We start from the raw sequence: 57,671 nt of genomic DNA, 5'->3' as shown, positions 1-57,671 counted from the left end.
CCTCGTCTCTAGTTATCATCTCTTTGCTCCTCCCTTACTATGTTTGTCTTTATCACGCTCCATGCCTCCACCAGTTTATCCACGGACCATGCTGCGTTAGCCGGACTTGTAGACGGAAGGCATATTGCTTTTCTATTAGTCACTTTCTCTGTATACTTTTTGTAATATTTCTCTGCAGTCTTACCATTAACAAAGATTGCCTCAATAGGCGCATTATCCAGTATTACAGATAGATCATTAGCTACTACATTCTTAATTGTTGAATCAGCAGATCCATCAATATCGCATGACGCGATCACATCCCACACTGCAATATGGTTTCTTAATAGAAAGGCTCTTTTCTCATCAATTGTCTGTGGCACACTCTCACCAAATACCGCCGCAGTCACCTTCCAAAACCTGTTCTGTGGATGTCCATAGAAAAACATTACCTCCCTGGACTTCACTGACGGAAAACTGCCTAGTACTAATATTCTTGAATTGTTGTCATATACTGGATTAATTGGATGTTTGATCATTTAGCTTTAATCCTTCTTCAATATTTTGATTTATATCATACTCAATGTATACCAAAAATAAATATTATTATATACTTTTTTGAACTAAGCAATATCTTCTCAAGCACTTTTGCTTAATTGCATCAGTTTTTTGGAAATATTGTCCGCTTTATTGTAAATTTCCTTACAGATTTCTGTTCTCCAAATCGCAAACTGTAAAAGCGCATCCCTATTCTCGGTTTTATCAATCAAGTATTCTTCATATCCGTATGCACTTCGAGAAAGCTGAAAAAGGTAAACATACGGCATTGCCTCAAGATCTCTTTGTGAAAGCGGAAAATAGTTCATATACTCTTCTACGTACAAAGAAAAATCATCTATATCAAACGACTGTCCACTCGGGCATGCTCCTGATTGAATGTAAGATCTCATTATCTCCCAAACTGCAGGCAGCTTTGCTGCTGAAGAGAAATCTATTACTGCTTTCACCTTTTCATCATCACATATCAACTGGCACGCCGTATAATCGCCATGGCTAGACGTATATGTAATTCCCTTGAAATATTCCTTCATTTCCTCAATATGACCAAAAAGTTCTATCTTGAACTCAAGATCATCTTTTATCCTGGCATAGTTGGCATCTTCCTTATAATCTTCCAATGCCTTAAGCAATCTTCCATATTTATCAATAACAGACTGAACCGAGATGCTCCTTGCCCACTTTTCACCAAGTTCTGTTTCAAGCGGATAATCCTTAAGTGCCAAATGCAATAGTCCCAGATACTTTGCACTATCCTTCAAAAGATAATGCGGAAGATCATTAAGATAAGATTTCCCTTCCAGGTACTCCTGAACACCTATAACATGTCCTTCATACAAAAAACAGCTTTCATCCTCTTTTGTCATGATAAACCTGGCAACAGGAAAATCTCTTTCTGCCAAATACTTTACAAGATTCGCTTCCTTCTGTATCTTTTCAATCTCAAATTTGCTCTGATACTCTTTTAAGAAAAAATCATCTTCGTCACAGCAAACCTTATAGCAATTAGCAGTTCCCAAAGAAAGATGTATCATTTCTTTTAAATGTAGTCCATACTTATCAAGCAAAACTGTTTGCATCGTTTTCTTATCAAAAACACTTTTTTCAATCGACATTTATTACCTTCCCCATCAATAATGCGCAATATCCCATGCCCTTAAAATATTATGTGAAACTCCTTAGTCGCAAGTTCCCTATCGTATGTAAAGTTTTCAGGAACTTCATCAAAAAGTTCAATTTTATCCATTTCGCTTTCAGGAAGTTCTCCAAGGCAGTGTGCAATCGCCAGATATACACGTCCATTATTCTTATGAATCCCATCATCCCAAGGCTGTTCATAATCCCACAAAGGAATGATATCGCAGTCTGTAATGCCAGTCTCTTCGTATAGTTCGCGCTTTGCAGCCTGCATAGCACTCTCGCCTTCTTCTACATGACCACCAGGATTCTCGAAGCTCTTTCTGTACTTGTGCCAGCACATCACCCACTTATCCTGATACCTTGTAAATATAACCACAAATTTCTATATTTTCAAGTCTGATGCTTAGCAGCTGATTATATATTTTCTGATATCTATGTGCTTGGCCGTATTTATAGTCTAATAAGCAGCCGTATAAATTAATGGTTTAGTTATAAACAACTAATTGATTATTGGTTCGCTGCAGGTCTTTAGATATAATAAAATCACACCGGTGAATTCAACTAAGGAGAGATCAAATATGAGGATCATGTTAGGAGGCGCAATCAAGGAACTGCGTAAAAGAGATGGAAGAACACAGGATGATCTTGCAACTGCATTAGGTATAACAAGTCAGGCTGTATCTCGATGGGAGGCCAATAAGGCATATCCGGATATGGAGATGATCCCTGCTATAGCCAACTACTTCCATGTTTCAATCGATGAACTGTTCGGTTACAACAATGATCGTGAAAGTACTCTTTCAAGATACATCGAGAAAGCAAACAAACTATTAAAGCCAGAAGCTGTGCCTGATAAAAAACAGTTAAAAAGACATGAACAGTTTCTTCGAGAAGCATTGTCTGAATTCCCAAACGAATGGCATTTGCAGGAAAGACTGGCTATGATCCTGTCGATAATAGCCTCGACTGAAAAAAGAAAAAAGAATGAAACTGATGCGTTAAAAGAAGCTGCTAAGCTTTACGAGCAAGCTTACAAAAACAGCGACGATGTTCATATGAAAGAGCTTATTCATTCATCACTAATTCGTGTGCTAGACAGTCTCAGAGATTATCAGAAGATAGAAGAAATCGCCCTTCAAAGTTCTTCTATATCAAGTAGCCGGGAAGTGGTTCGTACAGCAATGGTACATGACAGCAAACATGATCAATATGTAAGTGAAGCTTTTCTGACAATGCTTCATCAACTAACAGAATTGCTAGCCATGAATTTTGAGCATTTTGCAGCTGCTAATAATCCGGACATCTACCTTTCGCTTGTTATGCTTTATAGGTCTACTTTTGAAGATGGTAATTATGGATGGTTTAATAGCGATATGTGTATGCTTTACATGCATGCAGCGCGCATTTATAACAGAAATAAAGATTATAAGAAGGCCATAGAATGTTTGGATAAATCCTATGAGCATGGTGTTTGCTTTTCAGAAGCCGTCAAAGAGCCTATACAAAGACCGACCGGAGCAAGCATACGTGAAGCAGTAGATCTACCTTCTTCTTTTGCTCATATCAATAAACTCACATTCAAGCAGTATATCGAGCTTTTCTCAGAAGAAGTCATTTCCAAACTGCAAAGTAATCCAAAATACGCAGCTATTTTTGATTCACAATAATCAGCTATCTTTTGAATCATTATAACCAGCTGTCAACACCGCCTTTATTGCCGCAATATACCATTTTTTCAGATGTATCACCGAAATACACCTTTTCTTGCGGCAATATACAGGCACACCAAATATATTGCCGCAATTTATTTATTAGTCACATAGATTTCTTTTTATTTCATACATTTAATGGTTCTTTTGGTATTATCATTATGCAATAAACAACATTTTGCTCATTGTGACAACGATTATGTTACTATTAAAACGTACGTTTTTATCATTATATTTGCAGGAGAACTCTCATGTTAACTTATACAATGGATGTCGAAAAAGGAAGCATATGGCAAAGAACAACGCCCAGCCAGGCAGCTCTCTCACAGCCTTATGTTGTAACTGAAGCAGGCCTTTTCTATGGCAGGGAGAAATTCTCAACTTCAAGAGGTAACAAAGAAAGCTATCTCATCTTCTATACCATCGAAGGTTGCGGTCAGATAAGCCAGGGAGGGGATACTATCCTTCTTAAAAAAGGTGAAGCCCTTCTTCTAAACTGCAGAACACCTCAAAGCTATGGCACCTATAAAGAAGCCGGCAAGTGGCACCACTACTGGATCCATGCCGACGGTGCAGGTGTTAAGGCTATGGAGCCGTATCTTATTCCAGACGGAAAGCTTCGCAGCGTTCACATTCCAAGGTCTACAAGAGATATATTTGAAAGTATGCTGGGAAAGCTCCCTGAAGAAACCACAGAATCTGCTCTTTCAAGCGGTATGTATGTTCATAGAATACTTAACAGAATGGTCAGAAGTCTTCTTTCAGAGAATGCTGAACATGGCAATGACCATAAAAAAACAATGGAAGCCATCGCAGAATATATAAGACTCCACTATCAGGAAGAAATAAGCATGCAGGATTTGTTAAAAAAGGCCCACATGAGTAAGTCCTATTTCCTGCAGCTATTCAGACAGTATATGGGTACAACTCCCTATAACTTTCTGACCAACTACCGCATTACGCAGGCAAGAGAGCTTCTGGATCTAACAGACCTACCCGTAAGCCAGATAGCAGTTAAAGTCGGATTCAATGATGAATCCAACTTTTCCACAAGGTTTTCAAAGATTACAGGGCAGAGCCCTATGCAGTATAGAAAGAGCGCGATTGCACAGAATCAAACTTCATAGTGAAGAATTGACACATGCCATTATTATATTTTAATCAAGAATTTTATCTAATAAGTAAACCCTATTAAAAGGTATAGAGAAATAGTATCCGTCGCTGAAGTCTTTGGTCTTAGCGATAACATCTCTAACTACAGATACACCTACCATTTCGCCTTCTTCGCGGCTCATGTCAGGCTTATATCTGGCAATAACTTCATCAGGAACATTGATACCGGACATTTCGTTCTGGATAAAGAGTGCATTCTTGTAGCTTACAAGAGGCATAAGGCCGCAAAAAAGCTTAACGTCAGAATTAACCTCTTTCATCTTGTCTTTAAAGAATGAAAGCTTCTCTATATCCTCATCAGAAAATACAGGCTGTGTGAGGAAGAAGGAAGCACCCGCTTCTATCTTCTTGATCATACGTGACAGCTCAACATGTGTGTTAGGCCTGTTATAAGAAAGGGCGCCGCCATAAGTTATAGGATCACGGTAGAACTCTTCCCTATTAAGCTCTGCAATTACTTTCATAAGACCGACAGAGTCAAAGTTAAACACGCTTCTTGCTTCCTGTCTCATAAGAGTCGGAACAGGATCTCCTGTTATCGCCAGTATATTTCTTATACCATTCATATAGGCGCCCAAGAGGCCGCTTCGAAGACTTATCACATTCCTGTCTCTACAGCAGATATGAGGAATCGCTGCTATTCCTGTCTCACTGTTTACTTTAAGTCCTGCCAGGATAGAATCTGCTCTTGTTCTTCCTGATGGAGAGTCAGGCAGTGTTATGGCATCAACATTATACTTGGTAAGAGCATTGGCACTGTCCATGAGCTTTTTATCATCTGCCCCAAAGGGCGGTGCAAGCTCTACTGCTATGAGCTTCTTAGAAGTCTTGCCTTCCCAGAATGACGAGTCTTTCTCTCTTACCTTGATGCTAAGATCAGCTTCACCTTTAAAGGCGTGACTCTTTTTAGTACTAAGATCCAGCTCTGCGATTTTGGATGTATACTCAGGGCTTGTACCGCAGCACCCACCCACAATATCAGCTCCAAGAGACAGTATCTCTTCCATCTTGGAAGCAAAATACTTCTCATTACCTGAAAAGATAGGCCTTGAAAGCATACCCTGAGGGAAGCTTGCATTAGGGAATGCTGATACATACTTTATACCTGTGAAGTCTATCTCATCAATGATATTCCTCATGGAAGCGGGTCCAATACCGCAGTTAAGTCCTGCTGCATCAACGAGCTTTTTTGCAGATAATTCTTTTATTATATTTCTAACGTGGATTCCTTCGTTAGTATATCCATGCTGATTTGAACACAGTTGAACCCATACAAAAAGATCAGGCTCGTTTTCCTTTTTTTCTTTGAGCCAGTTAAGAGATTTTAGAATATTATCAATTCCAGCAAAAGTTTCGAAAAGGAATATCTTAATTCCGCTGTTATACATAGTCTGGACCATGAAAAAATACTCTTCAGAAATCTTTTCATCATCCTGTCCCGGAATAAATGGAATCGGTCCAACATCTCCTGCTACAAAGATCTGTCTTTTACCCTGATTAGCAGCATTTGTATCATTAATACGTGCATCAGAGTTTTCATCTGATCCAGATTTGTCGGTATATGAAATTCCTGTATTTGGTATTCCTGTATTTGAATCTTGTATATCAGAAGTATCAGAGTACAGAGAAGAAGCCATAAATGCAAGTCTGCATCCGGCTGATATATGATCGCCCAGCTTCTTCATATCAGGCCCGAGATTTAAGGTATTACAGGCAAATGTATTGGTCCTTATAAGATTGGCCCCGGCTTTGATGTAATCGCTATGTATATCGATTACTTTGCTTGGGTCAGTAATATTAGCGCATTCGGGAAGAGCGCCCGTCCCGTACTTTGATGCAAAGTATGTTCCGAACGCTCCGTCTGCGAGCATTATTCTATTATTTAAATAATTCTCAAATGTCATATAATGTCCAGTCTTTAGCGGGCACTCTTATCGTATGGAATACCCTCAGCTTTAGGTGCTCTCGAGTTCATGGATGTAAATGCAAGAACTATAAGAGAGATGATGTATGGCAACATGTTGTAGAAAGTACTTGGGAGGTTAAGCTGTTTGAAAAATGCAAAACCTGTATAAACGTTTGAAAGAGCTCTGAAGAAACCAAACAGTATAGCTGAAAGAGCGATAAGGTGTGGTTTCCACTGACCGAAGATCATAACCGCAAGTGATAAGAAACCAAATCCGGCAACGCCGTATTCGAACTTCCACTCACTAACACCGGCTGTGATATATACGATACCACCAAGTCCGCCGAACATACCTGATATAAGTACACCTGACCATCTCATACGGTTAACACTGATACCTACACTGTCAGCAGCCTGAGGATGCTCACCGCAGGCCATAAGACGAAGGCCAAATCTTGTCTTATATAAAAGTACATAAGCGATAATAAGAGCGATAACAGCAATAGCCATGAACCAGTTAAACTCAAACTTGCCAAAATAAACAAGGAGTGCTTTCTTGGCATTAACATAAGAGATTGTAGCTGATACATTATCAGGATCAGCGATTGTATTCATAGTTTTAGCAATGATAGTTGCTACAGCTGTCGCCAGCATGTTAAGAGCGGTACCTACCAGTGTCTGGTCAGCCTTAAAATTAATGCAGGCTATACCCAGAAGGCAGGAATAGATCATTCCTGAAAGCATAGAGCAGATAACTGCTGCAAGTACTACAACTATAGCAGGAACAGAGCCATTTGCATAAGATACGTTAAAACTCTTAAGAGCAAGGGCGCCGCCGAAGGCTCCCATAACCATTATTCCTTCAAGTCCAAGGTTGATAACACCGGAGTGCTCTGCATAACAGCCTCCAAGTGCTACAAGTGTAAGAACCGATGTGAACAGAAGTGTGTATTGAATCAGAGGTATCATTTACCTTCGCCTCCTTCCTTAGCTTTATCATCTTTTGTAACTTCTACAGTAGCCTTGGCAGCTCTCTCTTCCTTGTTACGAAGGTAATTATTGATGCAATACTTAAAGAAAAGAGTAAATCCGCAAAGGTAGATGATGATAGCTGACATAAGATCAGCAATCTGAGAAGGATATACGTTAAGATTGATCTTAGATCCTCCAAGTGTGATATGCTCGATGAAATATGCTGCAAATACAGTTCCTATAGGGTTAAGACCGCCAAGGAATGTGGCTGCGATACCATTAAAGCCCATGTCCGGAACGCTTGAACTTGTAGTAGTCCACTGCTCCATACCTGTCAGGTAGTACATACCTGCACCCATACCGGCAAGAGCTCCGCCAATGATAAGAGTTATGATGATATTCTTGCTTCCCTTCATACCTGCATATTTGGCAGCTTCCTTATTATAACCTGTAGCAATAAGTACATATCCAAGAGTTGTATTCTGCTGGATGATGTAGATCACGATAGCGATGATTATAGCAAGAGGAATAGCGATTCCTACATACTTATTACCACCAAAGAGGTTCTCAAGACCAAGGCTTGGAAGAAGTGACTGCTTGCTAACAGACTTGATCGGAATAGTATATGGGCTTGTTGTCTCTTTGACATTGCCTGTAAGCATGTTAACAAGGTACAGTCCTATCCAGTTAAGCATGATACCGGAGATAACTTCGTTAACATTTCTGTAAGCCTTAAGGAATCCTACAATAGCTCCCCATAATGCACCTACTGCTGTAGCCAGAAGAAGGCAGACAAACCATGGAAGGTTCCATGCAAGTGCCGCATAAAGGCTGATACCTGCACCTACAGCATACTGTCCTGCTGCTCCGATATTGAAAAGACCGGTCTTGTAACAGAACTGAATAGAAAGACCGCACATAACAAGAGGCGCTGTCTTAACAAGTGTACTTCCAAAATTCTTGAGTCTAAGGTTTGCCTTAGATGCTGCAAGGAAATTCTGAAGGATAGTTGTCATCGCTTCATTAGCACCTGCAGGATTGATACACAGAAGTACTATATAACATATGATGACACCAAACAAAATGCACAGAAGCGATGAAAGGATCGTCTGAAAAGCATTTGATTTTAAGATATTCTTTTTAGTCTTCATGCCTTGACCTCCTCTCTCCTGGCTCCTGACATATACATACCTATCTCTTCTCTTGTAGTAGTCTTAGGATCAAGCTCACCAACGATCTCGCCCTCATACATTACAAGGATTCTGTCTGACACACTAAGAACTTCTTCAAGTTCAAGAGAAACAAGAAGAATAGCCTTACCTGCGTCACGCTCTTTAATGAGCTGACTGTGAATATATTCGATAGCTCCTACATCAAGACCACGAGTAGGCTGAACTGCTATAAGAAGATCATGGTCTCTGTCCATCTCACGAGCGATGATAGCCTTCTGCTGGTTACCACCTGACATACTTCTGGTGATAGTAGCTGTGCCCTGACCCGAACGAACATCGAACTGATCTATGAGTCTTGAAGCATAGTTCTTGATATTCTTTTTCTTAAGGAATCCAAGCTTTGTTCTGAACTCCGGCTCGAAGTATCTCTGAAGCACCATGTTATAAGCAAGTGAATAGTCAAGGACAAGTCCGTGTCTCTGACGATCTTCAGGGATATGTGAAAGTCCTGATGTATTCCTCTCACGGATACTCATCTTGGATATATCCTTGCCATTAAGAGTTATAGTGCCACCTGTAGACTTGGTGATACCTGTGATACCGTATACAAGCTCAGACTGACCATTGCCGTCAATACCTGCTATACATACGATCTCACCTTTTCTAACCTTGAATGATACGTTGTTAACAGCATTCTTGTGATGATGGTTTGATGGAACCACAAGATTCTCAACATCAAGAACAACATCTGTAGGCTTGGCATCCTCTTTGGATACTACAAGCTGTACATCACGGCCTACCATCATCTTACTGAGCTCTTCCTTGGTAGTACTCTTGATATCAACTGTTCCTATATACTTACCACGTCTAAGAACTGAACATCTGTCAGCAACAGACATGATCTCATTGAGCTTATGAGATATGAAAAGAATTGATTTGCCTTCTTTGGCAAGATTCTTCATGATCTGCATAAGTTCATCGATCTCAGAAGGTGTAAGAACGGCTGTTGGCTCGTCGAAGATAAGAATATCATTGTCCCTGTACAGCATCTTAAGGATCTCAGTCCTTTGCTGCATACCAACAGTAATATCCTGAATAAGCGCATCAGGATCTACCTTAAGACCGTACTTCTCAGAAAGCTCCATAACACGCTTTCTGGCTTCCTTTTTCTGTAAAAAGCCGTATTTGGTAGTTTCAACGCCCAGAATAATATTATCCAGTACAGTGAAACACTGGACAAGTTTGAAGTGCTGATGAACCATTCCTATGCCAAGATCATTGGCATCATTAGGATTGTTGATCTTAACTTCCTTACCATCTTTTTTGATGATACCTTCTTCAGGCTGATACAATCCGAAAAGAACACTCATAAGAGTACTCTTACCAGCACCGTTTTCTCCAAGAAGTGCATGGATCTCGCCCTTTTTAAGCTGCAAAGATATGTTGTCATTTGCAACTATTCCGGGGAATCTTTTCGTGATGTTCAGCATCTCAATAGTGTAATTATCCTGCATGCTGAATTCTCCTTATATAAAATAATCGCTTCCCATTAGCGACCTGGTCTATATCATGACCACAGCTCGGTAAACCATGAAAAATAGCAACCAGAATTACTGATTGTAAATTCCATCGATTATCGAGCTCTGATCAGGATATTTTTTAATCCTTAGAATCATAATTCCAATTCATTAAAGAATCAATAGAGAAGTTAAATTTTTTATAGTAAAAAATATCAAAAGCCATTTTATAAAAAGACTGCGGAAAATTCAAGTATTTCCGCAGTCTATTTTATTTTTACCTTAATAAAGCAAATTACTTAATGCTTTCCTGATATGTTCCAATCTTAACGTTCTCGCATCCAAGGGATGAAGGATCAGCATTGGAAGAATCGTTATTAACTGTAACTTCGCCATTGAACATAGCTGCAACGAGTGCCTTGTAATCATCTTCTGTGAAGTCATCGTTGTAAAGTGTAGAATCAGCAAGACTTACATAGTTAAGTGAAAGATCATCAGCTGAAACAAGTCCAAGATTCTGGATCTGTCCTGCATAGTTGTCCCACTCACCGTTCTGGATAGCAGAAAGAAGTGTGTTAACTGTAGCTGTAAGACCCTTACAAGCTGATGTAATTGTCATGCCTTCGCCATAAGAACCATCGATAGTACCCTGCTGGTCAACGTCAACACCGATAACCTTGCCGCCAACCTTCTGAGCTGCTTCTGCTGCAGATGTGTAGATACCGCCGCCGCATGCAAATACAACTTCTGTTCCACCCTGATACCATGTATCCATAACTGCTGTGATATCAGAATCGCCGTAGAACTGTCCGCCGTAAGCGTAGTTAACTGTTACTTCAATGCCAAGCTCAGCTGCAGCTGCGTCAGCACCCTGTACGAAACCAAGACCATAACGGATAACTGCAGGAACTGCCATACCACCAAGGAATCCAAGGTTAGTATAACCAAGCTTTACTGCTGCATAACCAGCCATGTATCCAGGAAGCTCTTCCTGATAGATAGCTGAGAATACGTTAGGCTGAGAATACTCTTCGCCGCCATTAGCTGTATCGAAGTCATACTGTGATACGTCAAGTGCTACAAACTTAACATCAGGGTTGTCTTCTGCTGTCTCTACAACTGCTTCTGCGAATGCATAACCTGGCATAACGATAACGTTATATCCCTCGTCGATAGCCTGCTCGATAGATGAAACACGGTCATCTGTTGAGTTATCTGCAGGTTTGAAGTATGAGAACTCTACTCCGTTCTCGTCACAGTAAGCTTTGCAAGCTTCGTATGTTGTCTGGTTGAATGACATATCAGTGATATCACCGTAGTCAGTAACCATAGCAACTTTCATATCTGTAACTTCTTCAGAAGAACCTGTCTCTTCAGAACCAGTTTCTTCAGAACCTGTCTCCTCAGAACCTGTTTCTTCTGTTGTCTCTTCCTTATCTGTTACATCAGCATCATTGTCAGCTGAACCGCCGCAAGCTACAAGTGACATAGTCATTGCAGTTGCCATTGCAACAGAAAGAATCTTTTGCATCTTTCTCATAATAATGTCTCCTTCCTTAATGCGAGTCTGTGACTCTATAAATTGTTTAAAAACAACTCAAAAATATTATACAATAAATTAATATTATTTTCATTATTATTATCAAAAATAAAACTTCCTGTACCCTCTTTAGAAAAATCAGGTACAGGAAGTTTTGAAATTCTAATACTTATCAGCTGTTCTCATTGACGTAGATATTGATCCTGCTCTGAATGATCGCAGCAACATCATCAACTGACTTTTGGCCATTAAAATATGCAGCAGCTTCTTCTGAGATGATATTGAATATCTCTTCGTCATATACAACATGTTCAGTTACTCCCTCTATGAAGCCTACAATATAATCTCTTTCTGCCTGAGTCAAAGGAGTAAGTTCTACTTCTGTTCCACCCACATTCATAGTAGGAGTATATGTCTCTTCCACTCCTTCTTCATTAATCCAAGTTTCAGGTTTCATAGCATCGTCAGCCATTTTTTCAAATGTGCTTCTCTTTACAGGGAAATATCCATAGTCGACATATTTCTGCTGATACTCATCATTAAAGAAACTCTTAAGGAATTCCCAGCAGCCTTCCTTCTTATCAGTAGAAGCGCTTATACATATCTCATTGGTAGGGATGATGGCACTTCCTGATGATCCCTCTACTGAGTCATTTGTAGGGAAGCCAATCATAGTAACATCTTCGCCAAATGTTCCTCTAAGAACATCCTTATAGGAATCGAAATCGCCCAAATACTCAAGTTCTGCAAGGGCTTTGCCTTTTCTCCAATAGTCCGAAGTATCTTCATAGTTGGAGTAGTCATAATCTTCAGGGAACTCCTTCATAAATGCAAGGAATTCTTTGAACTCATCCGAATCAAAGTAACACTCGTGCTTGTCCCAATTGATATATGACGAAGCATTAAGATATACAGCCATGCTCATGATATTATTTCTGGTATATCCAAGTCCGAACATATCCTTATATTCTATGCCTTTAGAATCAGCTATCTGCTTCATCTCTTTCATAGTCCATGATGTCTTGCCTCCTACAGCAGATGTCGCAACTGCTATAGTATAAACCGAGAACGCAGGCACAAGTGAATAGAGCTTGCCATCTCTTCTAAAAGAATCAAAAACATTCTGAAGATAATCATCCGAGACGAATTCGCTGTCTGCCTCAATCAACGGATCCAGATCCATAAATATATCCTTGGCTGCATAAGCCTCCATAGGAAGCTCCGTGGACGCAAGCACGATATCCGGAACATTACCGGCAACTATATCTGTATTAAGTTTGGTAACACCGGCACCATAGTCATTATCCGTGTCATATAGAGAATAGTCAGTGACAGATATACGATATTTAGGATTGGACTTGTTAAAATCCACAATAGCATTTCTTACTGTCGAATCCATCCAGTAACATGCAAGAGTGATTATCTCCTGAGACTTGGCTTCTTCGGCAGGCACTTTCACAACTTTAGTAAGCTTATATGTATAATCTTCCTCATCCATAAGAAGAAGGAGAAACTCTGTATCTGAAAGCTGAACAGCACCTTCTACCATGTCAGAGTTTATATCTGAATCAATATAAGAGCAGCAATATGTTACATCGCTATCTCCATAGTTGTAGGTATAAATTCCGTCTCTTGCAAGAAGAAGAAGGTCCGAATTAGTACCCTGAAGGCAGTAAGAATAATTGCTAAAACTTCCGGGGAATTCAATATCTTTGCCGACCTTACCATCATCCAGGCTGAATTCCTGAAGTTTGTATCCGTCATCATCCCAAGTATATATAAGTACATTGTTGTCCTTTGGAACAAGCTGCTGCAGGTATTCAACGCCTGTATCATAATCCTTTATGAGTTTGCCATCTTCCTCGGAAAACAGGCCAATCTTACTTCCTCCATATGTAAGAACGCCCCTGCCTTCAATTATATAGATGCCATCCCCTGTTATATCTGTATCAGTAATTTGGCTCTGCCACAGCTGTTCTCCTTCCGGAGAATATTTTTCCAGATAATAGTCATCGTAATTATCTTCATCTTCCCCGTAGTTGTACACATTTTTGACCATATAGAAATTGCCATCGCCATCACAGATTGCCTGATTGAAATAGATGGTTTCATTCTCGCTTGAAGCCTTGGCAGAAACAGAAAACTGCTTCACGTCAGTTCCATCTTCCTTAAAGCTTAAAAACTTAAATTCTCCATTTTCATCATCACTGCCATATGACTGACCATATACATAAACTCGATCTTTGTAGGCGCCAATTCTATTTAATTCACTCACATCTGCTTCTTCAGAAAGTGTAAACTTATCTTCTCTGTAGATATGGTCATAATCTGCAACATTGTCAGTTGATCCCTTCTGGGCTCCTTTTTTGCCGCATCCGGTAAATACAGTTGCTGTCAGTGTAAGGCATAAAGCCAGACTAACTAGTTTTCTTGATTTTACCATTGCCTTTTCTCCTTTTCTTGTGTGACTGAAAATCATATATTGTGTCATTAACTTTCTTAACAATATCCCTGGTCTTCCAGGTTCTGTTGTTGTACCAGCTTACCACTATCCATACTAATAGTAGGAAAGCTATAACATATAGTATAAGCTCAGCCATTACTACCATAGCCAGAATATCTTCCCAGCCTCTTGCAATATTCTCCCAATATGGATATGAGAATTCTGTCAGCTGCATCGATCTTGCCGGGAAGGCTTTAAAGATACTGATCAAAGATCCCAATGAAAATCTCATTCTGGAATCCATTACAATAATGTCATCATTATCTTTAAATCCAAGTTTATCTTTGACAAGGTTTGTTGCATAGTTATCAACTGAGTCAGGCATTATCAGTTCATAGCATGCTATACCTGCTACTCCGCTTAGATTAGTAGATATTATACTGATGCTGTCAGCTTCTGCTCTCTCACCATAGGAAAGAGGCTGTATAACATCAGGTACTGACCCTGACGATCCTGAATAATTTCCTCCGGAATAAGAAGATCCTTGCGCTGTAGCTGGTCCTGTTTCTGTGGCAGACGCAGGAGATGTATCTGTTCCTGTTTCACTGCCTGCTTCGCCGGATGAGCTTTCAGAAGATGTACCACCTGCGTCGTTATTATCTGATGAAGTAGTTGTACCATTTGAACTTCCTGATCCGGTGCCTGCAGACTGACCAGATCCACCTGAAGCTGTAGCACTGCCGGATGCTCCGGAAGAAGTATCAGGTGTACTACCTCCTGTATCACCGGAAGATTTAGAACCTGATGATGTCGATCCGCCAGAGCCTTCTTCTGATCCTGAATACGTATACATGCCTTCTTCGTTTGGGTCTATGCTCTGAATCTGACCACCATCAAAGCTACTTGAATCCACAGTTCCATATATCACAAGTGTCTGAAATGATACATATACTATAGGCTTATCAAGTCCTGCCGCCTTGGCAATCTTGCCACTTTGTCTTCTGACAACGCCGCATATATAGTGTGGGATACCGCCTATATCTACAACCTGTCCGATGATATCACTTGATCCAAAAAGGTTCCAGGCAGTATCTTCATCAATAACTATCTGATCCTTCATATCGGCTTCGGGATCAAAGTAAGAGCCTTTTATAAGAGTTGTAGGATGTATATAGAAGAACTTGCCGCCCACTCCAACTGCTTTTACGTCAACACTCTTACTTTCACGTGATATGGTCACTCGCCCCGGCGCACTGTAACAATATACAAGCTCATCGCCTTCCTCTTTGAGGGCAGCTTCCTGCAAAGCTTTAAGTATCTTATAATTGTATTCCCTGATAGAATCAGGTGTCACACTAAGCGAATGGTTGAAGTAAATACTTATCTGTCCATAGCTTCCGTCATCAATCCAGTTCCTCCATCCGTTCTGGTCAGGCAGAGATGAAACAGCATAATCTTTATATGCTCCAAGGAGCAAGGCTGCAACCAGTATTAAGACAAGAGCTATGAGACGCTTTCCATACGGGCTTAGTGCTCTTTTGACTTTTCGTAATAGTTTTTTGATCATAATAAACCCGTCTTATGAATTAGTATCCTGAAGTCTTACCTGATCTCCTGAAGAAATAGGCGCTGTTGATGTTGTAATAACATATGAATACGGATCGATATTACCTGTAATGGCAGAGTTGGCATCATCTGATGCTACAACTGTCACATCAGCTCTTCTTGCAATATAACGGTTACCAAAAGGTGTGCTTCTGGAATCAAGTATCAGGACGAACTTACCATTATTATCTTCTCTTATGGCACTGTTAGGTACTACAAGGTCATAGGTTACAGCGTTCTCTCCAAGTACAAGGCTAAGGCTCTGTCCTGCAGAAAGATCTGTTCCGGACACTTCAAAGTTAAGAACTTTATGACCGTTAGGGTCACTTGAGTCATTGGTTATGGATGTAAGTACTGCAGAAAGGTCTGAATATGCCCATGCATTCTGAGCTGACGCAGCCTGCCCTACTTTGACTTTCTTGGCCTGCTCTGTTGTAACAGAAAAACTCATAGTCAGAACCTGGCCTTCAAGCTGTATGGTAGCCATAGTCTCGTTGGCTTTAGTATTCTCGCCTGCCTTATAAGCTACATTAGTGATAGTACCTGCAACAGGGGCATTAACTGTAGCTCCTATAGCTGTCTCTTCAAGCTTATCAACCTTGGCCTTAGCCTGTTCATAATCAGTTCTCTTCTGAACAAGTGCTATCTCAGCTGTTATCTTGGCAAGAACTTCTTTTCTTGCAGTTTCTGCTTTAGTGAGAGCTGCAGCTGTCTGGTTCTTGTTCTCCTTTGCTGACTCTATAAGTCCGTCATAATAGGAAGCATTTCTTGTCTCAAGATTGCCAAAATCAGCAAGTTTAGCCTTTTCCCTTTCAGCTACGCCTTTTTTACTCTCAGCTACGTATTTATTATCTATCGCCTCGCGATATGAGTTGTACTCAGTGATAAAATCCTCAGAGCTGTCTTCATAGACTTGAGCATCTGTACCATATGAAGCTTCAAACTTATTGATTATCTCATCATACTTCTCAATCTCTGCAGTAAGATTGGTGATCGTCTCTTCAAGGAGCTTTTGCTGATATACAATGTCCGCATCAGACATTGTAGTAGTTCCTGATGTAGCCTTGTCCCTGTCTTCATCTGCAGTTACATACAGGGATGCTATTTTCTTATAATATTCATACTCATCAATTTGAGCCTGAACATCTGTATCTGTCTGAAGTGCTGCTGAGTAGTTCTCATTGGCCTCAGCAAGTTCTTTTAAAAATGAGTCAAAAGAAAGTGCAGATCCATTCTTAATAGCCAGTATGTCATCAGCAGGGATGTCTGCTGAAAAGAGTGCCAGATCATATGCATCCTTAGCATCCTCTGCTGCTGTCTTTGCAGCTTCAAGCTCCTCTGACTCTGCATCTTCCAGAGTAAAAAGCACCTGATCCTTCTCTACGGTCTGACCTACCTTAACTTCTACAGAAGCAATCTTACGAGTCTGTGTGATCACAACGTCATAAGTACTACCTGCAGTAAGAGTTCCTGTACCTCTGATAGATGGTGCTATCTCGCTGCTGGCAACATAAGATGTAGCCACCTGAGGAAGCGTGACATTCATAATAGTATTGGAAAAAAGAGTAAGCACAAGAAGGATTGCAAGGAAAGCAATTGCTATATTTTTAATAGCATCCTTCCTCTTCTGGGCCTTGTATTCCTGAGGTGTCATACCCTTTGGAATCCTTGCATCCCTTTTTAGCTTCTTAGCATTCATTCGCCTTGTTTCTTCTTCAAAGGCTTTCTCAAGATCATCAACATCTTCATCGTCTTCTTCATCCGATCTTTCATCTGATCCGTTATCAGAATACTCATCTTCTGATGTAGTATCCTGCTCATTATCTATATCTCTTTCGTATTTTTCTTTTTCACTAATACTATTGTCATTATCTGTTTTTGACCCGTCTGATATTATTCCTGTTATCTCTTCATTATCCGGTTCATTGCCGATACCGGCAGATCGATTTTTGTCAAATTTCTTGTCCTTGCTCATACATCCTCCCGTTTATAAATAATGCCTTATTCTCAAAAGCTAAATATAATTCTTTTGTATTAGTTTCTTTTATCAGCCCTTTACACCGCCCTGATAAGTGATACCCTCTATCAGGTACTCTTCGCCGTACAAAAATACCAGCATCGGCAAAACCATATATATAACCGCTATCGCAAAAGCAAGTGATATCTCGCCAGAATTGATCTTGGACAAGAACACTGAAAGCGGGTGCAGATAATCATCTGAAAGCAAAATAATAGGCTGCTCAACCATATTCCAATAGTCAATAAATATTAGAATAGCTATAGATACTATTCCACCCTTGCAAAGTGGCATCGCCACATCTGTAAAGATGCTCCATTCATTGGCGCCGTCTATCCTGGCTGCTTCCAAGACAGATACCGGAATCCTTCGCATGAACTTGGTCAGCATATATACTGCAAAAGGCGAGAATATGCCCGGAAGCCATATAGACCATCTTGTATCCAGAATACCCAGATAGTCAGATACAAGGTAGTTAGGAACCAGCGTTACCTGATACGGCATCATCATAACGATAACGTAGAAAAAGAAGATAACGCCCTTGACCTTGCCGGTATATCTGGCAAATCCATATGAAGCCAGCGATGATACTGCAAGCTGGAACACAACGATAGGTACAACATATATAACCGAATTCCAGAACTTAAACAGATAGGCAGGGCTCTTAAACAAAGCCACATAATACTGAGACAAAGTTATGATATCCGGAATGAACTTAAGATTGACCGTCTTGGACACAAATACCTTGCCGCCCGTCTGCGTTGTTGCAAATATCGCACCATAGTTAGAACTTATCTCACTTGATGCCATGAAGGAATTGGTTATTGTAAGTACTATAGGAAGAAGGAATAATACTGCAAAAAATCCGCATATGATAGTCCCTATAGCAATCTTTATGATATCGATCCTCTTTTTTCTCTGATGATCCCTTATGAACTTCCTGTATAGAGCAAGCTCTTTTTTGATCTGATCTTTGGTGTAGGTTTTTTTCTCTTTGACAGGTTTTGGAGGCTTGGCGCCTTCAATGTCCATCCACTTGTTCTGGGGAGCTCTCTCTACGATACATTCTCTATATTCACTTGTAAGATCCTTGTGCCTTATCATGAGTTCTCCACATCCTTGCCAAAACGCTCTTCTATAGTAAACAAAGCTGCTACCAGTATTACCATTATCACCGACATCAGGATAGCTGCAGCAGACAGATCCTGATAGTCAAGATTTCGGAATTTATTATTCATATAATGCTGAAGTATGTACAACGAGTCATAGGGATAATCTCCCGTCATAAGGTATATCTCTCTGAATACCTTAAAAGAATTGATAAGCGACATCAGCGCCACAAATACAATAGTTGATGACAGATATCTAAGCTTGACATACCAAAAGGTCTGCCATGCATTGGCATTCTCAAGTCTTGCAACTTCAAGCTGATCTTCCGGAACACTTGAAAGAGCTGCCATAAACAATATCATGTTATATCCAAGATTCTTCCATAGGAAAAGAGCTATGATAACAATATGTGCCTGGTCTGATTTGAGCCAGTCAATCTTGTCTGCTCCGAATATACCAAGCACCTGATTCACAAGACCATTGTAATGGAACAGAACTTGCCATATAAGTACGATTGATGCTATAGGAACCATCATAGGCGATAGGAACATGCTCCTGAATGCACTTCTGCCAGGTATCTTGTTCTCAAGTACAATTGCAAGAAGGAGCGATAAAACAACGGCCAAAGGAACCGCTATAGCAGAAAACTCTATCGTATGAAGCGCAGCCTTCTGGAAAGCGGAGTTGTTCATAACTCTGGTAAAATTCAAGGTCCCTACAAAGTTACACTTGGTGGGATTATCAACCAGAGAATAAAAAACTACGACTGCAAAAGGTGCACCAAAGAAAAGTACTACGCCAATAAGACTTGGTACTATAAACAAGAATGAAATAGCCATATCTTTAAGTCTTACAGGTAGATATTTAGGTTGTGATGGTGATTTTGTATGATTTTTAGAATTGATCTTTGCTGTTTTCTGACGTGCATTTGCAGACAAAAGATCATTCAGCTTACCGATAGCTTTCAACTCGTCCCCTCTGCGATCGCAGCCAGTAACGCCGCAACCCCTTATGCCTTATAATAATAAGCCCATGTATACAAGCTTAAATACACTATACATAACCTCACTGAAAATTCGCTTAAAGAAATATAGATCTAGAAAAAAACAATTATTATTGTAGGTTTTCGCCCATTCAAAACATATGCCTTCCCTTGTAGCTGAACCTGCATGGGCAGTTTATAAAGTATTATCGAGTCTTGAAGGAGTCATAAGATTCAGGGCATGATATCTGGATATTTATATTCCGGGGTCCGAAACTCACTTCGTTCAAACATGCGGCCCCCTAGCAGAATATAAATATCCATCTATCAAGCTCCTGAATCTAATAACTCCTTCAAAAGACTCGATAATACTTTATAAACTGCCCACGCAGGCTCAACTACAAGGGAAGGCATATGTTTTGGATGTTTAAAATTTCAATATCAATTATATATTAAATCCGGCAACATTTCTATAAGGTATAAAGGATATGAGGTAGATAAATGTATATTATTAGTATACATTTTTGAATCAAAGATTCAAAAATGCAGTAAATAGGCCAATTGAGAATGCCTTCGGCATTGGGCCTATTTACCAACCGATTCATTGAATCACGAAACACGCAGTAAATGCGTGTTTCTGTAATTTACGTTCAAGAAAACATACATTTTCACTCACCGAGCATTTTCTTTCCTTTGAGGTAGTGCTTATACAAGAGACATATACTTGGCAAGTACGAAATCACAGTCTGAATACTACAAAGCCCACTTGTACGATGCAGCATTCTTGAAGGCTTCGCTGTGGTAGGAAGTATATAAATCATTGAAGTCTTCAAGGATACTGCATCTTTCCAAGCAGGCGCCGAGTTCAATACTTCTCTACCATTCTGGTGCTTTCGCGGAGCATTACTTCGTAGGTTTTTAGCATGCGGTTGTGGACTTCTTCGGAATTTATTTTCTGCAGGAGGGTTCTGGCTGCTACTGCTCCAAGGTTTCTGTCGTTAAAGTCAAGAGATGTTATCGCAGGTACTGAGCCGCTTAGAAGTGTTGAGTTATAGAACGATGCAAGGCGGAGATCTTCTGCAATTCTTATGTGCTCATTTTTGCATATATCGATAACCCTAAGAGCATAAGTGTCATCCATACAGATAAGACAGTCTATCTCAACTGTAAGTAGGTATGATAATATGTCAGAGATTCTTTTGTCAGTATTAACATCAAGGAATATGATCGAGGTATCAAGCGTAACCTTGGCATCATGAAAAGCTTTGACAAAGCCTCCATATCTTGTCTTGGTTATGATATGATTGCTGGATCCTCCGATGAGAGCAATTCTCTTATGTCCTTGATGTATAAGTGCACTTGTAAGTTCTCTGCAGGCTTCAAAATGATCATTGTCTATCTGGGTCACTTCATCATCATCGCTGGAGCCTATGCATACAAAAGGTATACCTGAACTTTTTAAAAAGCGGGATGGCATGTCATTAACAAGAGTCCTTGTAAGGATGACTCCGTCTATTTTGCCTTCATCCACTATTCTTCTAAGATTCTCTATATGATCATTAACAATGAGAGATATCATGACATCATATCCCTCATCAGACATGACTTCTATAATGCCTTTAAGAACATTCTGAAAATACGGCATCTCTATAAGTTCATAATCACCAGACCAGGTCACAGCTATATTATGTGTCTTTTGGCTTTTAAAAGTTTTGCTGTCAGTACCGTATGGTTTGTAATTGTACTTCTCCACATACTCATGTACTCTGTCAATTGTCTCTTTGCTGATGCGTCCCTTACCTGATATAGCTCTTGATACGGTAGTCTTGGATACTCCAAGTGCATCTGCGATATCAGCAATCGTAAGTTTATTTCTGCCCATGTAAACCTCCCTTGATATAGTCCGGCGATGATGTATACTCGAAAGTTTTACATGGGGCACTTGAGCCTTGGGCAGGCAGAATATGAATCTTTGCCACGCTGTTAATCGTTTTTATAATTCATGGCATGATATCTGGGGCTTTCTATTCTAGGGTCCAAACTCGCTTCGCGATAGCCTCGTGGACCCTGAGCAGAATAAAAACCCCCATCTATCACGCTCATGAATTATACAAAACGATTAAAAGCGTGACAAAGATTCATATTCTGCCTGCCCAAGGCTCAAATCCCCCGTAAAACTTTCGAGTATACATCACCGCCTTAGCCGTTTTTCAGTCGTTAACCAAAATATATAAGCGCAACAATTCAGCGCAATCCTTATAATATAACTATAGCGTAATGAAACAGCATATCACAAGGCTTATTAATGCCAAAAGTAAGCCGATCTGATAGATAAAAGTTCACAAAACGAAGTCAAAAATGCGCACCAATTGCGCAAAAAACGTTTCTATAATTACTAACCTGCAGACTCCGCACTTGCCAAATATATGCCGCGCATTATGGCTGCAGGAAAGTGGACAGTTAATAAAGTCTTTTTGCATTATTTTGAACGTGTTATTAAATTCAAGAGCGTGATAGATGCAGCTTTATATTCTTCTTGGGGTCCACATGTCTGAGCGCAGCGAGTTTGGACCCCTGAATATAAAGCTGCAGATATCATGCCTTGAATTAATAACACGTTCAATAATGCGAAAAGACTTTATTAACTGTCCACTTTCCTGCAGCCATAAGGCGCGGCGTATATTTGGCAAGTACACAGTTTTCACATTTTCAAAAAATGCTTGCATCGTTTTTCTCAATATGTTATATTTCTTTTCGTGCTAATCAGCACTTTTTTGTGAAAGTCATTTCACAGATGGTAATGTGGCTCTTGCCTATTCAAAGTTACCATTTAATTCCTGTTTTAGATTATGGAAGAAAGTTTTGAAAGGAGTCATTTTAAAGTTATGTTCAGTACAATTAAAGCTGGAGCCATTAATGGCATTCACAGCTATCTTATGCAGGTCGAAGTCGACGTATCAAACGGACTTCCGGCTTTCAATATGGTCGGTCTTCCAAGTACTGAAGTTCGTGAAGCGCAGGAACGAGTTAAAGTAGCGCTCAAAAATTCGGGGATCAAGATACCTGCGTCACGTATCACTATCAACTTCTCTCCTGCCGATGTCAGAAAAGAAGGCGTAAGCGTAGATCTTCCTGTAGCCATAGGAATCCTATGTTCACTTGGTGAGATAGATGAAAGCAAGCTAAAAGATACGCTTATCATAGGTCAGCTGGGTCTTGACGGAGAAGTAAAAGGAATCAAAGGCGTATTACCGATTGTCAAAACAGCTATAGACAATGGCTGCAAGGCCTGCATTCTGCCAAAAGACAATGAAAAAGAAGGCGCCGTCCTTGGAAGCAGCATCAAGGTCATCGGAGTATCATCTCTTTCAGAATGCATCACATATCTAAGTTCCAAGGATAGTGAGAAGGATCTCCTGATCCCGCCAACTGTTGTAAACGTTGATGAACTCTTCCAAAAAGAGTCTGATAGATCCGATATCGACTTTGCTGATATCAACGGACAATCAGCACTAAAAAGAGCTATGGAAGTCGCAGCCGCAGGTTTTCACCATATTCTGATGGTAGGGCCTCCGGGATCGGGCAAAAGTATGATTGCAAAAAGGCTCCCAACTATTTTGCCGCCGCTATCCAAAGAAGAAAGTCTTGAAGTATCTACGATTTATTCAGTTGCAGGTCTTCTTCCTGCAGGCAAAGCCCTTATCACAGAGCGGCCTTTTCAGTCTCCGCACCATTCAATAACATCTTCTGCTCTTGCGGGAGGTGGAAGAGTCCCACAGCCGGGCGTAATATCTCTGGCGCACAGGGGAGTTCTTTTCCTTGATGAGATTGCAGAATTCTCAAGGACGACTCTCGACCTTCTAAGACAGCCCCTTGAAGACCAGGAAGTCCATATATCAAGAGCCGGTGGTAACTTCACATATCCTGCAAGCTTCATGCTGGTAGGTGCTATGAATCCCTGTCCTTGCGGCTACTATCCTGACCGGGGCAGATGCAAATGCAGCCAGAAAGATATCGCCCACTACTTATCTCACATATCAGGACCTATCCTCGACAGAATAGACATATGTATCGAAGCTCCCAAGATTGACTTTGCAGATCTGTCTACAGGAAGCAGCGCCAACGAAAAAAGCAGCATCATAAGAGAAAGGGTCATCAGAGCAAGAGATATACAAAAAGAGCGTTTTAAAGGTACTAAAGTAAGATTCAACTCCGATATGTCACCTATAGATATCGCCAGATACTGCAAACTCGGTTTTAAAGAGCAGCGCATGCTTGAGAAGCTATACAGGCAGCTCGGTCTCTCAGCCCGTTCCTATCACAGGATCATAAAGCTTGCAAGAACCATCGCAGATCTTGAAGGAAGTGACCAGATAAGGGATGTACATATTGCAGAAGCTGCCTGCTATAAGATGACAGATCAGAAGTACTGGAGCTGACGATATCTCAAAGCACAGCCCAATATTCCCATATGATCCAAAAAGACATTACGTAAGGTTCAAAAAAAATCTTTTGGCACCAGCCTTATGATACGTCATAAATATCAGATAAAACTACCAAAGGGATAATTAAAATTATGATAACTAAAATGACTGATAAAGAGCTGATGGATCACTATATGCTAAATGCCATCAACGGCCTTGGCAAAAGAAAAATCCACGCTCTCTTACAAGAATACAAAAGCGCCTCTGATATCCTCTCTATATCAGATAAGGAAGCTGACAAAATCTTCGGACCCAAGACAGCCGAAAGCTTTAAATATGCCAAGTCTCACTGGGACAAAGAAAAAGAATATAACAAAATGTTAGACTTAGGAATTCGTATAATACCCTATGATGATGAAAGCTTCCCGAATAAACTTAGAACTATTCCGGATCCACCATCCTGCATTTATGTAAAAGGAAAACTTCCTGATGATAACCTCCCATCTGTATCTATAGTTGGTGCCAGGATGTGCAGTGAGTATGGCCGATATGTTGCCAGACAGTTCGGTCTTGAACTTGCTCAGGCAGGAATTCAGATAATAAGCGGAATGGCTATGGGAGTAGATGGTATAAGCCAAAAAGCTGCCTTAAAAGCAGGCTGCCCTTCCTACGGCGTTCTCGGATGCAGTCCTGAGTTCTGCTATCCTGACACCAATCAGGATATATATGATATGCTCTGTAAAAATGGCGGAATCATCTCTGAATACATGCCTGGCACAATGCCACAAGCGCGCCTTTTTCCTCAGAGAAATCGCATAATCTCAGGTCTTTCAGACATAGTCCTGGTAATAGAAGCAAGGAAGAAATCCGGAACCCAGATAACTGTTGATATGGCTCTCGAACAAGGCAAAGAGATATTTGCAGTACCCGGACGCATAACCGACAGGCTCTCTGACGGCTGCAACGATCTTATAAGACAGGGAGCCGGCATTGCTCTTGCCCCTGAAGATATCATCTCCTGCTTCACAGGTCCAATACAGGAAAGCGGAATCTGCGAACATACAGGTTCTAGCAGGTCATCAGAATCCAATGTAAGATATCAGAGCCTATCACCTTTGGAAAAATCAGTACTTGATGCAATGGACATCTATCCGATATCAGCATCAGAGATAGCTGAAAAGCTTGAAAAAGACAATATAAAAGAGCCTGTCAGTGTAATACTGCAGACTCTTACTATGATGCAGATTAGTGGTCTTATAGAAAACCAAGGTTCTTACTATATCAAAAAAATCAAATAAATCCATATCATAGATAGATTCCAAACGCCCCACATGAAAAATTGTCAAGATCATATGAAGATGTAAATCCATTCATAAACAAGAAAGCTAATCTGTTATGAATAAGAAAGTACACCGGAACTCTTCAATCACTTATCATCTTTTCTCGTACTGATAACATTGCCGCAATACTCGCACTTAACAATTGTATTGTCAGGAAGTGATCTGGTTGCGCGGCATCCATTGCAGGTAACTGTCCTGTAACCTGCATCAGAATATTTTCTGATCCTGTCAGGAAAAGAAACACGGCCCGAAGCATCATCTATTATGATATTGCCAAAATATCCTCGGTCAGTATATCTGTGAATCCTATCCAGAGTCTCATCATAGGGTTCATGGGTACTGTCCGCAAGTCTTCTGACAGATCCTGTTTCATCCTGCTGAAGGAAGCTTACATACTTCCTAAAATGGCGGATGCTGCACAGATGATGCGATCCGGATCCAATCCCCCAAAATCCAAGTAGCACTGCCAATATCACCACAAGACTCTCAAGGATCATTCCGGAAAAGGTATACTGCCCCCATTTATATACGACATCACAGATAATATTAACAATCCCATAAATACATAACACAGAACCTGTTGCTATTTCAAACCTTCCGACTCGCTCCATCAATAGAACGCGTGCACCTGACGCGCCATGTTTTACTACCCCAATCCTACTTTCCATATATCCTCCCATGATATGTGATAGCCCCAAATGCTACTATATCACTTGCAATTCTACACATAGTGTACTAAAAACACAATTGACTTAATTGCTTGCCTACAAATATATCTACGTCTGTCTTAAAATCCTATGATGATCTCTCACAAAAATATATATATCAATTATATACTCGAAAGCATTATTAGTATATACACTAATGAAACATTTTCATCTGCATTGTATCAGGATCCTGCGCAAACTGTATCGCCATCTCCCTTGATATGCTCCTACTTTGATACAGCTGTATTATCGCCTCATCCATAGTTATCATTCCAAGCTTTCTATTGGTCTGCATGACAGTGATAAGCTGATGAGTCTTGCCCTCACGGATCATATTACGAACCGCGCTGTTAACATGCATGACTTCAAATGCCGCAACACGCCCATTTCCATCTGCAGTAGGTATAAGCTGCTGAGATATAACCGCTTCAAGTACGTTGGCAAGCTGTATCCTTACCTGTTGCTGCTGATGAGGTGTGAATACATCAATAATACGATCCACAGTTGTAGCAGCACCTATAGTATGCAGTGTTGACAGGACGAGATGTCCTGTTTCTGCTGCTGTGATCGCAGTCTGAATAGTCTCAAGATCTCTCATCTCACCAACAAGTATTACGTCAGGATCTTCTCTAAGAGCAGCTCTAAGTGCTGCCGCATACGAATCCGAATCAAGTCCTATCTCTCTTTGGTTAACAATAGATTTACTATGGTGATAAAGATATTCGATAGGATCTTCAAGAGTTATAACATGAGCCTCTCTGTTTTTGTTAATAAGATCGATTATCGAAGCCAGAGTCGTGGATTTACCTGACCCTGTAGGACCCGTAACAAGGATAAGACCTCTTTTCCTCTGGTACAGATCTATGACTGAAGGCGGTATACCCAGAGTCTCTGCAGGCGGAACCTCTGTTGCAACAAGTCTTAGCGCCAGTGCAACAGATCCTCTTTGCTTGAATACGTTAACACGGAATCGTCCGATACCGGCTATAGAGAAAGACATATCATGCTGTCCATGCTCTTCAAGCGACTCCTTCTGCCTGTCATTCATTATAGAATCGGCAATCGCCTGAGTATCCGGAGGCAACATCCTACCATAGCTATCAAGCGAAATAAGTTGCCCATTAACACGCATCTTGGGCGGAATACCAACAGTGATATGAACGTCAGATGCGTTAGCCTCTTTGGCTGTCATAAGAATCTCACGAATATCTGCCATAAAACTTACCTCGCTTTGGGATTCATTTCTATGTTAAGGGATTACAGGATGTAATCTGTACATGTCTAGAAATGCATGGATGCATTTCTATGTACTATGTTCGAAAAAATGTAATTATATTTTACTACATTTGGTGATATTAGTGCAATTTTATATATAATAATTGAACAAATACCGTTTGGACAGTGTCGTATACATAATGACATCACAGAGCAAGTTTATTAATTAGTAACTAAAACTACTACTTCCCACTTAGACGGGCCGGCATCCCCAAAGTCTTTACTGGGGCAGGCAGTATATATATCATTGCCATGCTTTTAATAGTTTTATTAAATTCATGAGCGTGATAGATGGAGATTTTCATTCTGCCCGGGGTCCACGAGGCTATCGCGAAGCGAGTTTGGACCCCAGAATGGAAAGCTTCAGCTATCATGCCATGAATTATAAAACTATTAACAGCTTGGCAATGATATATATACTGCCTGCCCCAGTAAAGACTTTGGGGATGCCGGCCCGTCCAAGCGAGAAGTTTTAGTTAGTAATATTCACTCCCCAAGTCGTATCTTCGAAAGATCGCCTTGTTTTATCACATCACGATCTATATACTTCTCCTGACCAGAGTATCCGTCCATTACAGCCCTGTCTGTATACTGCCAGATCACAAAATCCTGTAATGGATAAAAATATACATTTCGTATCCACATAGGCGCATCAAGATCAGCGCCATTTAGATATTTGATGTAGAAGCTCTGAGTTGTGTAGATGACAGGCTTTTGCCCGAACTCTTCTTCCATCAGCGATATCATCTTGGTAAGAGTGTCAAGAACCTTGGTTTTATCCGGAGGATTGTCTCTCATATCCCCGTACCACTCAATATCAATTGCAGGAACAAGATCCATCTCGAAAGAGCCAACTGCTGCCATAAAATTCTCCATCTGAGTTTCAGGTGCGCTCTCAAGACTTAGAAAATGATAAAAGCCATATATGATCCCTGATTCCCTGACGCCCTGATAATTAGCATCAAGACGTGTATCTACATGGCCGCTTCCTTCAGTAGCTTTAATATAGGCAAAAGAGATCCCCTGATCTTTCAGAACTTCCCAGTCTATATCTCCCTGAAAGTGCGATACATCAACGCCCTGAAGCTCATAGTAAGATGCTATAAATGTTGCCACTTTCTGACTCCATAAAAGCTTACCAAAACCTGCTATTAAAATTGCCATGGCAACAAGCACCGCTATAATCTTTATAATTCTTTTCATAAATACTCCCGCATATAAACAAGTCCTAAACATTCTTGAACAAAAAAGTTCAGGAATTCATGCCACATAAAACAAATCTGATTATAAAGTTCACTACTTTCATTATGTGCTATTTTGCTCATACCCTGCGGGGCATATCATAAGCCTCTAATAAAATCGCTAAGCTCCCTAGCTGCAACTTCATGAGAAGCTGCTGATGGATGCCAGTCAGCTCCGTAGCCATATTTCTCAAAATCCTGTGGTGTCAGTCGCACTGAATAGACTTTGTCAAATCCGCTCTTTTCCTTAAATGCAGCTACAGCTTCTACTTCGGTATCATAGAGCCTGTCTCCCATAAGGCCGAAAGCTGCAACTATCTTGGATTCAGGATTAAGGCTGTGGACCTTTTCAAGAAACTCAACATAAGCCTTGTAAAAAGCCTGTCTCTTATCTTCATCATCCTGAATATAGCTGTCATCATTGGTTCCAAGGTTGATAACGATGATATCAGGCTTTCTCTCAGCCTCAAAATCCCACTTCCTATCCTCCATCTTAAGTCCTCTGAAGGTATTGTATGAATAAGCAAATATATCGTAATAGGGCTGGATCAGCTCTTCAAGTTTTGGCACATTAGGATCAGGTGTATATCCAGAGATAAGGCCATGTCCACTGTATGAAACCATACTGTAATCAGCGCCGAGCTTATCTGCAGTCTTATAAGAAAAGGCCTTATAAACATTCTCTGTCCCTGTTGAAAATGTATGACGCTCATCCGGAACATCTATACCATATCCGCAGGTGATAGAATCTCCAATAAATTCAATATAAGTATCCTTTAAAGGAGTCGGCTCAGCCGGTCCATAAGCAAGTATCTCTATCTCTCCCAGTCCTACTGTAGACATTCTAGGCTCTGAAAGCTTTAAGATTCTTACCACATGCTCTGCTGCCGGGATACTTTCATCAAGGCCGCATACTTCAAATATTTCTTTTGGCTTTTTAATCACAGTATCAAGCTGAGTGATGCCATCTACGATAACTGCAACTCTTGCCTGATCGCGCCAAGGCTGCGGAACACCTTCATCTGCAATAGTTGTGGAATCGCCAAGAAAAGTCACTGTAAGTTTTGTTCCGGTATATTTGAATTCCACTCCTGATCCTGAAAGACTTAAAACCCTGCAGTCATCAAACATGATAGTCCTTCCAAGGGGCTTTACATATTCATTTGTTGGTAAAAAACTGTATTCCTTTAGTTCCATGATAATCCTCGCTTATATTTATTTAACTTAAACCTCGCACTTGCCAAACATACGCCACCCTCTAAGGCAACACCGATACGGATCGTTTATAATACATTTTCGTATCTTTTGAAGGTGTTATAAAATTCAGGAGCGTGATATCTGAATTATAACATCTTCAAGATACGAAAATGTATTATAAACGATTCATATCGGTGTTGCCTTAGAGAGTGGCGTATTTTTGGCAAGTGCGAAGATTGAATTATTTAAATTCAATCTTAAGCTCATAATCCCCATCAACTGCCTGGACTACAGGATAATAGATATCGTACACTGCATCCAGAGCCAGATCATCTGCCTGCTGCCCATTAACAACAGTATCGAACTTCTCCACAAGCCTTCTTCTAAGCTCCGACTCAATATCTATATAGTCCTCTACAGTCAGCTTAATGTCTCCTATGGTGAAAAATCCGCTGGTCTGATTACCAATCTCCACCTCATCCGGATTTATATCAATAGCATCAAGCTGCGGATGTGGAATCTTGATAGTAAGTATCTTATTCTCTTGATCATCAATTATATCGCCCTGCGCTATTTGATCCAGCTCCACTACAAAACTCCCTTTCCCTGTATACTTGACTGTAAGAGTTTTTGTCGTCTGATCCCAGTCAATTCCCCAGAGTTTATCCGTGATCGTATAACTGACTTCACCGCTTTGCTCATATACAACAAGCTTTCTTGTCTCTTCAGGCTTTGATAATATCACTTCAGAAAAAGAAACTGTTACGCTGCTGTCACTAAGCTGTATAGTATCAGGATCTATATAATTAACGCCGTCGTTGTATTTCTGGTAAGCCCTACCACTGCCATTTCTAAATATTATTGCCACAATCACAGCTCCTATTATAAAAGCTGCGCTTATTAGCCAAATAACAAGCTTTTTTATATCTATCCTATTCTTCATGTTCCACGCATCTCCTTTTGTATCTCCTGCATAGAAAAGATAATTCACATTTGATTTAAGTAAGGCCCGAATCATAATAATTTTTTTGACCTTACGTCATTTATATCTGGTTGTTATTATCTTCCGGCTCGCCTTTTTCATTGCAAACTGCGCTGATCTTTTTAATAGCCTTCATATCGTCTTTGGTCAGACTATACCCTTTATCTCTAAAACTTTCGAATAAGAATAGCTGATTCATAAACCACAGCATTAGAAGGAAAGTCACAAACGGTACTACCAGATAAGCAAGCATCATGATCGCAATAGTATTGATGAACTTCTGAATGATGCCTTTATAATAATTAAACAGATCCGTCACACCTTCAATTGCCGAATCAAATACACTTGAAACAGTTTCATAAAAGCTCTTGTCCGAAGAAGAGCTTTCCGATATCTCTTCTATCTTGTCGGAGCCGTCCTGTGCCTGTGTTACAGTCTCATTGACATAGTCTAAGGAAGAACTGCACAGCCATTTGGATACACTTGTTCCAAAAGGAACTGCCAATATGATAACAATTGCAAATGCCAGAATCTTATATGCAATTGTTCTAATTATCTTCTTATGAGAAATATAATATACGATAAGTAATATAATACCTGCAGGAATTATAAACCTGAAAATAAAAGGAACTCCAACCATGATCAAAAGCTTCTCAAACAGGATCATTCCCAGTAAGATCACGAAATATGTACTCATATCTGCCAGAGTGTCCGCAAGAGGCGAAGCATAATCATCCGGCAGGAATGTTATGGCAACCGACACTCCAAGCGTAGCTCCAGTAACAGCCATTACTACCTCTTGCGAATCATCAAGTGACTCAATGGACCTGGTAAAAAGGGAGCACTTCGAAACCACAGATGATGCCACAAATATTGATAACGCCATAATAAATACTAATATTGAAACCTTAAGAACCAGATACGGACTTATCTTTTGTATTTTTTCCAGAACATGCATGATAGTACCTCCAAACAAATAGGCATAAATCTATATATCTATTATATCAAAAATAAGTCAAAGATAAGGATCAAGTGTCTTATTTATCAAGTCACTTGATTACAACCTTTGACTCATTCTATATTTGTCTGCAATCATCAATTTATCTATCTGTTATCCAGCATACTATCATTAGATTAATCCGGTTGTTACTAATTGTAGGCTTTCCAGGCATTTTGCGTCAACTACAATTTTGATTGTCATTGATACTTAATTTACAACGAATTGAATGTTATCAAGTACTCAGCATCATAAAAAGACAACAGACTTATATTTTTTCAATCTATTTCTTGGAAGCGATTAACTATGTAATCAAAAAGCTTCAGCTCAAGCTTTTGCAAACTATCTTCCACAGAAGAATAATTATATATTTCGTCATCAGAAGAGACAAGAACATAGTTCCCATCTCCTGTATTCTCTATTGCAATTAATCCAGCTGTTTTATGAGAATCTATGAGCATTATGAAAATGGATTATGAAAATGAGCAAATAAAACTATATGCAAAGAACATATTTTATGCTATTATTTCTTTTGTGCTCGTTTCTAGAGCGTTTATATTCAGCAGCCATTTAGCTGTCAAGGCGATTTCTCGCCAAATGATTTCCACTGATACTTGCGCAAGTACTTAGGAAACACAATTTATGTAAGAAAGGATTCTATTTTTATGTCACAAAATCAAATGTCCTCAGTTCCAGAAACTATACATATTACTGAGGAGCAAGCCAGAAAGGACATTCAGTCTTTAAATCTCATTAATGGCTTCCTTTTTGACAGTGTTCTTGTTGATGAAGAAGACGCTAAGATTGTAATCGGGTATATACTCAGTACTACTTACAATCGCAAAGTTGAAGTGGAATCAGTAACTTCACAAAAAGTCTTTCAGGCAACAGACACCAAATATCACAGTATACGTCTTGATGCCTATGTTAAGACCTCAGAAGACAAGTCATCACTTAATGCAACAATCTACGATATTGAAATGGAGGACAGATCTTCAGACAAAACAGACTTACCAAAAAGACTCCGTTATTATGGCGCTCTTCATGACACTAAGTTTCTGGGAGCCTCCACAAATTACGGAACATTACCTGAATATGTTTCAATCACGATATCTTCATATGATCCGTTTAGCGCCGGAGATATGTACTATGAGGCCAACACAACACTTACTACACATCCCCAAATAGCATATAAGGATGGTATCACACACATCTTCCTGTATTGCAAAGGAGTTCCCAACATCAAGGAATCTGCTCATAGCAAAAAAATGACCGAAATGCTAAAATATATATTGTCAGGAGAAAAGCCGATTTCTCCTGATCAAGGCATAGAAGATGTCGATAAAATTGTTTCCAAGGTAAAATCCCTTCCGGAGGTAACCAAGAAGTATATGAAACAGTGGGATAGAGAGCAAACGATTCAGCGCGAAGCATATAGCAATGGTGAAAAAAATGGTATACAAAACATAACCGTTCTATTTTCTTGGCTTTTTGATAATGGTCGTGGCGCTGATGTAGAAAAAGCATCCAAAGATTCTGAGTATCTTTCTGAATTATTTGAAGAATACGATAATTGTCATAAGGAGTAATTGAATATGTTCTCAAAAGAGCTACAACTCATGGATCGTAATACCGCCAAATACATGATTGATGAACTTCAGGAACAATTAGACACAGCAAATTCCACGATAAGAGAAAAAGAGGCTGCCCTTTCCGAAAAAGACGCCATTATCGCAAGGCTTCAAGCTGAATTAGAAGCCCAAAAGAGCAAGAACTGACTTGTATAATTAAAGCTCAGCCCTTAGAAATAAGAGCTGAGCTTTTGATTTGATCATTTGTTTTTGTTGCCTATTTACTTTCCACTTGGATGAGGCATGTACTGATACAGGCTCATTGCAAGTGCATTGATTGGCATGGTCTGAAGCCATACCTTGCCGGGACCTGTTACTACTGTGTTGAACAGGCCTTCACCGCCTAAGATGACATTGGCAAAACCTTTCACAGTCTCGATCTGCATACTACAGGTTGCTTCCATAGCTGCAACATATCCGCTATCTACTATTATTGACTGTCCCGGAGCAAGGACCCTTTCCTGAACTGCGCCATCGATCTCAAGGAAGGCATAACCTGTGCCTGTATATTTCTGCATCAGGAATCCTTCACCTCCGAAGAATCCGGCACCAACCTTGTGCTGAAGGAAGATGTCCATATTTACAGACTCTGTAGAAGCAAGAAATGAGGTCTTTTGAGCTATGATTGGAGCTTGTCCTATATCAAAAGCAAGGATATCTCCTGGGCTGTGCTTGGCGAGTGTGAGCTCTCCAGGCTGCTCTGCAATATAATGATTAAGCGCGATAGACTCTCCTACAAGTGCCTTTTTGAAAATACCACCAATACCACCTGTCTTGGTTTCCATTCTGATACCGCGACTCATCCATGCCATAGCACCGCTTTGGCATTTGATTGCTTCGCCGGCATTCATAGAAAGTGATAATACTGTAAATGGCTGACTCATTATCTGATACTGCATATCAATACCTCCATAGAAATAACAATCGCGACATTATCATTATATCGTTTACACAGATTATTTACCATAGCTAATACATACACTCGGACGAACAGCATCCCCAAAGGCTTTGGGAATGCTGCTTGTCCAAGTTGAAGTTTTAGCATATTGCTCAAAATGTAGTGTTTATTTGGCAAGTGCAACGGTGAGTATATAATTCGAAACACTAGTGATTGTCCAATTACAACTTGTATATGTTTTACCGTCAACTTATAATATACATACGGAGACAAAAACTATATTGCTCATCTACAAAGTGAGGTTTATTATGAAAAAGCAAATAATTATCAAATCCCTGCTACTAACCATAAGCTTAGGTGCTGTAATGACAACTTACGGATGTAGCAATACTGCCAAAGATACTACTGAAAATGCAGAAACTACAGATACCAAAACTTCACAGGCAAGCAATGCTAATGACAGTTCTAACGCCGATGTTGATTCTGAGTCTGATGTAACTGATCAAGAAGCATCAACTACCGAAGTGAGTGATGACGTTTCCGAAGATTCTACAGGTGACAAAGCCGATCCCCAGGCTATCTACCAGCAGTTTTTAGATAATGAACTTGAATTTAACGGACAGCTTTTTTCAGACAGGTACACTTATCTTAAAGAAGACTTCGAGCTGACTCCTGCCGGATATTACTATGACGTTGATGAAGACGGTGAAGATGAGCTTCTCATCTCAACCTTTTATTATGGCTTCGATATATATGATGTCAGAGATGGTGAACTCGTCCTTCTTGATTACGGAGATGGAACTGCTGATGCATGTTCAGTCTATACCGGTGAAGGCCACACCTATGTAGCCCATAGCGACTTCCTTCATGCCGGAAGACAGGTTCTAACCCTTATAAGATATGATGAGAATGGTGATGTAGTTGAACTTATCTCACTTTCTGCCTTCTATGAAGATTCTGAAAGCGATACTTATGATGAAAACGCTCAGTTCTCATATAATGATACTGCTATAACTATGGCAGAATACGAAGAATATATGAATTTGTACCAGGCAGCCCCTGTTGAAGATATGAGAGCCGCAGAAATAGATGAATCTTTATTTGAATGAGGCTGCTGAATGTTATTGCCATAGAACGCCATAGAACGCCATAGACGTATAACAGGTTCATCTGCATATACGATGACCGGATGAAATATAAGCCCTGCGCTAATTGCTATTGTCAGTATCTTTGTCAAAAACTCTTTTCATCTTCCAACCACCTCTCGTATTATTGAAACCCATATGTTTTGAAAAAATACACATAAAAAATACAGTGGAAATCCTTAGCAATTTCCACTGTATATACCAAAAGTTTAATCGTCCAGTAAAAACTCTGATAAGACAGCATTACTGACTTCAAGACCTTTTTCTGTAAGTTTTATATAGCCATCATAAGTTTTTACAAGACCTTCCTTGGTCAGCTTATCAAGCGTATTTCCATACACCGCATCAATCGGTCTTCCAAATTTGCGTTCAAAATCCGAAACAGCTACGCCCTCATCCATTCTAAGGCCAAGGAACATAGTTTCTTCCATGCAGGCTTTGATGCTTAGCTTATCATGCTCTAGCAATGGCCTTGTACTGTATTTGGATGATATTTTTATTTCAGCAGCATCGGTATTATCTGTATCAGTATTATCTGTATCATCATTATCTGTATCAGTATTATCCGTATCATCTGAGGGAGGATAACATATATCTATACCCTCCCAATATTTACAATAGGTATTAATATCATCTGTATTGGTAAAGCGCTCATCATCTACCATACCTGCAGCTCCAATGCCAAATCCCAGATAATCCGCCCTCTTCCAGTATGCCTTGTTGTGATAACATTCGTAGTCACCATCATCTCTTGCATAGTTAGACACTTCGTATCTGTGATATCCGTTTTTGGTAAGGATATCTATAGTTTCTTCGTACATCTTGCGCTCTTCTTCTTCCGTGGGAAGAGGCTTTACCAAACGCACTTTACCAATTTCTTTTCCCTCTGCTTCTTTATCATCCTCACAAGGGTTCTTTAGTACAACGCCTTCTTTAACAAGCTCATCTTCTATGTCATACCGATCTCTATCTATTACGTCCTTATACTTGTCATAAAAAGGCGTACCCTCTTCAATGATAAGGCTATAGGCTGATATATGCTCAGGTCTAAGCTCTATGATCCCTTTAAGGGTATCTGTATAAGACCTAACGCTCTGCCCGGGGAGAGCGCTCATAAGGTCAACGTTTATATTATCAAAACCTGCTTCTCTGGCAGCACTAAAGGTCTCATAGAAGGTCTTTGCATCATGTATCCTTCCAAGTTCCTTTAGTTCGTCATCATTTAGAGACTGGCAACCAATGCTGAGCCTGTTTATCCCGGCTTTTTTATATACAGAAAGGCTTTCAGGCGTGGCAGTACCTGGATTCATCTCCATAGTGATCTCTGCGTCTGCAGCCACGTCATAGTTTCTTCTGACAGCATCAAGGATCTTTACTATCCATTTAGGATCTACCGATGACGGTGTGCCTCCTCCAAGGAATATGCTTTTTACATACGCTGCATATCCCTTATCTTGCAGCCATGCTGCTCCTCTTTCTATCTCCTTTATAAGAGCTTCCAGATATCTTGTCTGAACATCTATAGCCGCAGGAAAAGACAGAAAATCGCAATAATTGCACTTCCTGACGCAAAAAGGTATATGTATATAAATTGAAATATTTTTATTATTATCAGTATTTAGATCATGCTTTATATTATCATCCATATCTAACCTCATGCCATGAGCAAAGCGAGCGGCTAATGGTTCAAATTGATGTGGCTCGCACCATCAATTTGGATTTGAAAATGAAACATTTTCAACTTAACCTCATGCCGTGAGCAAAGCAAGCAGCTAATGGTTCATAGTCAAAAGGATCAAAAGATCATAAATCCCATGACCCTTTGATCCTACTTTATCATTTTGACTCGTCAAGTTTAAGAACATTAAGAAATGCATTCTGAGGTATCTCTACGCTACCAACCTGACGCATCTTCTTTTTACCTTCCTTCTGTTTCTCAAGGAGTTTACGCTTACGGGAGATATCACCACCATAACACTTGGCAAGTACGTCTTTACGCATAGCCTTGACGGTCTCTCTTGCGATAACTTTGCCGCCAACTGCAGCCTGGATCGGAATCTCGAACAGGTGCCTCGGGATCTCTTCTTTTAGCTTCTCGCACATCTTACGGCCTCTTTCATAAGCTCCGTCCTTGTGTACGATAAAACTTAAAGCATCAACATTTTCTTTGTTTATAAGAATATCAAGCTTAACAAGTGTTGATGGCTCATATCCTTTGATCTCATAGTCAAAAGATGCATAGCCTCGTGATCTTGACTTAAGTGCATCAAAGAAGTCGTAGATGATCTCGTTAAGTGGCAGCTCATATTTAAGGATCGCTCTTGTCTGCTCTACATAATCTGTTGAAAGGTACTTACCTCTTCTCTCCTGACACAGCTGCATGATAGATCCGATATACTCGGTTGTCACCATGATCTCGCCGTTTACAATGGGTTCCTCGATATGATCTATCTCAGAAGGATCAGGGAGGTTTGAAGGATTGGTCAGGTCAAAAGATGTACCGTCTGTCTTATATATCTTGTAAACAACGCTGGGGGCTGTTGTTACAAGGTCAAGGTCATATTCTCTTTCAAGTCTCTCCTGAATAACCTCAAGATGAAGAAGTCCAAGGAATCCGCATCTAAAACCAAATCCAAGAGCCTGTGATGTCTCCGGTTCATAGAACAAAGATGCATCGTTGAGCTGGAGCTTCTCAAGGGCATCACGAAGTTCAGGATATCTCGCAGAATCAGCCGGATAGATACCGCAGTAAACCATAGGCATAACCTGTTTGTATCCCGGAAGAGCCTCATCACATGGCGTATCAGCCGATGTAACTGTATCACCAACACGTGTATCCTGAATATTCTTGATAGATGCTGTAAAATAGCCAACCATACCTGCAGAAAGTTCCTCACAAGGAATGAACTGTCCGGGTCCAAAGTAACCTACTTCTACAACCTCTTCTACGGCACCTGTCTGCATGAACTTAACTTTCATGCCTTTTTTCAAAGTACCATCCTTGATCCTTACAAATACGATAACGCCTCTGTAGGGATCATATACAGAATCGAATATAAGAGACTTAAGAGGAGCCTTAGGATCTCCTGAAGGAGCAGGGATCTTATGAACTACTGCTTCAAGGACGTCATCTATACCTATGCCGTTCTTAGCAGAGATAAGGGGCGCATCCTGAGCTTCTATACCTATGATATCCTCTATCTCATCCTTAACTTCCTGAGGCTGGGCACTGGGAAGATCGATTTTGTTGATAACAGGGAATACGTCAAGATCATGATCAAGTGCAAGATACACATTGGCAAGAGTCTGAGCCTCTACGCCCTGAGTAGCATCTACTACCAGTACAGCACCATCACAGGCAGCAAGTGATCTGCTTACTTCATATCCAAAATCGACATGACCTGGTGTATCTATCATGTTGAAGATGTACTCTTCTCCGTCATTTGCCTTATATACCATACGAACAGCCTGGCTCTTTATAGTGATGCCACGCTCTCTTTCGATATCCATATTATCAAGTACCTGGGCGCTCATCTCTCTTTGAGTCAGTACTCCGGTTCTTTCTATAAGACGATCTGCAAGAGTGGATTTACCATGGTCGATATGTGCCACTATACAGAAATTTCTGATTTTGCTTTGATCTATTGCAGACATTTAGTTCCTCACTTCATGTATAAGATTAATATCGCAGGTTTGCAACTAAGGCGGTGCATTCGATATGCCTTAAATAAAGGATTGACAAGGCAATCAATCGCACCAAATCTATAAAGTTTAGTTGTAAATCCTAATAGCTACGTTATAATATATCATGGATATAGCAAAATTTCCATGCAAAATCCTCAATTTACTTGACATTAGGCTCAAATTAATCTAAACTATATCCCGTATGTGAGCATTCGCTGTCCGTGTCCGGTCTGGATGTTCATCTCTATAAATAAAACAATAATTGAATTATATTATTCGGAGGTAATTATGGCTAATATCAAATCCGCCAAGAAGAGAGTTATCACAAGCGCAAAGCGTGCAGAGCGTAATCAGGCTGTTAAGTCTGCTGTTAAGACAGAGATCAAGAAGGTAAGAGCTGCTATCGAAGCTGGCAATAAGGAAGAGGCTGCTAAGGCTCTTGTTAATGCTACATCTGCTATCGACAAGGCTGAGTCTAAGGGCGTATTCAAGAAGAACACAGCTTCTCGTAAAGTTTCTCGTCTTGCTCAGGCTGTTAACAAGATGAACTAATAGCTTTATAGATATTGAATTTCAAAAGACTCAATCATCCCCTCTGATGATTGAGTCTTTTTTCTTCTAAATGTTTGACATACCACATCTATCAGCAAGTTGCTGTCGAGAAAGATTTTGATCTTTTCTGACATTTTTAACCTTTATTCTTACCAATATGTTATTCATAGCCGCTCTTAGCTTAACTACTTTCCTTGGGAATCAATGACCATATCCCAGAACTGTTTAGCGACCATAGACAGATCACTATTGGCATTTTTGACAAGGACATAGCCAACTGTCACATCCGGATCTACTATCTTCTTTATCACGACTCCTTTATTCACATACCTTGCCGCGGATGCCGGGTATATGGCTATTCCAAGTCCTTTTGCTGTAAGTTCATAGGCATTTAGCATATGCGCCATCCTGCAGATTATCTTAGGTTCACATCCAAGAGGCGCGAACCAGTTCTCTATTTCTTTCCTTCGAGACCGCCTTGAGGGTATGATAAGATCATAAGGCGCAAGTTTTCTAAGTTCTATGGTATCTCCCTTGTCTTTTGCAAGAGGGTGATCTTTTGGGATGATCGCAACCCAGGGCTCTTCATATATAAGTCTTCCATCAAGACCTTCCTCATCATAAGGAAGCGTTATAATACCAACTTCATTAAGTCCTGATAGGACCCTTTTTATAACATCATCAGAGTTACCATTCCAAACTTCGTACTCAACAAGCGGGTTCTTATCTTTAAAAGCAGATATCCATTCCGCTATAAGGCTAGGAGCACGCCCTTCTACAGTAGCAAGGTAGAGCCTTCCTGTTAAGCCGTCTCGCATGTTGATGATATCCTCAACAGACTGGTCAGCTAATTGCCTTATCCTGCGCGCATATTGAAGGAACTTCTCTCCGGATTCTGTAAGGGTAAGTCCCCTTGCCTTACGGACAAAAAGTCTGGTGTTAAGCTCTTCTTCCAGATCACGTATCTGGCGGCTTAAAGGAGGCTGAGCTATACTGAGCTTCTCTGCCGCTTTAGTAAAGCTTCCCTCTTCTACTACTGTTAGAAAATATCTGATATGCCTAAGTTCCATATATTCTCCCTCGATCAGAATATCATATATATTACCGCTTAACTTGGTAATATCAACTCAAATATCTCTTCATTGTCATAAAATCCCAACAACTATGGATTTACCTTTGGTTTTATTAGTAGTGTATCAGCCCATTTTCTTGTAATCTGATCATAAATCTATAATACATCATCAAGGTACCAGCCATACCTTATAAGTATATCTATACCACTAATATATGTATTATACAATAGCTTCTGCTGATGTTATCATAAAATCGTAAAGAGAAGTTTTAATAGTTGTAACTACTGAAGTTGTAACTACCATGTATAAAAAAGGAGGATTTTGATCATGAAAAAATTACTCAGAAAAATCGAAAGTTTCCTTGAAGAAGTTTATAAGCTGGATCGCAGTGCTATCTAATGGTGCATGAATCTAAAGCCCCCTCTAACACCCATAGTAATCAGACTTCTGGGTCTCCTCAAGGAATTAATAGTCCTCACATAATAAAAAGGTTGCCTTCTCGTTATATAAGGCAACCTTTTTATTATGCGGAAATCAATTGAATATCAAACTGTTCTAGCCCATGTGATCCCGTAGACAGATTCCATAAGCTTACGGATCTCGTTCATCATAACATTGCAGGCAGAATTCTCATCGCCAAAGTGCATGAGGCCGATCTTCTGCTTCTTATCTTTAAAGAACACATCCCATCCGTCAGAAACCTGTTCTATACAGATGCGGTTCTTGTGTTCTCCGCCAATCTTATAAAGTTTCTTAGGTACAAGATGTTCCTTAAAAAACTCTTTCAGCTCGTTTGTTGTCATACTCTGCTCCCTCCTACGACTATGAATTATCACACCAATATTATGGCGATACATTTTGTAAAATTAATTTGCATGAAAGTTTTCGATTACTTTCTGATGTAGTTTTCATTACTACATATAATATATCACCATACTAGATGCTTGTCTAGTGTGCTGACTCGTTCACATTTGATCAAATAAAAATGAGCCAGTACACTATTTCTCCACAAGTCCCCAAATAGCGATTTCCGGTATTATGACAATGGATGAACATATCCATTCTCATCCACCTCAACATCTATGGATATCGACTCCATATAGGTATAGATACGTTCTTTTTCTTCAGGAGTATCAGCAGCTGTTGTGACCCATCCAGACTGCGTTCCGGGGATGATCTGCACTTCCACGCTCTCAATAGTACTGCCTGTTCCGGATATCTCAACTTCAAGGAGCATTGTATCAAGGGTCTTCTCATTGAACCAGTAATTGCCAAGAGAATAGGCTACAAGCGCGCCGTTATAGTATTCCATACCCTGAAGGCAGTGAGAATGCGCGCCTATTATAACATCTGCGCCTGCATCTATATATTCACGGGCAGTTGATGTCTGAGCCTTCTCTAAAGTTGTAGAGTACTCCGTCCCCCAGTGAGGAAGCGCTATTACAAAGTCTGCATTCTCAGAAGCCTCCTGAATCTCAGCGATAAACTTCTCCGGATCATAGCAGCGAAGGATCCCTGGCGTAGTTGCAGTTGCTTCCGGAGTCATCTTATTCTTCTCAGCTCTTGATGCAGCAACATATGCTATCGTCAGATCACCAAGCTGCATATATACAGGGCTTGATGCTTCGTCTATATTGCGGCCTGCTCCCACATACGGGATACCTGCATTATCAAGTGTTACAAGCGTATCAAGGAAAGCCTCTTCTCCATAGTCATATACATGATTATTGGCAAGACCCACTATATCTACTCCCAGCTGACTTAGTATACTAACATTATCAGGATCTGCCCTAAAGGTATATGCCTTACCGGGCATGGGCGTTCCACCATATGAATAGGTGAACTCGTTATTGATCCACATGATATCTGCGGCGTTCATCTCATTTATAAAGTCTTCATCAATGCAGTTATAGATGTTGTCGCCATGGTTATGATAATAGACCATATTGGACCAGGTATCATCGAAGTTAATATCTCCTGCAAAGCAAAGGGTATAGCTAAAAGGCTGTTGTGCCTTATCATCAGCCATAGCCAAAGCTTCAGGCAATTCGCCATTTGCACTATTGGCATCATCTGTACTATTTGTAACATCCACAATATCAGATTTAGAAGCACCACTACTTATGGCAGATAATTCTTTAGGTGTAGTCCCACAAGCTGTAAGCAGCAGTAAACCTGCAAGTACGCAAGATGCTGCTCTTCTTGTCATTTCATTTTTTCTCATCATTTTATTCTTTCTTATCATTTTACTTTTATATAAAGGCTCAAGTTCAATTCATCGTATCCCCCGCTACAATACTAATTACTAATTATTATAACAAGAATACCGACCTTCATACTACTTCATTTATCTTTCAGTTATTAAATTCATCAGCATGGCATTTGAAGTTTTTATTATCAATCTTTCCACTAAAAAAGACTCCATCCCCTTGGAGCTGTGATAACAAGGGGAGCGGAGTCTTTTTATGTAAATGGGTGGTTTTAATTTTTATATTACAAGATCAATCAGATAATATCGGCTGTGTAAAGTCTACAACAGGATTGGACGGCTCTGTTGTAGGAACTACGGATACAGCCTTAAGTACAGGTCCTTCTCCGTTGTATTCCTTAACAAACTCTTTGCCAACTTCTGCAGTAACTTCTACCCAGTCCTTCTCATTAAGCTCATCAGTCTTGTCATAATCACAGGCAAAACCAAGGAACTGCATATCCTGTGCACAGCAGTTCATAGACAGACGGCCTGGCACGAATCTTCCCTTAGGAAGATCCTTGGGCTTAGCTACAAGGGCTTTAAATCTGACTTTCTTGCCTTTATAACGATCTGCATGTTCAAGTGCATCAAGATAGAACATCCCATAACCGTAGTTATTAAGTTCTATCGGATCTGCCTTAAGATCAAATGGAAGATCCTCATCAAGAGTTACATCAACTTCGCCGTTTCTGTCCTCAAATATAACTTCAGCCTGCTGATTAACAGCTTTTACATTTCTCTTAAATGCAGGGAGCTTTTCATTGAAGCCGTCACATCTGTTAAAGAGGATCATATCGCTCTTTCTGATCTGCTCTACGAGCATGGACTTCATGTTAGTATAGTACATCTCAAATGTAGAACAGTTGACCATAGTAATCTGCTGCTCAATATTCCAGTTCTTGGGAAGATGGATAGCTCTGGGATCCCACATTCCATTGAACTCGATAAGAACACGCTCAGGATTATACTTGTTCTCAAAGCTCTGAAGCTTGGCAACAGTAAAATCCGACTCATCTTCTACTACAACTTTTACAGAATTGGTAGACTTAAGGAGTTTCTCCTCATAGTCGTTCTCACCCTCTTCACATACGATGATAAGAGTAAGACCATTACTGCGAAAATATGGCTGTGCAATTGTATAACGGAAGAAATCTGTCTTACCGCTATCCAAAAAGCCATTGATTATATAAACGGGTTTCATTTTAACTTTCCCTTTCATTCCAAACACGCGAACTACCTCGCTATAATAATATTTGAATCATTCCATAGAATAGAAATCTTCTTAAGGTTTCTATAAGCCTGGCATTCCTTATCCTCTCCTGCGGAAAAGATTCTCAAGAGCATCTTCCTTAAGGCCAGAACCGATGACTACGATCTTGCCTGTTACATCAGCATGACCTTCACGGATCTGTGTCTCATCAGGAACATAATCAAACTCGATCCACTTGCCATCAGCATCTTCAACCATGCCTTTAGAGCGAAGTACTACGCCATACTTCTCATCATCGGAGAGCTTATCAAGCATTGTCTCGATGTCGGCTTTTGAGTACTTAACAGGAGTTTCAAGAGCCCAGCTCTGGAATACCTCGTCAGCATCGTGTCCGCCGTGGTGGTGATGATGGTGGTGATGGTGGTGAGCATCGGTGTGATGAACCACAACGCCCTCTTCATCAGCCTCTGCTTCATGATGATGGTGGTGATGATGTTCATGCTCATCTTCATCATCGTCATCATGGTGATGGTGATGATGTTCGTGCTCGTCTTCATCATCGTCGTGGTGATGGTGGTGATGCTCATGCTCGTCTTCATCATCGTCATCGTGGTGATGGTGGTGATGCTCGTGCTCGTCTTCATCATCGTCATCGTGATGATGGTGGTGATGCTCATGCTCATCTTCATCATCGTCGTCATCATGGTGATGGTGGTGATGCTCATGCTCGTCTTCATCATCGTCATCATCGTGGTGATGGTGGTGATGCTCGTGCTCGTCTTCATCATCGTCGTCATCATGCTGTCTCATCATCTCTTCAAGGAGCTCTTTTTCCAGGTCATGATTACCTTCGAATGTATCGAGAATCTCCTTGCCATCAAGCTCTGAAAGAGGAGTTGTGATGATAGTAGCCTTCTTGTTAAGAGTACGGATAAGCTCTACAACCTCTTCGATCTTGGCATCATCAGCCTTATCTGTACGTGTGAGGATGATAGTGCCGGCGCTTTCAATCTGGTTAGTGAAGAACTCACCAAAATTCTTGATATAAACCTTAGCTTTAGTAACATCTACAACTGTTACAGCGCTGTTGAGCATCATATCAGGGAACTTCTCAGTAACATTCTTAATAGCTTCAGCAACATCAGAAAGCTTACCAACTCCTGAAGGCTCGATAAGGATGCGCTCCGGTGAGTACTTATTCATGATCTCTGTAAGGTTAGTATCGAAGTCACCAACAAGTGAGCAGCAGATACAACCTGCGTTCATCTCGCGGATCTCGATTCCTGCCTGCTGAAGGAATCCGCCATCTACGCCAACTTCACCAAACTCATTCTCTATAAGAACTGTCTTAGTGCCTGAAAGAGCTTCTGCAAGGAGCTTCTTGATAAGAGTTGTCTTACCTGCTCCAAGGAAACCAGAGATAATGTCTACCTTTGTCATAATATATTCAACCTTCTTTCTGAATTATAATTTACTAGGTTCTTCCCGCTTGGGAGATTTAAGTAATAAGTTGTTCACATTGTAATTGCAAATCTTTTGCAACAACACCAATTTTATTCCTCATGTTAGCCATAGTCAATAAGCTTAAGCTTAAAAAAATCTAAACAAAGCCTTTATTTTATTGTACATAATTATCGCTACAAGCAATAAAAACACACAAAGATCATTGGATGATTACGATGATCTTTGTGTGTTATATTTTCACAAAATTTGAACCCTTTATTTAAATACAGCAGCCTTAGCTCTTTCAGGATATGGATGCGGCATTTCTGTAAGCTTATGAAGATTAGCTCTGTACTTACGCTGGATCTTATCAAGGATCTCGCCTTCAGGCTCTTCTCCATCAAGGATATAGCTGTCAAGCGCAGCGTAGGTGAATCCAAGATTATCCTCGTCTGTCTTACCACACAGGCCGTCAGAAGGAGCCTTCCTTATAAGAGTCTCAGGCACTCCGAATTCTTTGCACAAGATAAGTCCCATCTCTATGACTTCTCTAACTGCAAAAGCATGAAGTATGCTAAAATCACCGGCATGATCACCGAACTTGGTAGAATATCCTACATAATTCTCAGAAAGATTGCAGGTATTGGTAACAAGTCCGCCACTTGGAAGGCTCTGAGCCACTGCATATAAGGTTGTCATACGAACCCTTGGATCTATGTTGGTAAGAGTATCCCTTGTAGGCTCCACACCTGCAGCTTTGAGGCCTTCTATCATCCCGTCAACAGCTGCTTTTATATTAACTGTGTAGTTTGTGATTCCAAGGCACTTACATACCATCTCAGAATCATCAATATCAGGCTGCTGACCTTTAGGCATCTTAACAGCTACTACTCTGTCCTTGCCAAGAGCTTTTACAAGAAGCATTGCACATACAGTAGAGTCTTTTCCTCCGGATATGCCTATTACAGCCTTCTTGTCCTTGAATGGTTCAAAGTAGTCTCTGATCCAGCTTACGATATGATTAATTGCTTCTGCCGGTTCTATTTTCGTTACAGTTGTACTCATTGATATTCCTCCATGCCGGTAACTCATCGACTTTTTGCGTTAATTCTTTTTTGTTTTATTAAACGTACCTTCAGAAATCCGCACTAGCTCCGGATTTCGTAAAACGATGATTGTATAAATTGATCATTCATGATCCATACGCCACTTGATGCTACGCTTTAAGTAGTCAACATATTCAGGATTCTTGCACATGCCCTTGCCGTCTACATCAGATAGCTTAGCTACATCCTGACCATTGCAGAATGTTGTCTTCATAACGATGTTAAGGGCCGGAACATTGGTATCATTAGCAATATACGTACCTATTCCAAATGCAACTTTGGCCTTGCCTTTAAAGTGATCTGCAATAGCAGCAGCCTTTTCAAAATTAAGACTGTCTGAGAAAAGAAGTGTCTTGGTCATAGGATCAATATCAAGAGCCTTATAATGCTCTATCATCTTCTCACCCCATTCAATAGGATCTGCAGAATCGTGTCTTACGCCACTGAAAAGTGTTGCATATGTAAGCTGGAAATCTCTAAGGAAGCAGTCTGTTGTGATAGTATCTGTAAGAGCTATACCATTGAGCACTCCGTACTCCCTAACCCAGGCATCAAGTGCATACCAGTTAGAATATGCAGGATTGTGCTTGTGATTGCCCTGGCCTGTGCACATGATCCACTCATGAGCCATTGTTCCTACAGGTGTGATACCAAACTTCATTGCAAGATATACATTTGATGTACCTATAAAATTACTCTTGCACTGTGTATCTTTTCCATCATGAAGGTGAGAGAACTTCTCAACAGCAAGCTCCTGAGCCTGTCTTGAAAGTCTTCTTCTAAGACCGAATTCAGAGAAAGTTCCAAGATTGTAACGATTTGAGCGAACATCCTCAAACTTCTTATCAAGTCTTTCTTTGAAAGATTCAAGAAGATCATCATAGTCATACTGCATACGGAAGTATACTTCATTGACGATTGCAAGTGTAGGAATCTCATACATTGAGGTATTGAGCCAGGTTCCGCTTGTTTCGATGCCAAGACCGCACTCAGCATCAGTCGTGATGGTAAAGTCCTCGAATCTTGGCTGCCATAATCTAAGGAAGTCTACATAGGAATTCTGGATCCACTTGATGCTTCTAAGATATTCAAGCTCATCCTCGTTAAATCTAAGATCGCAGTACAAACGAAGCTGCCTTTTGATCTCTTCTACCATTTCATCTGTAAAATGCACATCCTTGTTTCTGCACTTAAAAGTCCATGTTGTCGTATAACTTGGGAACTGGTGATAGATTGCCTGTCCCATGCTGAATTTGTAAAGATCTGTTTCCAATAAACTTGTGATTATCTGTTCTAACATACCTTTTTTCTCCTTTTTGGTAACCCATTATTATAGTTTTGTCTTGTTATGTATAACTACTTATCTCCAAGGTTCCTGTCCCTTGTTAAGGATGTGAATCTGACAAGCTTCCATTGCTTTGATCGCTGTATCATGACTTTCAGGAGTTACACCTGCACTGCAGGCTGCATCTACATATATAGGAAGATTGGGATTAAATGCCTTGACCAAAAGTGCATTGCTGATAACGCATATATCTGTGCACAGTCCGCAAAGTTCTACGCTCTCTATAGTCTTGTCCCTTGAGCACATCTCAGCGATTCTCTGGCCCAGCTGTACACTTCCGAAGGTCTCCTTGTTGAGCCTTATAGCATTGGATGTGTAGTTGCCAAAAGCAGATGCGATATTCCATCCATAAGAATCCTCTATGCAGTGTGGTACCGGAAGGTTAGCTCCCTCTTCCGAAGACATATATGTATCATCATAGTGAGTATCTCTTGTAAAAATAACCTCATCCCCGTCCTCGTACGCTTTTGCGACTTTCTTGACACAGCCATCTACGATCTTGGGAGCTTCCTTACTTCCAAGTGCCCCATCAATGAAATCGTTCTGCATGTCTACAATAACTATAATCTTCTTTCCGCCATTCTTACTCATATTTCCATCCTCCTTTAAACTTCTCATTAGTATATATCGCTCACAAAGCTTTCAAGCCTTGAGTAAATACTATTTGTTTATTTTTAACCTCATGTCACGAGCAAAGCGAGTGACTAATGGTTCGACATTGGTGGAGCTCGCGACACCAATTCGGGTTTGAAAGTGGAACACTTTCAAACTTTATTCTTCTAGTGTGCTGACTCGTTCATATTTGATTAAATATAAATGAGCCAGTACACTATTCTATAATCCTTTTAATACACTACAGAGTCATCTGACTTTGCAGTACAGCTGCGCTGCCCTTGCAGAATACTTATTACTTGTCTTGCCTGTAGGTACGACTATCCCTGTATCCACATACTTCTTAATAAACTCTCGCCTGAAATTGGCTGTATCTAGTGACTTGAACAGCACTGCCTCATGTATACTCTTAAGTTCGTGTATAGTAAAAGACTTATCATCCTGCAGCAGTGAAAATGCATCCTGTGTATATTCAATCCTACCTGCAAGTCTTTCAAGCGCAGTCTTTATTATTGTAGCATGGTCAAATGCAAGTTGTTCCTCTGATATGGAAAAATAATCTCTGACAAGATAAAGTTTCTCAGTACCTTTGTCATCGCACTCTTTCCTAACTTCAAATACATCTGCATCTGCTTCCTTGTCTCCTGCAACAACTTCAAGGCTCTTATTGGGAACGAAAGCCATATAAGAAATCGATACTACTCTCATCCTTGGATCCCTGTCTACATCTCCAAAAGATCCAAACTGTACAATCGGAAAGCCGTTTGCCCCGGTCTCTTCATAAAGCTTACTTGCTGCAGACTGGTCTATGGACTCATCCATGTTTATAAAGCCTCCCGGAAGCGCCCAGTGATCTTTGTATGGATAAGTGCCTCTTTTTATCAGAAGTATACATAGCTTCTTGTCCTCAGACATTGTGAAGACTACTATATCTGTTGTGATCGACGGCTTCTTATATTTGTCCGGGTTATACTTTTTTAAAAATTCCTCTTCTTCTATCGATTCCGGCTTGTACATCAGTTCCTCCTTCGATATTTCATATGGTCGCTTTGACTATATTAAATATAGTCTATTTGACCATATGATGCAAGAGTGAATATTGTACAAAAAAGAGGAGTATTGCTTGTTTATTATATAGTCATTTTGACTATTTAAATTGTCAATATGACTTTTTGAACTAAAACCAGCTAATATAAACCATGCGAAATTACAGGACGTAATTAAAGCATGTCCAGAAATGCATGGCTTCAGCATAAAGGCAGTAACTGCGCAAAAAAGCCACGCCGCCTCGAACGAAGTAGGTATCATACGTTCTTAGCGCGTGGCTTTATATCTTTGGACAAAAGAAAAATCAGATCATCCCTCAAATACCGGATGGAAAGCATCCATGCACTTTACAGTTCCCTCTCTTGCTTCCTTAGGGCAGCAAAGTGCAAGATATCTGTCACCTTCAATCTGATGAACTTCCGGTCCAAGATCAGGAAGAAGACATGTGATAGAATGGCCTCCAAAGTTATTGACCATCTCATACATGATTCCATAGCGGTATCCAAGTGTAAGCACTTCACTTGCCTTGGTCTGATAGCTGTAGGCAAGAAGTGAGAAAGTTATGAAATATCCCTCATATAGCTTAAGAAGAGCCCATTTAATAAGCTCAGGATTAGAATCGATCATTCTCTCTTCATCATATTTATGAGAATAGAAATCACAGATTCTCTCGTGTCTGTATGATGGCTTGCCATTGGTCCAGCTTGTAACAAAGTCGCACTGAAGCTCGCAATAAAAGCCTCTCATAGAGTAGTCCTTGGCTCTTCTCTTAAGTTCTTCATAAGCACGCTCCATAGCTGCAAAAGCTCTTGGATTCTTAACAGCAAGCTTATCCCAGTTATCGCGAACATAAGCCATCTTAAGATTATTATCAAGAATCATGCCAAGATTATATAAAGCAGGGAAGTTGTACTTGCCATGAGTACGGATATACTTGGCAACCATACGGATGTAGGTTCCGGACTCCATAGATCTGACGCTCTGCATAACAGATACGAGATCAAAGATACTTCCTGTCATTTGTGCAACGCTCTCCTTGGTCTCTGTGCAGTTCATCTCCTGCAGGATAAGGTTGGCAACGTTATTATTTTTAACAAAAAAATCAGCCATTTTATCCGCGTCATTTTTGCGAATAACTTTAAATGATTCTGTAAGATTCATGGAAAAAGCTCCTCCCTGAAAATGTCTATAATTCCTTTAGTTGACGCCTGTGCAGATCCCCATCCGCATTTTAACGCATCTTATTCAATATAAAGTAAAATACAGCTCTATGCAACGATAATTCTGTAGAAATATTCCCGATTTTTACCAAATAAAGTTAGGAATAATTCTAAAGCAAAAATCGTGACTCCTTTTTGGGAGGCCACGATATCATGATTATTATCATATTACTTTTTATATTGAAATATGCACAATTTACTAAATGTGCTTTTGTATATTATTACCGAATGTCACTTATGAACGTGATACATTCTTCCTTAAAAATAATGGTTATATACCTAGATTCTTAAAAACAACCCGCCACAGCTATAGTAAACGACTTTAGAAAATGCCTTATGCCAATTATCTAATGCCAGTTATCTAAGGCTGGCATTTAATTACTGGCATTTGATTATTGGCATTTGATGACTGGCAAAGTGCATATTCTTAAGCCGTTACTATAAGTGACGGGTTAACTCATAGTCTTTATTATATTAGTTCTTGAATGAATGAACAGGTGCAGGTATCCTACCGCCTCTGTTTACAAATGCGCTGCAATCGAACTGATTAACGGGCATTATAGGAGCATGTCCTAAAAGTCCGCCAAATTCTACGCTGTCACCAACTTTCTTGCCAATGCAAGGGATAAGTCTTACAGCTGTTGTCTTCTGATTGATCATACCGATAGCCATCTCATCCGCAATGATACCTGCAATAGTTGTAGCCTTAGTATCTCCGGGGATTGCGATCATATCAAGACCTACAGAGCATACGCAGGTCATGGCTTCAAGCTTCTCAAGAGTAAGAGCACCGGCTTCTACAGCATCGATCATACCCTGATCTTCACTTACAGGGATGAAAGCACCTGAAAGACCGCCTACATAAGAAGATGCCATTACGCCGCCTTTTTTGACCTGATCGTTAAGAAGTGCAAGCGCTGCTGTTGTTCCGGGAGCACCGGCGTGCTCAAGGCCTATCTCGCACAGGATATCCGCTACAGAATCTCCAATAGCAGGAGTCGGTGCAAGAGACAGATCTACGATTCCAAATGGAACTCCAAGTCTCCTGGAAGCTTCTCTAGCTACAAGCTGACCTACTCTTGTAACCTTGAATGCAGTCTTCTTGATGGTCTCACACAGTACTTCAAAATTCTCTCCGCGAACCTTGGAAAGAGCTGTCTTAACAACACCGGGACCTGATACGCCGACATTGATGATCCTATCAGCTTCTGTTACGCCGTGGAAAGCGCCTGCCATGAATGGATTGTCATCAGGAGCATTACAGAATACTACAAGCTTGGCACAACCGTTAACTTCAATGTGCTCAGAAGCTTTGGCTGTCTCAAGGACCATCTCTCCCATAAGGCGGACAGCATCCATATTGATACCTGTCTTGGTAGAACCAACATTAACAGAACTGCAGATAAGCTCAGTCTGTGAAAGAGCCTGTGGGATAGATCTTATAAGAAGCTCATCAGCCTTGGTCATACCCTTGCTTACAAGCGCAGAATATCCGCCGATAAAGTTAACTCCAACTTCATGTGCTACCTTATCAAGTGTCTTAGCAATCTTTACAAAATCCTCTGAAGTCTTGCAGGCAGCTCCGCCCACGATGGCTATAGGGGTTATGGATATTCTCTTATTAACGATCGGAATTCCAAACTCCTTGGAAATCTGCTCACCGGTAGCAACAAGATCCTTGGCGCTGTTATAGATCTTGTCATGGATCTTCTCGCAGAGCTTATCAAGATCAGAGTCTATACAATCGAGAAGGCTTATGCCCATGGTGATAGTGCGGACATCAAGGTTCTCTTTTTCTATCATGTCATTAGTTTCAGAAACTTCTCTAATATTAATCATGTGCGTCCTTTCTCATATGGCGGGGGATGTATTTCTAAGTGCCTGATTACAGGAAGTAATCAGTACTTGTCCAGAAGTGCATGGATGCACTTCTAAGTACCAAGATTACAGGATGTAATCAGCACTTGCCTAGAAATACATGGATGTATTTCTAAGTGCCTTATATCCTATGCATTGAATCAAATATATCTTCGCGCTGCATTTTGATCACAACGCCCATCTCATCTCCGACCTTTGAAAGTTCTTCTTCGATCTTTCCAAACTCAGCATCAAGACCTGTTACATCAACGATCATCATCATATTAAAATACCCCGACACGATCGTCTGTGAGATATCGAGAATGTTGACCTTCTCAGAAGCCAGATAAGTACATACTCTGGCGATAATGCCCACGGTATCTTTGCCGACTACAGTTATAATTGCTCTTTTCATGACTGCTTCTCCTTTATATTACATATATAAATATGCTGTTTTAGGTTTTCAATACTCTCGTTTTATTACTCGCAGAATTCTCTGTTTTTTAACTTGTTTAGATCATTCAGAACTATACATTTTTGAATCAAAGATTCAAAAATGCAGCAATAGAGCAGGTTGAGTTCACCTTCGGTGAAGGCTCTATTGCCAACAGATTCATCGAATCACGAAACACGCAGTAAATGCGCGTTTCTGTAATTTACATTTAAGAAGTCATACTTTTACAAATGTTTTGCCAAAGTATAATTCCTATCGTATCAGATCTCGATCACCTGAGAGACTTCACTTCTCTTAGCAACGTAAAGCGGTATATCGCTGCTATGATATGGATTGTCTCCCATATCTATCGCAAGTCTTACTGTCTCATATGCCAGTTCCGGAAGATTATTCTTGTCAGAAAGATGACCAAGAACTATACCTTTCATATGATCATTAAGTAGCTTGCATAAAAGTTCTCCTGACATATCATTGGACAGATGGCCCTGATTTCCTGCGATTCTCATCTTGAGCTGATATGGATAAGGTCCTGTCTGAAGCATCCTCACATCATGATTGGCTTCAAGCAGCAGTGCATCCATGTCCTGAAGACATCCTACTATATAGTCATCGTAGGAGCCAAGGTCTGTAGCTACAGCACATTTCCTTCCTTCGCATGCGATCCTGAATCCTACAGGTTCTCTTGCATCATGTGAAATTCTCATTGGATTTATTGTTATATCGCCCAGAATAACGGGCTCGTCGCTTCTTATTACGTGGAACTCTTTATCTAACATCTCGCCGTTCTTGTCGGCTTCTCTTATTCCCTGAATAGTTCCCTGTGTTGCATACACCGGAATGTCATACTTCTTCAAGATAAGACGAAGAGCTGCGATATGATCTGAATGTTCGTGAGTTATGAATATACCATTTATATCAGGAAGATCCACATCAAGGCTGTTAAGACCATCTATGATCCTCTTCCTGCTACATCCTGCATCAATCAGAATGTGAGTACCAGCAGAACCTATATAAGTACTGTTCCCGCTACTGCCGGATGACAGGCTTACAAATCTCATTCTTTCTCTTCCCCTATCTTCTATTTTTGTTATTATCAGATTAACCCTCCTAACAGAATACATCATCTTGCATAAGAATTCATCATCAAACTTTACCAAATAAAAAAAAGAGGCAGCCCCTAAATTAGTTATTAAGGCTACCTCTACGTTATCGCATTACATATTATTTTTTCCAATACACTTCGATATTGTCTCCCTCAGCGATTGGCTGCATATAGTTGGGAGAGCTGCCGTTGAGCATAGTCACGATGCCCCTTCCCTGCGGTTTACTAAGGTCAAAATCGATATAATCAAACACATCTACAAAGATATAATTAGCCTTGTTATGAAGAGTCACCGGAGATCCATTGACTATAACATGAAGGTCATGAGCCAGAATATTCTTGACAGGCGTTATATCATCAACCTCTTTATCCATGGCACTTTGGTCAAAGTCCTTGTCTTCTGCGATCGCAGCTTCGCCGGCATTTTCAAAGGCTTCTTCATTCTCCTGTTCCATGGCTACCACGTCAGCATCCGGAATATCCTTATAGTAGTCCATGATCGCATCTTCTCTTAGCTTGAACTCAACCTTGAAATTCTCATATACAGGAGTATCAAGTCCTGCCTCTTCATTATTGATCATGATAAGAGTATCAGGTGTTATCTCGATATCCAGAAGTTTTGCAATCTGCTCTGCCGTATCATAATCAAGGATCTTAACATCATCGCCGGGCCTTATCTTGTAGTAAGAAGTCTGAGGCTGACCATCAACAGTAGCAAATCGTGAAGCCATGACTTCTTTGCCATCAACGTTGACCTTAAATGTAGACTTGAACTCATTAAGTGCGCCGATCTCCATCTGCCCCGGGTCGCCGGCTGTAGAGGGCTTAACCTCTATGATATCATTGGCCTTTATCTTACTGTGGATATCTGCAGGCTTGCCATTGAGCATGATAACTGCAGATTCTCCGGGATGTCCAGGTACCGACTTCTCTTCACCATTAAGTGTGAATTTAAGAGCCTGACCTCTCTTTGGAAAAAGATCTTCATTCGGAAATGCAGCCTGCATGGCAGCATCAACGATCTGAAGCTTGCCATTGTCATAGATCTTGGTCTGAGCGCCGTTAAATGAAACAAATACAAAGTTGTTGGTATCTTCATAGTAGCTCATGCAGATACCCAAGGGTGTAACCATAAGCGAGTCCCTTGACACGTCACCTGCATTAAGAAACTGGAAATCTTTCATGACCTCTTCGCCCCTTAGAGCGACTCTTTCTTCCGAGATCTCCATATCCCTTGCTATAGCCTGTGTATATCCTTTAACGCAGCCGCCACCTCCAACTACGAATACTGCGCTTACAGGCTTGTCACCATTAAGGCGCTTTATTTCTTTGGTCACATCATCTGCCATCTTGTCAACAAGAGGCTTGATAGCAGTATCAACTTCGTCCTTACTTATAGTCTTTTCAAGACCCATGATATCAGTATATGTAACAGTATCATGTGTTGATGCGTCTATCTTGATCTTGTCTGCTGTATTAAAATCAACCAGGCAGTGGTGAGCGATAGCTTCTGTAAGATGATCGCCTGCTGTAGGGATCATGCCATATGCTGTTATAGTACCGCCATCTGTTACGCATATATCTGATGTTCCGGCGCCCACATCTATAAGAGCCAGATTCAAAAGTCTGAACTTCTCTGGTATAGCAACCATGATAGCTGCAATAGGCTCCAGCGTCAGATTAGCTACAGAAAGCTCTGCCCTCTCACATGCCTTATAAAGGCCATCTACAACATCATCCGGAAGGAAAGTTGCGATAAGTTCTACTTTGACCTTACCGCCGTTATGGCCTTCAAGATTACCGATCTGATAATCATTCAGATAATAATGAAGAACAGAATAGCCTACCAGATAGAACTTAAGATCAGACTCATTGTTTTTGATAAACTCCTGATAAGCCTGTTCCACAGCCTTAGAATCAAGGTTATAGATATCCTCATCTGTAATGGATCTGGTATCATCAAGAACCTCTTCATAAGAAGTCTCGACTGTTCTAAGAACTCGTCCCGCTGCAGCGATACATACATCTGTAAGATGTATATCTGTCTCAGACTCAAGTTCATTTTTTATGGTTCTGATCGTCGCACCGACCTTGCCTATATCATGAATCTGTCCATCCAGCATAGCTCTAGTCTCATGCCCTCTTGATTTCTGGGCGATGACAAAGAACTTGCCATCCTTCATATATCCGACAGTTCCGACTACATTCCTCGTACCTATATCAAGGCCGAATACTACGTTTTGATCTTTCTGTTCAAGACTTTGTGGCATGTTCTAGTCCTCCTGCAGACTATAGCACATCAGTTCAAAGGAAGATGATCACAATCATCCTTATAATACAATTCGTATATATTCAAATAATCATGGAGCTTAAATAACCCTACGCTTTTATATCGGAGAGAATCAGCAAAAGATTAACTACTATCTATAAAAAAATCCCACACAGATACTAAATCCATGTAGGAAAGTCTAAGCGGTGCAATATCTTCAAGTATGATGTTTGTATATTTAATTCAAACTTCGCATTTGCCAAACATACGCCACCCTTTGAGTCAGCGCCGATGCGGATAGTTTATAATGCATTTTCATATCTTGAAGGTGTTATAATTCAGGGCATGATATCTGAATTTTTATATTCTAGGGTCTGAAACTCGCTTCGCTCAGACATGCAGACCCTAAGAAGAATATAAAAATCCATCTCTCATGCTCCTGAATTTTATAACACCTTCAAAAGATATGAAAATGCATTATAAACTATCCGCATCGGCGCTGACTCAAAGGGTGGCGTATGTTTGGCAAGTGCGAAGTTTCAGTATTTAATCTATACTTCCAGATGCTTTCTTATCTGTCCGATAGCATGATCAAGGTCATTACTATTATCAACAACAAAATCACAGTTTTGCCTGAACACTTCTTCAGAAAGCTGGGCTTTTAAGATGCCATCTATCTTCTCGTCAGAGTAGCCTCTTGCCTTTTTAAGGCGCTGTCGTCTTACTTCTTCACTTGCAAAGATATACCACATCTCATCGACTATATCCTTGTAACCATTCTCTATT

The 57,671-nt window shown here is 40.4% G+C and carries 47 protein-coding genes (2 of these 47 cut by a window edge); 8 read left to right on the top strand and 39 right to left on the bottom strand.

From position 1 onward, the window contains the following. The 4 genes from I7804_RS10230 to I7804_RS10215 all read right to left on the bottom strand — a co-directional run. Positions 1-19, bottom strand: partial view of a hydrolase gene (locus tag I7804_RS10230; protein ID WP_248403283.1) — the beginning only. It extends 578 nt beyond the left edge of the window; only the first 19 of its 597 coding nucleotides appear in the window; it begins with the start codon at positions 17-19; its stop codon lies off the left edge, out of view. After that, positions 9-518 (bottom strand): DNA-deoxyinosine glycosylase, encoded by a 510-nt coding sequence (locus I7804_RS10225; protein ID WP_248403281.1) that lies wholly within the window; start codon positions 516-518, stop codon positions 9-11. The genes I7804_RS10230 and I7804_RS10225 overlap by 11 nt, the downstream gene beginning before the upstream one ends. Positions 519-617: 99 nt before the next feature. Next, entirely contained in the window at positions 618-1,652 is a 1,035-nt protein-coding gene (locus tag I7804_RS10220) for a phosphotransferase (RefSeq protein WP_022754645.1), read from the bottom strand. Between the two features lie 41 nt (positions 1,653-1,693). Beyond that, positions 1,694-2,053, bottom strand: a complete 360-nt coding sequence (locus I7804_RS10215; protein ID WP_248403279.1) for an NUDIX domain-containing protein — start codon at positions 2,051-2,053, stop codon at positions 1,694-1,696. A gap of 202 nt (positions 2,054-2,255) precedes the next feature. Here I7804_RS10215 and I7804_RS10210 point away from each other — a divergent pair, with 202 nt between their 5' ends. Together I7804_RS10210 and I7804_RS10205 are read left to right on the top strand one after the other, a co-directional pair. Then, on the top strand, positions 2,256-3,344 hold the full coding sequence (locus I7804_RS10210) for a helix-turn-helix transcriptional regulator (protein WP_248403278.1): 1,089 nt from the start codon (positions 2,256-2,258) through the stop codon (positions 3,342-3,344). A 293-nt stretch (positions 3,345-3,637) separates the two neighbouring features. Continuing rightward, positions 3,638-4,513 (top strand): AraC family transcriptional regulator, encoded by an 876-nt coding sequence (locus I7804_RS10205; RefSeq protein WP_074754057.1) that lies wholly within the window; start codon positions 3,638-3,640, stop codon positions 4,511-4,513. A 30-nt stretch (positions 4,514-4,543) separates the two neighbouring features. Here I7804_RS10205 and I7804_RS10200 read toward each other — a convergent pair whose 3' ends face one another. The 11 genes from I7804_RS10200 to I7804_RS10150 all read right to left on the bottom strand — a co-directional run bounded on the left by I7804_RS10200 (position 4,544) and on the right by I7804_RS10150 (position 21,705). Beyond that, on the bottom strand, positions 4,544-6,463 hold the full coding sequence (locus tag I7804_RS10200; protein WP_248403277.1) for a bifunctional homocysteine S-methyltransferase/methylenetetrahydrofolate reductase: 1,920 nt from the start codon (positions 6,461-6,463) through the stop codon (positions 4,544-4,546). Between the two features lie 14 nt (positions 6,464-6,477). After that, positions 6,478-7,434 carry an ABC transporter permease gene (locus I7804_RS10195; RefSeq protein ID WP_248403275.1) on the bottom strand — a complete coding sequence of 319 codons (957 nt, stop codon included), beginning with the start codon at positions 7,432-7,434 and terminating at the stop codon, positions 6,478-6,480. Beyond that, complete coding sequence (locus I7804_RS10190; RefSeq protein ID WP_027206472.1) at positions 7,431-8,588, bottom strand: ABC transporter permease; 1,158 nt, start codon at positions 8,586-8,588, stop codon at positions 7,431-7,433. Before I7804_RS10190 ends, I7804_RS10195 begins: the two co-directional genes overlap by 4 nt. Next, the gene (locus I7804_RS10185; protein ID WP_248403273.1) at positions 8,585-10,123 is read right to left on the bottom strand and encodes an ABC transporter ATP-binding protein; all 1,539 of its coding nucleotides are present in this window, start codon (positions 10,121-10,123) and stop codon (positions 8,585-8,587) included. The genes I7804_RS10190 and I7804_RS10185 overlap by 4 nt, the downstream gene beginning before the upstream one ends. Before the next feature lie 298 nt (positions 10,124-10,421). Then, positions 10,422-11,666 carry a BMP family lipoprotein gene (locus tag I7804_RS10180; RefSeq protein ID WP_248403271.1) on the bottom strand — a complete coding sequence of 415 codons (1,245 nt, stop codon included), beginning with the start codon at positions 11,664-11,666 and terminating at the stop codon, positions 10,422-10,424. Between the two features lie 172 nt (positions 11,667-11,838). Further along, positions 11,839-14,109 carry an ABC transporter substrate-binding protein gene (locus I7804_RS10175; protein WP_248403270.1) on the bottom strand — a complete coding sequence of 757 codons (2,271 nt, stop codon included), beginning with the start codon at positions 14,107-14,109 and terminating at the stop codon, positions 11,839-11,841. After that, positions 14,084-15,676, bottom strand: a complete 1,593-nt coding sequence (locus I7804_RS10170; RefSeq protein WP_248403268.1) for an ABC transporter permease — start codon at positions 15,674-15,676, stop codon at positions 14,084-14,086. The genes I7804_RS10175 and I7804_RS10170 overlap by 26 nt, the downstream gene beginning before the upstream one ends. Positions 15,677-15,688: 12 nt before the next feature. Next, positions 15,689-17,689 (bottom strand): HlyD family efflux transporter periplasmic adaptor subunit, encoded by a 2,001-nt coding sequence (locus I7804_RS10165; RefSeq protein ID WP_248403267.1) that lies wholly within the window; start codon positions 17,687-17,689, stop codon positions 15,689-15,691. A 72-nt stretch (positions 17,690-17,761) separates the two neighbouring features. After that, positions 17,762-18,835 (bottom strand): carbohydrate ABC transporter permease, encoded by a 1,074-nt coding sequence (locus I7804_RS10160; protein ID WP_248403266.1) that lies wholly within the window; start codon positions 18,833-18,835, stop codon positions 17,762-17,764. Next, entirely contained in the window at positions 18,832-19,809 is a 978-nt protein-coding gene (locus I7804_RS10155; protein ID WP_022754633.1) for a carbohydrate ABC transporter permease, read from the bottom strand. Before I7804_RS10155 ends, I7804_RS10160 begins: the two co-directional genes overlap by 4 nt. Before the next feature lie 879 nt (positions 19,810-20,688). Further along, a complete protein-coding gene (locus I7804_RS10150; RefSeq protein WP_027204060.1) occupies positions 20,689-21,705 on the bottom strand; it encodes a LacI family DNA-binding transcriptional regulator in 1,017 nt (338 codons plus the stop codon). 1,003 nt (positions 21,706-22,708) lie between these two features. On the opposite strand from I7804_RS10150, the gene I7804_RS10145 reads away from it, so the two are divergent. Further along, positions 22,709-24,262 carry a YifB family Mg chelatase-like AAA ATPase gene (locus I7804_RS10145; RefSeq protein WP_248403264.1) on the top strand — a complete coding sequence of 518 codons (1,554 nt, stop codon included), beginning with the start codon at positions 22,709-22,711 and terminating at the stop codon, positions 24,260-24,262. A 137-nt stretch (positions 24,263-24,399) separates the two neighbouring features. Beyond that, positions 24,400-25,545: a DNA-processing protein DprA gene (dprA, locus tag I7804_RS10140; protein WP_248403263.1), complete on the top strand. Its 1,146-nt coding sequence runs from the start codon at positions 24,400-24,402 to the stop codon at positions 25,543-25,545. 128 nt (positions 25,546-25,673) lie between these two features. Here dprA and I7804_RS10135 read toward each other — a convergent pair whose 3' ends face one another. From I7804_RS10135 to I7804_RS10110, 6 genes are all read right to left on the bottom strand, one after another. Further along, positions 25,674-26,255: a hypothetical protein gene (locus I7804_RS10135; RefSeq protein ID WP_248403261.1), complete on the bottom strand. Its 582-nt coding sequence runs from the start codon at positions 26,253-26,255 to the stop codon at positions 25,674-25,676. A gap of 193 nt (positions 26,256-26,448) precedes the next feature. After that, the gene (locus tag I7804_RS10130) at positions 26,449-27,510 is read right to left on the bottom strand and encodes a type IV pilus twitching motility protein PilT (protein ID WP_022756172.1); all 1,062 of its coding nucleotides are present in this window, start codon (positions 27,508-27,510) and stop codon (positions 26,449-26,451) included. Positions 27,511-28,055: 545 nt separating this feature from the next. Next, on the bottom strand, positions 28,056-28,772 hold the full coding sequence (locus I7804_RS10125; RefSeq protein ID WP_248403259.1) for a glycoside hydrolase family 25 protein: 717 nt from the start codon (positions 28,770-28,772) through the stop codon (positions 28,056-28,058). A gap of 137 nt (positions 28,773-28,909) precedes the next feature. Beyond that, on the bottom strand, positions 28,910-30,007 hold the full coding sequence (locus I7804_RS10120) for an SGNH/GDSL hydrolase family protein (protein WP_248403257.1): 1,098 nt from the start codon (positions 30,005-30,007) through the stop codon (positions 28,910-28,912). A 241-nt stretch (positions 30,008-30,248) separates the two neighbouring features. Further along, complete coding sequence (locus I7804_RS10115; RefSeq protein WP_248403255.1) at positions 30,249-30,950, bottom strand: DUF4230 domain-containing protein; 702 nt, start codon at positions 30,948-30,950, stop codon at positions 30,249-30,251. A 100-nt stretch (positions 30,951-31,050) separates the two neighbouring features. Continuing rightward, on the bottom strand, positions 31,051-31,779 hold the full coding sequence (locus I7804_RS10110; protein ID WP_248403253.1) for a hypothetical protein: 729 nt from the start codon (positions 31,777-31,779) through the stop codon (positions 31,051-31,053). Between the two features lie 821 nt (positions 31,780-32,600). Here I7804_RS10110 and I7804_RS10105 point away from each other — a divergent pair. Both I7804_RS10105 and I7804_RS10100 read left to right on the top strand, forming a co-directional pair. Then, positions 32,601-33,575 carry a PD-(D/E)XK nuclease family transposase gene (locus I7804_RS10105; RefSeq protein ID WP_248403251.1) on the top strand — a complete coding sequence of 325 codons (975 nt, stop codon included), beginning with the start codon at positions 32,601-32,603 and terminating at the stop codon, positions 33,573-33,575. A 6-nt stretch (positions 33,576-33,581) separates the two neighbouring features. Then, positions 33,582-33,764 (top strand): hypothetical protein, encoded by a 183-nt coding sequence (locus I7804_RS10100; RefSeq protein ID WP_027217569.1) that lies wholly within the window; start codon positions 33,582-33,584, stop codon positions 33,762-33,764. A 74-nt stretch (positions 33,765-33,838) separates the two neighbouring features. Here the strand turns inward: I7804_RS10100 and I7804_RS10095 are convergent, their stop codons facing one another. Then, positions 33,839-34,516: a TIGR00266 family protein gene (locus tag I7804_RS10095; RefSeq protein WP_092039937.1), complete on the bottom strand. Its 678-nt coding sequence runs from the start codon at positions 34,514-34,516 to the stop codon at positions 33,839-33,841. A 307-nt stretch (positions 34,517-34,823) separates the two neighbouring features. Here I7804_RS10095 and I7804_RS10090 point away from each other — a divergent pair, with 307 nt between their 5' ends. Beyond that, entirely contained in the window at positions 34,824-35,624 is an 801-nt protein-coding gene (locus tag I7804_RS10090) for a hypothetical protein (RefSeq protein ID WP_248403249.1), read from the top strand. A 245-nt stretch (positions 35,625-35,869) separates the two neighbouring features. Here the strand turns inward: I7804_RS10090 and hemW are convergent, their stop codons facing one another. Both hemW and lepA read right to left on the bottom strand, forming a co-directional pair. After that, entirely contained in the window at positions 35,870-37,318 is a 1,449-nt protein-coding gene (hemW, locus tag I7804_RS10085) for a radical SAM family heme chaperone HemW (protein WP_248403248.1), read from the bottom strand. A 178-nt stretch (positions 37,319-37,496) separates the two neighbouring features. Beyond that, positions 37,497-39,314, bottom strand: a complete 1,818-nt coding sequence (lepA, locus tag I7804_RS10080; protein WP_248403247.1) for a translation elongation factor 4 — start codon at positions 39,312-39,314, stop codon at positions 37,497-37,499. Between the two features lie 318 nt (positions 39,315-39,632). Here lepA and rpsT point away from each other — a divergent pair, with 318 nt between their 5' ends. Beyond that, complete coding sequence (rpsT, locus tag I7804_RS10075) at positions 39,633-39,896, top strand: 30S ribosomal protein S20 (RefSeq protein WP_022755149.1); 264 nt, start codon at positions 39,633-39,635, stop codon at positions 39,894-39,896. Positions 39,897-40,081: 185 nt separating this feature from the next. On the opposite strand, the gene I7804_RS10070 is transcribed toward rpsT, so the two are convergent. The 15 genes from I7804_RS10070 to coaE form a co-directional block, all read right to left on the bottom strand. Then, positions 40,082-40,966 carry a LysR family transcriptional regulator gene (locus I7804_RS10070; RefSeq protein ID WP_248403245.1) on the bottom strand — a complete coding sequence of 295 codons (885 nt, stop codon included), beginning with the start codon at positions 40,964-40,966 and terminating at the stop codon, positions 40,082-40,084. Positions 40,967-41,514: 548 nt separating this feature from the next. Beyond that, the gene (locus I7804_RS10065) at positions 41,515-41,772 is read right to left on the bottom strand and encodes a hypothetical protein (protein WP_022759297.1); all 258 of its coding nucleotides are present in this window, start codon (positions 41,770-41,772) and stop codon (positions 41,515-41,517) included. Between the two features lie 233 nt (positions 41,773-42,005). Further along, on the bottom strand, positions 42,006-43,214 hold the full coding sequence (locus tag I7804_RS10060) for a CapA family protein (RefSeq protein WP_248403243.1): 1,209 nt from the start codon (positions 43,212-43,214) through the stop codon (positions 42,006-42,008). A 256-nt stretch (positions 43,215-43,470) separates the two neighbouring features. After that, positions 43,471-44,421, bottom strand: coding sequence for a GTP-binding protein (locus I7804_RS10055; protein WP_022759263.1), 951 nt, complete (start codon positions 44,419-44,421; stop codon positions 43,471-43,473). Between the two features lie 108 nt (positions 44,422-44,529). Next, positions 44,530-45,870 (bottom strand): GTP-binding protein, encoded by a 1,341-nt coding sequence (locus tag I7804_RS10050; protein WP_248403241.1) that lies wholly within the window; start codon positions 45,868-45,870, stop codon positions 44,530-44,532. A gap of 279 nt (positions 45,871-46,149) precedes the next feature. Further along, entirely contained in the window at positions 46,150-46,938 is a 789-nt protein-coding gene (gene nadE, locus I7804_RS10045) for an NAD(+) synthase (protein WP_248403239.1), read from the bottom strand. Positions 46,939-47,061: 123 nt separating this feature from the next. Next, positions 47,062-48,279, bottom strand: coding sequence for a nicotinate phosphoribosyltransferase (gene pncB, locus I7804_RS10040; RefSeq protein WP_248403238.1), 1,218 nt, complete (start codon positions 48,277-48,279; stop codon positions 47,062-47,064). A 60-nt stretch (positions 48,280-48,339) separates the two neighbouring features. Next, positions 48,340-48,915 (bottom strand): cysteine hydrolase family protein, encoded by a 576-nt coding sequence (locus I7804_RS10035; RefSeq protein ID WP_027215521.1) that lies wholly within the window; start codon positions 48,913-48,915, stop codon positions 48,340-48,342. Between the two features lie 270 nt (positions 48,916-49,185). Next, positions 49,186-49,953: an NUDIX hydrolase gene (locus tag I7804_RS10030; protein ID WP_022759259.1), complete on the bottom strand. Its 768-nt coding sequence runs from the start codon at positions 49,951-49,953 to the stop codon at positions 49,186-49,188. A gap of 339 nt (positions 49,954-50,292) precedes the next feature. Then, positions 50,293-51,144 (bottom strand): hypothetical protein, encoded by an 852-nt coding sequence (locus I7804_RS10025; RefSeq protein ID WP_022759258.1) that lies wholly within the window; start codon positions 51,142-51,144, stop codon positions 50,293-50,295. Positions 51,145-51,677: 533 nt separating this feature from the next. Beyond that, positions 51,678-53,042 (bottom strand): PFL family protein, encoded by a 1,365-nt coding sequence (locus I7804_RS10020; RefSeq protein WP_074754001.1) that lies wholly within the window; start codon positions 53,040-53,042, stop codon positions 51,678-51,680. Between the two features lie 160 nt (positions 53,043-53,202). After that, positions 53,203-53,475, bottom strand: a complete 273-nt coding sequence (locus I7804_RS10015; protein ID WP_022755138.1) for an ACT domain-containing protein — start codon at positions 53,473-53,475, stop codon at positions 53,203-53,205. Positions 53,476-53,774: 299 nt separating this feature from the next. Continuing rightward, a complete protein-coding gene (locus tag I7804_RS10010; protein WP_027205248.1) occupies positions 53,775-54,572 on the bottom strand; it encodes an MBL fold metallo-hydrolase in 798 nt (265 codons plus the stop codon). Positions 54,573-54,735: 163 nt separating this feature from the next. Further along, a complete protein-coding gene (locus I7804_RS10005; protein ID WP_248403236.1) occupies positions 54,736-56,886 on the bottom strand; it encodes a cell division protein FtsA in 2,151 nt (716 codons plus the stop codon). Between the two features lie 550 nt (positions 56,887-57,436). Next, positions 57,437-57,671: the final stretch of a dephospho-CoA kinase gene (coaE, locus tag I7804_RS10000; protein ID WP_248403235.1), read on the bottom strand. The gene runs 383 nt beyond the window's last position; 235 of the gene's 618 nt are visible here — the last part of the coding sequence; its start codon lies off the right edge, out of view; the stop codon is at positions 57,437-57,439.

This window comes from Butyrivibrio fibrisolvens (assembly GCF_023206215.1).
GTDB lineage: Bacteria > Bacillota > Clostridia > Lachnospirales > Lachnospiraceae > Butyrivibrio > Butyrivibrio fibrisolvens_C.
Note: the sequence above shows the minus strand (reverse complement) of the source record. Positions and strands in the feature narration are given on the sequence as shown.

Bases quoted from the DNA above. Each gene is read 5' to 3' on its own strand.
- I7804_RS10225 (WP_248403281.1), bottom strand. From the start codon at position 518: ATGATCAAACATCCAATTAATCCAGTATATGACAACAATTCAAGAATA.
- I7804_RS10220 (WP_022754645.1), bottom strand. From the start codon at position 1,652: ATGTCGATTGAAAAAAGTGTTTTTGATAAGAAAACGATGCAAACAGTT.
- I7804_RS10210 (WP_248403278.1), top strand. From the start codon at position 2,256: ATGAGGATCATGTTAGGAGGCGCAATCAAGGAACTGCGTAAAAGAGAT.
- I7804_RS10205 (WP_074754057.1), top strand. From the start codon at position 3,638: ATGTTAACTTATACAATGGATGTCGAAAAAGGAAGCATATGGCAAAGA.
- I7804_RS10200 (WP_248403277.1), bottom strand. From the start codon at position 6,463: ATGACATTTGAGAATTATTTAAATAATAGAATAATGCTCGCAGACGGA.
- I7804_RS10195 (WP_248403275.1), bottom strand. From the start codon at position 7,434: ATGATACCTCTGATTCAATACACACTTCTGTTCACATCGGTTCTTACA.
- I7804_RS10190 (WP_027206472.1), bottom strand. From the start codon at position 8,588: ATGAAGACTAAAAAGAATATCTTAAAATCAAATGCTTTTCAGACGATC.
- I7804_RS10185 (WP_248403273.1), bottom strand. From the start codon at position 10,123: ATGCAGGATAATTACACTATTGAGATGCTGAACATCACGAAAAGATTC.
- I7804_RS10180 (WP_248403271.1), bottom strand. From the start codon at position 11,666: ATGAGAAAGATGCAAAAGATTCTTTCTGTTGCAATGGCAACTGCAATG.
- I7804_RS10175 (WP_248403270.1), bottom strand. From the start codon at position 14,109: ATGGTAAAATCAAGAAAACTAGTTAGTCTGGCTTTATGCCTTACACTG.
- I7804_RS10170 (WP_248403268.1), bottom strand. From the start codon at position 15,676: ATGATCAAAAAACTATTACGAAAAGTCAAAAGAGCACTAAGCCCGTAT.
- I7804_RS10165 (WP_248403267.1), bottom strand. From the start codon at position 17,689: ATGAGCAAGGACAAGAAATTTGACAAAAATCGATCTGCCGGTATCGGC.
- I7804_RS10160 (WP_248403266.1), bottom strand. From the start codon at position 18,835: ATGATAAGGCACAAGGATCTTACAAGTGAATATAGAGAATGTATCGTA.
- I7804_RS10150 (WP_027204060.1), bottom strand. From the start codon at position 21,705: ATGGGCAGAAATAAACTTACGATTGCTGATATCGCAGATGCACTTGGA.
- I7804_RS10145 (WP_248403264.1), top strand. From the start codon at position 22,709: ATGTTCAGTACAATTAAAGCTGGAGCCATTAATGGCATTCACAGCTAT.
- dprA (WP_248403263.1), top strand. From the start codon at position 24,400: ATGATAACTAAAATGACTGATAAAGAGCTGATGGATCACTATATGCTA.
- I7804_RS10135 (WP_248403261.1), bottom strand. From the start codon at position 26,255: ATGGAAAGTAGGATTGGGGTAGTAAAACATGGCGCGTCAGGTGCACGC.
- I7804_RS10130 (WP_022756172.1), bottom strand. From the start codon at position 27,510: ATGGCAGATATTCGTGAGATTCTTATGACAGCCAAAGAGGCTAACGCA.
- I7804_RS10125 (WP_248403259.1), bottom strand. From the start codon at position 28,772: ATGAAAAGAATTATAAAGATTATAGCGGTGCTTGTTGCCATGGCAATT.
- I7804_RS10120 (WP_248403257.1), bottom strand. From the start codon at position 30,007: ATGGAACTAAAGGAATACAGTTTTTTACCAACAAATGAATATGTAAAG.
- I7804_RS10115 (WP_248403255.1), bottom strand. From the start codon at position 30,950: ATGAAGAATAGGATAGATATAAAAAAGCTTGTTATTTGGCTAATAAGC.
- I7804_RS10110 (WP_248403253.1), bottom strand. From the start codon at position 31,779: ATGGCTGTTACTGGAGCTACGCTTGGAGTGTCGGTTGCCATAACATTC.
- I7804_RS10100 (WP_027217569.1), top strand. From the start codon at position 33,582: ATGTTCTCAAAAGAGCTACAACTCATGGATCGTAATACCGCCAAATAC.
- I7804_RS10095 (WP_092039937.1), bottom strand. From the start codon at position 34,516: ATGCAGTATCAGATAATGAGTCAGCCATTTACAGTATTATCACTTTCT.
- I7804_RS10090 (WP_248403249.1), top strand. From the start codon at position 34,824: ATGAAAAAGCAAATAATTATCAAATCCCTGCTACTAACCATAAGCTTA.
- hemW (WP_248403248.1), bottom strand. From the start codon at position 37,318: ATGAGGTTAGATATGGATGATAATATAAAGCATGATCTAAATACTGAT.
- lepA (WP_248403247.1), bottom strand. From the start codon at position 39,314: ATGTCTGCAATAGATCAAAGCAAAATCAGAAATTTCTGTATAGTGGCA.
- rpsT (WP_022755149.1), top strand. From the start codon at position 39,633: ATGGCTAATATCAAATCCGCCAAGAAGAGAGTTATCACAAGCGCAAAG.
- I7804_RS10070 (WP_248403245.1), bottom strand. From the start codon at position 40,966: ATGGAACTTAGGCATATCAGATATTTTCTAACAGTAGTAGAAGAGGGA.
- I7804_RS10065 (WP_022759297.1), bottom strand. From the start codon at position 41,772: ATGACAACAAACGAGCTGAAAGAGTTTTTTAAGGAACATCTTGTACCT.
- I7804_RS10060 (WP_248403243.1), bottom strand. From the start codon at position 43,214: ATGATAAGAAAGAATAAAATGATGAGAAAAAATGAAATGACAAGAAGA.
- I7804_RS10055 (WP_022759263.1), bottom strand. From the start codon at position 44,421: ATGAAACCCGTTTATATAATCAATGGCTTTTTGGATAGCGGTAAGACA.
- I7804_RS10050 (WP_248403241.1), bottom strand. From the start codon at position 45,870: ATGACAAAGGTAGACATTATCTCTGGTTTCCTTGGAGCAGGTAAGACA.
- nadE (WP_248403239.1), bottom strand. From the start codon at position 46,938: ATGAGTACAACTGTAACGAAAATAGAACCGGCAGAAGCAATTAATCAT.
- pncB (WP_248403238.1), bottom strand. From the start codon at position 48,279: ATGTTAGAACAGATAATCACAAGTTTATTGGAAACAGATCTTTACAAA.
- I7804_RS10035 (WP_027215521.1), bottom strand. From the start codon at position 48,915: ATGAGTAAGAATGGCGGAAAGAAGATTATAGTTATTGTAGACATGCAG.
- I7804_RS10030 (WP_022759259.1), bottom strand. From the start codon at position 49,953: ATGTACAAGCCGGAATCGATAGAAGAAGAGGAATTTTTAAAAAAGTAT.
- I7804_RS10025 (WP_022759258.1), bottom strand. From the start codon at position 51,144: ATGAATCTTACAGAATCATTTAAAGTTATTCGCAAAAATGACGCGGAT.
- I7804_RS10020 (WP_074754001.1), bottom strand. From the start codon at position 53,042: ATGATTAATATTAGAGAAGTTTCTGAAACTAATGACATGATAGAAAAA.
- I7804_RS10015 (WP_022755138.1), bottom strand. From the start codon at position 53,475: ATGAAAAGAGCAATTATAACTGTAGTCGGCAAAGATACCGTGGGCATT.
- I7804_RS10010 (WP_027205248.1), bottom strand. From the start codon at position 54,572: ATGAGATTTGTAAGCCTGTCATCCGGCAGTAGCGGGAACAGTACTTAT.
- I7804_RS10005 (WP_248403236.1), bottom strand. From the start codon at position 56,886: ATGCCACAAAGTCTTGAACAGAAAGATCAAAACGTAGTATTCGGCCTT.